The organism is Agarivorans sp. TSD2052 (assembly GCF_023238625.1).
Taxonomy (GTDB): Bacteria; Pseudomonadota; Gammaproteobacteria; order Enterobacterales; family Celerinatantimonadaceae; genus Agarivorans.
This window is the reverse complement of sequence record NZ_CP096670.1, coordinates 2,276,591-2,334,261: the sequence shown is the minus strand read 5'-3', so window position 1 is coordinate 2,334,261 and position 57,671 is coordinate 2,276,591. Positions and strand designations below refer to the sequence as shown.

51 protein-coding genes (2 of these 51 running past the window's edge) are annotated in these 57,671 nt (G+C 43.4%); 25 read left to right on the top strand and 26 right to left on the bottom strand.

Features of this window, described 5'->3' with window-relative positions; genetic code table 11:
• Nucleotides 1-704, bottom strand: partial view of a LysR family transcriptional regulator gene (locus M0C34_RS10660; protein WP_248711665.1) — the 5' portion only. The gene continues 208 nt to the left of window position 1, outside the view; 704 of the gene's 912 nt are visible here — the first part of the coding sequence; it begins with the start codon at nucleotides 702-704; its stop codon lies beyond the left edge, outside the window.
• 98 nt (nucleotides 705-802) lie between these two features.
• Between M0C34_RS10660 and M0C34_RS10655 the strand changes: the two genes are divergently transcribed.
• From M0C34_RS10655 to M0C34_RS10640, 4 genes are all read left to right on the top strand, one after another.
• Nucleotides 803-2,140 carry a serine hydrolase domain-containing protein gene (locus M0C34_RS10655; protein ID WP_248711664.1) on the top strand — a complete coding sequence of 446 codons (1,338 nt, stop codon included), beginning with the start codon at nucleotides 803-805 and terminating at the stop codon, nucleotides 2,138-2,140.
• A 103-nt stretch (nucleotides 2,141-2,243) separates the two neighbouring features.
• A complete protein-coding gene (locus M0C34_RS10650; protein WP_248711663.1) occupies nucleotides 2,244-2,462 on the top strand; it encodes a DUF1656 domain-containing protein in 219 nt (72 codons plus the stop codon).
• A gap of 17 nt (nucleotides 2,463-2,479) precedes the next feature.
• The gene (locus M0C34_RS10645) at nucleotides 2,480-3,358 is read left to right on the top strand and encodes an HlyD family secretion protein (RefSeq protein WP_248711662.1); all 879 of its coding nucleotides are present in this window, start codon (nucleotides 2,480-2,482) and stop codon (nucleotides 3,356-3,358) included.
• Nucleotides 3,355-4,380: an FUSC family protein gene (locus tag M0C34_RS10640; protein WP_248711661.1), complete on the top strand. Its 1,026-nt coding sequence runs from the start codon at nucleotides 3,355-3,357 to the stop codon at nucleotides 4,378-4,380. The genes M0C34_RS10645 and M0C34_RS10640 overlap by 4 nt, the downstream gene beginning before the upstream one ends.
• A gap of 133 nt (nucleotides 4,381-4,513) precedes the next feature.
• Here the strand turns inward: M0C34_RS10640 and M0C34_RS10635 are convergent, their stop codons facing one another.
• Complete coding sequence (locus M0C34_RS10635) at nucleotides 4,514-5,716, bottom strand: NnrS family protein (protein ID WP_248711660.1); 1,203 nt, start codon at nucleotides 5,714-5,716, stop codon at nucleotides 4,514-4,516.
• Nucleotides 5,717-6,172: 456 nt separating this feature from the next.
• On the opposite strand from M0C34_RS10635, the gene norR reads away from it, so the two are divergent.
• Together norR and M0C34_RS10625 are read left to right on the top strand one after the other, a co-directional pair.
• A complete protein-coding gene (gene norR / locus M0C34_RS10630; RefSeq protein ID WP_248711659.1) occupies nucleotides 6,173-7,750 on the top strand; it encodes a nitric oxide reductase transcriptional regulator NorR in 1,578 nt (525 codons plus the stop codon).
• Between the two features lie 63 nt (nucleotides 7,751-7,813).
• Nucleotides 7,814-8,623, top strand: a complete 810-nt coding sequence (locus tag M0C34_RS10625) for a fumarylacetoacetate hydrolase family protein (protein ID WP_248711658.1) — start codon at nucleotides 7,814-7,816, stop codon at nucleotides 8,621-8,623.
• Nucleotides 8,624-8,651: 28 nt separating this feature from the next.
• On the opposite strand, the gene M0C34_RS10620 is transcribed toward M0C34_RS10625, so the two are convergent.
• Nucleotides 8,652-9,053 (bottom strand): hypothetical protein, encoded by a 402-nt coding sequence (locus M0C34_RS10620; protein WP_248711657.1) that lies wholly within the window; start codon nucleotides 9,051-9,053, stop codon nucleotides 8,652-8,654.
• A gap of 221 nt (nucleotides 9,054-9,274) precedes the next feature.
• Here M0C34_RS10620 and glnS point away from each other — a divergent pair, with 221 nt between their 5' ends.
• Both glnS and msrA read left to right on the top strand, forming a co-directional pair.
• Nucleotides 9,275-10,939, top strand: a complete 1,665-nt coding sequence (gene glnS / locus M0C34_RS10615) for a glutamine--tRNA ligase (protein WP_248711656.1) — start codon at nucleotides 9,275-9,277, stop codon at nucleotides 10,937-10,939.
• Between the two features lie 44 nt (nucleotides 10,940-10,983).
• A complete protein-coding gene (gene msrA / locus M0C34_RS10610; protein WP_248711655.1) occupies nucleotides 10,984-11,619 on the top strand; it encodes a peptide-methionine (S)-S-oxide reductase MsrA in 636 nt (211 codons plus the stop codon).
• A 56-nt stretch (nucleotides 11,620-11,675) separates the two neighbouring features.
• Here msrA and M0C34_RS10605 read toward each other — a convergent pair whose 3' ends face one another.
• The 4 genes from M0C34_RS10605 to M0C34_RS10590 all read right to left on the bottom strand — a co-directional run bounded on the left by M0C34_RS10605 (nucleotide 11,676) and on the right by M0C34_RS10590 (nucleotide 14,189).
• The gene (locus tag M0C34_RS10605) at nucleotides 11,676-11,933 is read right to left on the bottom strand and encodes a DUF6482 family protein (protein ID WP_473964561.1); all 258 of its coding nucleotides are present in this window, start codon (nucleotides 11,931-11,933) and stop codon (nucleotides 11,676-11,678) included.
• 128 nt (nucleotides 11,934-12,061) lie between these two features.
• The gene (locus M0C34_RS10600) at nucleotides 12,062-12,289 is read right to left on the bottom strand and encodes a hypothetical protein (RefSeq protein WP_248711653.1); all 228 of its coding nucleotides are present in this window, start codon (nucleotides 12,287-12,289) and stop codon (nucleotides 12,062-12,064) included.
• Between the two features lie 290 nt (nucleotides 12,290-12,579).
• On the bottom strand, nucleotides 12,580-13,155 hold the full coding sequence (locus tag M0C34_RS10595; RefSeq protein WP_248711652.1) for an LON peptidase substrate-binding domain-containing protein: 576 nt from the start codon (nucleotides 13,153-13,155) through the stop codon (nucleotides 12,580-12,582).
• Between the two features lie 92 nt (nucleotides 13,156-13,247).
• Entirely contained in the window at nucleotides 13,248-14,189 is a 942-nt protein-coding gene (locus M0C34_RS10590) for a MiaE family protein (protein WP_248711651.1), read from the bottom strand.
• Nucleotides 14,190-14,306: 117 nt separating this feature from the next.
• Here M0C34_RS10590 and M0C34_RS10585 point away from each other — a divergent pair, with 117 nt between their 5' ends.
• Nucleotides 14,307-14,492: a hypothetical protein gene (locus M0C34_RS10585; protein WP_248711650.1), complete on the top strand. Its 186-nt coding sequence runs from the start codon at nucleotides 14,307-14,309 to the stop codon at nucleotides 14,490-14,492.
• A 10-nt stretch (nucleotides 14,493-14,502) separates the two neighbouring features.
• Here the strand turns inward: M0C34_RS10585 and M0C34_RS10580 are convergent, their stop codons facing one another.
• Nucleotides 14,503-15,198 (bottom strand): J domain-containing protein, encoded by a 696-nt coding sequence (locus M0C34_RS10580; RefSeq protein WP_248711649.1) that lies wholly within the window; start codon nucleotides 15,196-15,198, stop codon nucleotides 14,503-14,505.
• 146 nt (nucleotides 15,199-15,344) lie between these two features.
• On the opposite strand from M0C34_RS10580, the gene M0C34_RS10575 reads away from it, so the two are divergent.
• Nucleotides 15,345-16,493 (top strand): JmjC domain-containing protein, encoded by a 1,149-nt coding sequence (locus tag M0C34_RS10575; RefSeq protein WP_248711648.1) that lies wholly within the window; start codon nucleotides 15,345-15,347, stop codon nucleotides 16,491-16,493.
• A 382-nt stretch (nucleotides 16,494-16,875) separates the two neighbouring features.
• A complete protein-coding gene (locus tag M0C34_RS10570) occupies nucleotides 16,876-17,982 on the top strand; it encodes a phosphoribosylaminoimidazolesuccinocarboxamide synthase (protein ID WP_248711647.1) in 1,107 nt (368 codons plus the stop codon).
• Between the two features lie 64 nt (nucleotides 17,983-18,046).
• On the opposite strand, the gene M0C34_RS10565 is transcribed toward M0C34_RS10570, so the two are convergent.
• On the bottom strand, nucleotides 18,047-20,932 hold the full coding sequence (locus M0C34_RS10565; RefSeq protein WP_248711646.1) for a hypothetical protein: 2,886 nt from the start codon (nucleotides 20,930-20,932) through the stop codon (nucleotides 18,047-18,049).
• Between the two features lie 61 nt (nucleotides 20,933-20,993).
• Nucleotides 20,994-22,223: a phosphatase PAP2 family protein gene (locus M0C34_RS10560; RefSeq protein WP_248711645.1), complete on the bottom strand. Its 1,230-nt coding sequence runs from the start codon at nucleotides 22,221-22,223 to the stop codon at nucleotides 20,994-20,996.
• Between the two features lie 207 nt (nucleotides 22,224-22,430).
• On the opposite strand from M0C34_RS10560, the gene recR reads away from it, so the two are divergent.
• From recR to codA, 4 genes are all read left to right on the top strand, one after another.
• Nucleotides 22,431-23,033 (top strand): recombination mediator RecR, encoded by a 603-nt coding sequence (gene recR / locus M0C34_RS10555; RefSeq protein WP_248711644.1) that lies wholly within the window; start codon nucleotides 22,431-22,433, stop codon nucleotides 23,031-23,033.
• A gap of 335 nt (nucleotides 23,034-23,368) precedes the next feature.
• On the top strand, nucleotides 23,369-24,625 hold the full coding sequence (gene codB / locus M0C34_RS10550; RefSeq protein WP_248711643.1) for a cytosine permease: 1,257 nt from the start codon (nucleotides 23,369-23,371) through the stop codon (nucleotides 24,623-24,625).
• The gene (locus M0C34_RS10545; RefSeq protein WP_248711642.1) at nucleotides 24,625-25,812 is read left to right on the top strand and encodes a PucR family transcriptional regulator; all 1,188 of its coding nucleotides are present in this window, start codon (nucleotides 24,625-24,627) and stop codon (nucleotides 25,810-25,812) included. Before codB ends, M0C34_RS10545 begins: the two co-directional genes overlap by 1 nt.
• 3 nt (nucleotides 25,813-25,815) lie before the next feature.
• Nucleotides 25,816-27,069: a cytosine deaminase gene (gene codA / locus M0C34_RS10540; protein WP_248715567.1), complete on the top strand. Its 1,254-nt coding sequence runs from the start codon at nucleotides 25,816-25,818 to the stop codon at nucleotides 27,067-27,069.
• A 57-nt stretch (nucleotides 27,070-27,126) separates the two neighbouring features.
• On the opposite strand, the gene M0C34_RS10535 is transcribed toward codA, so the two are convergent.
• Complete coding sequence (locus M0C34_RS10535) at nucleotides 27,127-28,350, bottom strand: DEAD/DEAH box helicase (protein WP_248715566.1); 1,224 nt, start codon at nucleotides 28,348-28,350, stop codon at nucleotides 27,127-27,129.
• 266 nt (nucleotides 28,351-28,616) lie between these two features.
• Here M0C34_RS10535 and M0C34_RS10530 point away from each other — a divergent pair, with 266 nt between their 5' ends.
• Entirely contained in the window at nucleotides 28,617-29,108 is a 492-nt protein-coding gene (locus tag M0C34_RS10530; protein ID WP_248715565.1) for a DUF2937 family protein, read from the top strand.
• Nucleotides 29,109-29,255: 147 nt separating this feature from the next.
• On the opposite strand, the gene M0C34_RS10525 is transcribed toward M0C34_RS10530, so the two are convergent.
• Genes M0C34_RS10525 through hydA form a run of 5 tightly spaced genes read right to left on the bottom strand, consistent with a single transcriptional unit; the run spans nucleotide 29,256 to nucleotide 34,474 of the window.
• The gene (locus M0C34_RS10525) at nucleotides 29,256-30,260 is read right to left on the bottom strand and encodes an ABC transporter substrate-binding protein (RefSeq protein WP_248715564.1); all 1,005 of its coding nucleotides are present in this window, start codon (nucleotides 30,258-30,260) and stop codon (nucleotides 29,256-29,258) included.
• A gap of 41 nt (nucleotides 30,261-30,301) precedes the next feature.
• Nucleotides 30,302-31,264, bottom strand: a complete 963-nt coding sequence (locus M0C34_RS10520) for an ABC transporter permease (RefSeq protein WP_248715563.1) — start codon at nucleotides 31,262-31,264, stop codon at nucleotides 30,302-30,304.
• On the bottom strand, nucleotides 31,257-32,144 hold the full coding sequence (locus tag M0C34_RS10515; protein ID WP_248715562.1) for an ABC transporter permease: 888 nt from the start codon (nucleotides 32,142-32,144) through the stop codon (nucleotides 31,257-31,259). Before M0C34_RS10515 ends, M0C34_RS10520 begins: the two co-directional genes overlap by 8 nt.
• Before the next feature lie 21 nt (nucleotides 32,145-32,165).
• The gene (locus tag M0C34_RS10510; RefSeq protein ID WP_248715561.1) at nucleotides 32,166-32,999 is read right to left on the bottom strand and encodes an ABC transporter ATP-binding protein; all 834 of its coding nucleotides are present in this window, start codon (nucleotides 32,997-32,999) and stop codon (nucleotides 32,166-32,168) included.
• A 35-nt stretch (nucleotides 33,000-33,034) separates the two neighbouring features.
• Nucleotides 33,035-34,474 (bottom strand): dihydropyrimidinase, encoded by a 1,440-nt coding sequence (gene hydA, locus M0C34_RS10505; protein ID WP_248715560.1) that lies wholly within the window; start codon nucleotides 34,472-34,474, stop codon nucleotides 33,035-33,037.
• 447 nt (nucleotides 34,475-34,921) lie between these two features.
• On the opposite strand from hydA, the gene M0C34_RS10500 reads away from it, so the two are divergent.
• The gene (locus M0C34_RS10500; RefSeq protein WP_248715559.1) at nucleotides 34,922-36,202 is read left to right on the top strand and encodes a Zn-dependent hydrolase; all 1,281 of its coding nucleotides are present in this window, start codon (nucleotides 34,922-34,924) and stop codon (nucleotides 36,200-36,202) included.
• Nucleotides 36,203-36,284: 82 nt separating this feature from the next.
• Here the strand turns inward: M0C34_RS10500 and M0C34_RS10495 are convergent, their stop codons facing one another.
• Nucleotides 36,285-36,935 (bottom strand): TetR family transcriptional regulator C-terminal domain-containing protein, encoded by a 651-nt coding sequence (locus tag M0C34_RS10495; RefSeq protein ID WP_248715558.1) that lies wholly within the window; start codon nucleotides 36,933-36,935, stop codon nucleotides 36,285-36,287.
• Nucleotides 36,936-37,249: 314 nt separating this feature from the next.
• Between M0C34_RS10495 and M0C34_RS10490 the strand changes: the two genes are divergently transcribed.
• Nucleotides 37,250-38,593, top strand: a complete 1,344-nt coding sequence (locus M0C34_RS10490; protein ID WP_248715557.1) for an NAD(P)-dependent oxidoreductase — start codon at nucleotides 37,250-37,252, stop codon at nucleotides 38,591-38,593.
• 4 nt (nucleotides 38,594-38,597) lie between these two features.
• On the top strand, nucleotides 38,598-39,872 hold the full coding sequence (gene preA, locus M0C34_RS10485) for an NAD-dependent dihydropyrimidine dehydrogenase subunit PreA (protein ID WP_248715556.1): 1,275 nt from the start codon (nucleotides 38,598-38,600) through the stop codon (nucleotides 39,870-39,872).
• Nucleotides 39,873-39,957: 85 nt separating this feature from the next.
• On the opposite strand, the gene M0C34_RS10480 is transcribed toward preA, so the two are convergent.
• Nucleotides 39,958-43,053: an efflux RND transporter permease subunit gene (locus M0C34_RS10480; RefSeq protein WP_248715555.1), complete on the bottom strand. Its 3,096-nt coding sequence runs from the start codon at nucleotides 43,051-43,053 to the stop codon at nucleotides 39,958-39,960.
• Nucleotides 43,053-44,156 carry an efflux RND transporter periplasmic adaptor subunit gene (locus M0C34_RS10475; protein WP_248715554.1) on the bottom strand — a complete coding sequence of 368 codons (1,104 nt, stop codon included), beginning with the start codon at nucleotides 44,154-44,156 and terminating at the stop codon, nucleotides 43,053-43,055. The genes M0C34_RS10480 and M0C34_RS10475 overlap by 1 nt, the downstream gene beginning before the upstream one ends.
• Before the next feature lie 199 nt (nucleotides 44,157-44,355).
• On the opposite strand from M0C34_RS10475, the gene M0C34_RS10470 reads away from it, so the two are divergent.
• On the top strand, nucleotides 44,356-44,808 hold the full coding sequence (locus tag M0C34_RS10470; RefSeq protein WP_248715553.1) for an NUDIX hydrolase: 453 nt from the start codon (nucleotides 44,356-44,358) through the stop codon (nucleotides 44,806-44,808).
• A 31-nt stretch (nucleotides 44,809-44,839) separates the two neighbouring features.
• Here the strand turns inward: M0C34_RS10470 and M0C34_RS10465 are convergent, their stop codons facing one another.
• The gene (locus tag M0C34_RS10465; protein ID WP_248715552.1) at nucleotides 44,840-45,469 is read right to left on the bottom strand and encodes an MBL fold metallo-hydrolase; all 630 of its coding nucleotides are present in this window, start codon (nucleotides 45,467-45,469) and stop codon (nucleotides 44,840-44,842) included.
• Nucleotides 45,470-45,604: 135 nt separating this feature from the next.
• Between M0C34_RS10465 and M0C34_RS10460 the strand changes: the two genes are divergently transcribed.
• Together M0C34_RS10460 and M0C34_RS10455 are read left to right on the top strand one after the other, a co-directional pair.
• Complete coding sequence (locus tag M0C34_RS10460; RefSeq protein WP_248715551.1) at nucleotides 45,605-46,024, top strand: CBS domain-containing protein; 420 nt, start codon at nucleotides 45,605-45,607, stop codon at nucleotides 46,022-46,024.
• The gene (locus M0C34_RS10455; protein ID WP_248715550.1) at nucleotides 46,021-47,448 is read left to right on the top strand and encodes a cobyric acid synthase; all 1,428 of its coding nucleotides are present in this window, start codon (nucleotides 46,021-46,023) and stop codon (nucleotides 47,446-47,448) included. Before M0C34_RS10460 ends, M0C34_RS10455 begins: the two co-directional genes overlap by 4 nt.
• An 11-nt stretch (nucleotides 47,449-47,459) precedes the next feature.
• On the opposite strand, the gene M0C34_RS10450 is transcribed toward M0C34_RS10455, so the two are convergent.
• Complete coding sequence (locus tag M0C34_RS10450; RefSeq protein WP_248715549.1) at nucleotides 47,460-48,419, bottom strand: TAXI family TRAP transporter solute-binding subunit; 960 nt, start codon at nucleotides 48,417-48,419, stop codon at nucleotides 47,460-47,462.
• Nucleotides 48,420-48,735: 316 nt separating this feature from the next.
• Here M0C34_RS10450 and M0C34_RS10445 point away from each other — a divergent pair, with 316 nt between their 5' ends.
• Together M0C34_RS10445 and M0C34_RS10440 are read left to right on the top strand one after the other, a co-directional pair.
• Nucleotides 48,736-49,512, top strand: a complete 777-nt coding sequence (locus tag M0C34_RS10445) for a copper homeostasis protein CutC (protein ID WP_248715548.1) — start codon at nucleotides 48,736-48,738, stop codon at nucleotides 49,510-49,512.
• An 85-nt stretch (nucleotides 49,513-49,597) separates the two neighbouring features.
• The gene (locus M0C34_RS10440; RefSeq protein ID WP_248715547.1) at nucleotides 49,598-51,364 is read left to right on the top strand and encodes a glycerophosphodiester phosphodiesterase; all 1,767 of its coding nucleotides are present in this window, start codon (nucleotides 49,598-49,600) and stop codon (nucleotides 51,362-51,364) included.
• A gap of 66 nt (nucleotides 51,365-51,430) precedes the next feature.
• Here M0C34_RS10440 and M0C34_RS10435 read toward each other — a convergent pair whose 3' ends face one another.
• The 5 genes from M0C34_RS10435 to M0C34_RS10415 are packed head-to-tail and all read right to left on the bottom strand — an operon-like array spanning nucleotide 51,431 to nucleotide 55,509.
• Nucleotides 51,431-52,396, bottom strand: a complete 966-nt coding sequence (locus M0C34_RS10435; RefSeq protein WP_248715546.1) for a 5-oxoprolinase subunit C family protein — start codon at nucleotides 52,394-52,396, stop codon at nucleotides 51,431-51,433.
• Complete coding sequence (locus M0C34_RS10430; protein WP_248715545.1) at nucleotides 52,393-53,046, bottom strand: 5-oxoprolinase subunit B family protein; 654 nt, start codon at nucleotides 53,044-53,046, stop codon at nucleotides 52,393-52,395. Before M0C34_RS10430 ends, M0C34_RS10435 begins: the two co-directional genes overlap by 4 nt.
• A 22-nt stretch (nucleotides 53,047-53,068) precedes the next feature.
• Nucleotides 53,069-53,818 carry a 5-oxoprolinase subunit PxpA gene (locus M0C34_RS10425; RefSeq protein WP_248715544.1) on the bottom strand — a complete coding sequence of 250 codons (750 nt, stop codon included), beginning with the start codon at nucleotides 53,816-53,818 and terminating at the stop codon, nucleotides 53,069-53,071.
• Between the two features lie 9 nt (nucleotides 53,819-53,827).
• Nucleotides 53,828-54,730: a LysR family transcriptional regulator gene (locus M0C34_RS10420; RefSeq protein WP_248715543.1), complete on the bottom strand. Its 903-nt coding sequence runs from the start codon at nucleotides 54,728-54,730 to the stop codon at nucleotides 53,828-53,830.
• 17 nt (nucleotides 54,731-54,747) lie between these two features.
• Nucleotides 54,748-55,509: a YciK family oxidoreductase gene (locus M0C34_RS10415; protein WP_248715542.1), complete on the bottom strand. Its 762-nt coding sequence runs from the start codon at nucleotides 55,507-55,509 to the stop codon at nucleotides 54,748-54,750.
• A gap of 148 nt (nucleotides 55,510-55,657) precedes the next feature.
• Between M0C34_RS10415 and M0C34_RS10410 the strand changes: the two genes are divergently transcribed.
• Nucleotides 55,658-57,671, top strand: partial view of a VolA/Pla-1 family phospholipase gene (locus M0C34_RS10410; protein WP_248715541.1) — the 5' portion only. The gene runs 416 nt beyond the window's last position; the window shows 2,014 of its 2,430 coding nt (coding positions 1-2,014); its start codon is at nucleotides 55,658-55,660; the stop codon falls past the right edge of the window.

Genomic DNA, 57,671 nt, shown 5'->3' with positions numbered 1-57,671 from the left:
CCCACATTTTGTTGTACCAGATTCATTAATAGGGAAAGGTCTTCAATGACTTCAAAGTCAGGCGACAAAGTAATTTTTTCGCCTAAACCATCTTCAATATATGAGCTCAGTATTAATTGTTTACTGGTTTTAAGTTTGTTGAATAAACGACTTTGAGAATAGCTGTGCAGTTCACTACTGTTGGCTGCGTAAATGGCAAAAGAAGGGTGAGCAATGACGGAGCAATCAAAGCTAGTCATAGCGGTACGTGTATCAACATTAACAAGCGCTACTTGGATTGTATCGTCGTTCAGGCCTTGTTTGATTTGTTCCTTGTTCCGAATGATGAAATTAACCTTCATATTGGGAAACGCTTTGAATAAGCGCAATCTTATACGAACAATCGCTTCATTAGGGATAAAGCTGCAATAAGCGACAGTAATATGTTCTAGCTGTCCAAACGAAAGGCTTAGAGCCATTTTGTCGAAGGAGCTAGCCTGCTCAATGGTTTGTTTTGCATAGCGATAAAGCAGTTGGCCTTGCTCGGTGGGTTTGGTGCTTCTACCGATCCGTTCAAATAACTCTATGGCCAATTGATCTTCAAGATTGGTAATGACTTGGCCAATCGTGGTGCGGTGCTTACCTAACTTGGCCGCCGCTTCGCTAAACGACCCTTTCTCAAACACTGCAACAAACGCAGTGAGTTGCTCAAGACTGAAATGCATGAGGGTTTGGTCCATCAAAAGAGAGTATGTCTTTGAAAAGGATAGCACTATTCTAGACTGCTACAAATACATTAACGGCTTTTAGCTAAGAGTTATCCATGACCAAAGCATCTAACCATATTCGTCACGCTGTAGCAGCAAATGCTGCTTCAATTGCGACATCTTTTAGCATGAATAACTCAGGACAAGCACGCCAACGTAATCATAGATTGAAGCACTTAGTGCAGCCGGGTAGTGAAGCTTTACTGAATGTATCAGCTGCTAGACAAGGTTTTACTATAGAGCAATACCGGCAAGCTCATCGATTGTTTAGCCCCGCTCACTATCAAATGGGCGGCGATGATGCCCTCATATACAATACCAAGCTTAACGAGTTTTTACCTTCATCTATGGTAATGCCTTTGAGTGTTAACAATACGCTTCCTAGAGCGATAAATAACGACATCGCTGCGCTACGCTGTATGAGCAAACAAGCTAATAGTGAAACCTTAATCGACTATATCAATCAGCCAACTAGCCGAGTTCAGGGTGTGATGATGGTGCATGCGGGTAAGGTTGTGTTTGAGCAGTACCCAGGCATGAATCCAGATGATAATCATGTCTGGATGGAACTCTCTAGGAACACCGTTAGAATGGTTTTCTCTCAGTTAATAAGTGAAGGTTTAGTTGAGTTAGACCGAGCGGTGAGTGTGTATCTGCCAGAACTGTTGGGCACTAACTGGGACTTAGTGAGTGTTAGGCATGCTTTAGACCACACCACCGGCCTTGATGTTACTCAAGACCTACAAACTATCTACGATCCGCAATCAAATATTGCGCGGTTTTTAGCCGCTGAATTTGGCCAAGCTAGTGGTGACACAACCCAAAAAGAGCATTGGCTAGATGTGATTAAACAAATCGAAAAGTCTCCAAATCAAATTGCAGGCCATGATAAATGTGCCAGTGCTATTACTATTGCGGTGTTGACTTACCTAGCCGAACGCATCGATAGGCAGCCTTGGAGTACGCTATTTAGAAACCGAGTGTGGGGACATGTACGTGCTACTGCGCCAATGTTGTTTACTTTGGCCCCCGACGGCACAGCGATCTCACACGGCTTAGTGCTCTCTACCTTAGAGGATGCAGCTCGCTTTGCCATGCTATTTACCCCGAGTTGGAGCAAGATTTCAACTACCTCTACTTTACCTAAGCAGTGGCACGATGAATATCGCTTGTCTCAGCATCCTAATAAGTCAAATTTGGTTGATATTTTCCAAGTTGATAAGGTGTTTTCCGATGGGGCAAGGTATAAGAAGGGTAAGTTTGGTCAAGGCATGTATGTTGATCCGAAACGCGATTTTGCAGCGGTTTACTTTTCGTCCCAAGCCAATGCTTATGAGCAGGATGAACCTTACATGATGGGCTATCTGCGCAAGGCATCGCAATGCCTTGATTGACTGGTAGTGATTTGTTGAGGGTTTGATCCATCAACCGCGATTAACCCTCTAAAGAGCTTCAGGTTAAGCTAGCTACATTAGAAATTAACCATAAGATTTAGTCATGTTTGAGCATTATTTACCAAAAGAAGTGATCGTAGGGGAGGTGTACTTGCCTCCATTATTGATTGCCTTCGGTTGTGCCTATTTGGCCGCGAGTTTAACCATGGGGGGACTTTCTCGAGTGGGGTGGCTTAAATATCTTTACGCTCCGACCTTAGTTGAAATTTCATTAATGGTTATTTATGCAGTACTCATTAGCACTTTCATTTTTCCCGGTTAACCTTTTAAGGCATCACAATGAAAACCAAATTACTTACCCTCGCTTTAATTTTATTAGCCCTTGTATTCGGTACAGTTAAATATCAACACTATTTGTCTCAACCTTGGACTCGAGACGGCCAGGTTCGAGCAAACATAATAGAAATCACCCCTCGAGTTACTGGTCCTGTGGTCAGTATCTACGTTTCAGATAATCAACGTGTTAAAGCCGGTGACTTGTTGTTTGAAATTGATGACCGGGTATATGAAGCGGCAAAACACCAAGCTCAAGCATCGTTGTCTCAAGCTCAAGCGGTATTGGCGCGTGCTAACAACGAATTAAAGAGAATGAGCGCTTTAGAAAAGCGTACGCCTGGTTCAGTGCCGGTTATTACCTTAAATAATTTAAATAATGACGTTGAGTCGGCCAATGCAAACTTAGCAGCAGCAAATGCGGTACTAGATAACGCAGAGTTGAACTTGGCCTTCACGAAAGTTTATGCCAGTAAAGACGGATACATCACTAACTTTAACGTTGCTGAAGGTGCGCACGTTGTCGCCAATCAACCGGTAGTGGCTCTAATTGACGAAAATAGCTTTTGGGTAGAAGGGTTCTTTAAGGAAACCGATATAAAAAATATGCAACAAGGGGATAGCGCGAGTATCACTTTGATGAGTTACCCTGATAGCCCGATTAACGGCACGGTAAGCAGTATTGGTTACGGTATCGCACAGAGCGATGGCACTACGAGTACACAAATGTTACCTAATATTAATCCAAATTTTGAGTGGATTAGATTAGCGCAACGTCTGCCGGTAAAAATTAGTGTCAGTGAGTTACCCGACAATGTTCAGCTACGAGTTGGGACGACAGCTTCAGTGATGATTAATATAAACAATGCGAGTAAAGGTTCATGAGTGAAGCAAGCAAAATGGCCATAAAAGTTGCCGCTAGCCTTGCTCTAACCATTTTTCTCGCATTGAGTTTTGGCTGGGAAAAACCCTATTGGGGCGCTATTGCGGTGGTCGTTATGGGGACAACTGAAAGCTATGGGCATGCAATTCAAAAAGCCAGCCATCGGGTATTAGGTACCCTAATCGGCGCAGTACTTGGTTTTACTTTAATCGCCTGCTTTGGCCAACAGCGAGAACTGTTCTTTTTAAGTATTACTGGCCTTGGTGCGTTTGTAGCCTATATGTCAGCGAGATCGCCAAATGGCTACGTCTATAAAATGGCTTTTATTGTCGCTATTATTGTCAGCCTGGCTGGCGGACTCAGTGAAGGCTACAGTTTTCATTTAGCCATTCTTAGATTAGAAGAAAATCTACTGGGGGTGATTTGTTTTTCAACGGTGTTTAGTGTGCTGTGGCCAAACTCGAATACACTGAGCTCGAGTGTCAAGTCGCAAGACGGCAAACCAACGGTAGCACTGAGCACTAAGCAAGAGGGTTATTTAAGAGCCCTTAAGTTTATTTGTATTACATGTGTCAGTTGGGCGCTTTGGATCTATTTACCGATCCCCGGTGGTTTCATGTTCCCGCTTATTGCTGCCACCATGGGGGTCAGTATGGTGGAGTTTAAGTCTAAGTTGATGAATAAAATGTTAGGGCTTATCTATTTGTGGTCGATAGTCATCATTCTTCAATATGTATTTATTTTACCAACCTTAGACGCCGGGTGGCAGTTGGCTGCGTTCTATTTTATTAACTGTTTTGCGATATGGCGGGTATTTTATCGACCAGAGCATATGGTAGTGCGTATGTTAGGCGGACAGTTCTTAGTGTTACTGACCATGAGTGCCCAATACTTAAGGCCTGTTTATGACATTAATTCGCCCTTGCAAATGTTATTATTTTTAAGCTTGGTATTAGTGACCATTAAGATTGTAATGCAATTGGCTGAAGCAGTGTTTGAGCCCTCACAAACCCGCTTAGCTTAGCTTGAGGTAGACAGCTGTTTTGGGTTTTGATCGAGGCGACAAACACTAAAATTAATTTGGCGTTCATAATTTTACGGCTTTGAAGACTGTCAAAGCCGTAATGGTATATCAATGGCTAGTGAAACGTGGGTAGTTAAGAGGCTCTTTTACTGATTAAAATGGGGAAATACACCACTAAGAAAAATAAGCAGGCTACTATCCATAAAATGCCGCTAATGTTCCAAGCGCTTAATGGATTATACAGTATTGGCATTAGCGTGCGTACCAGTGTTGCCAAGGTTAACAGGATAAAAGCAATCACAATAACCGGCTTTATTTTAAGTGTTCTTCCAGTATGGCCTAGGGATACACGGCTCATCATTGAAAAAATCATCAAACCGATTGCACCAATAGTAATAAGGTGTAGTGCGTTACTAAAAGTAACGGCAACAAGAAATTGGCTGCTTCCAAGTAAGATTAACCCCAGCCCCATTAGCCCGTAAGATAAGTGTAGCGACCATAGCAAAGGGACGTTCGTAGTATTGATAGAGCGCCAATAGCTTAAACGGACTATATGCAAGGCGCCTAACACAATTAGTAGTATTGCACTTAGCGCTGCCGTATCGTAGAAATAACTGGAGATGAATATCGCTACAGTCGTGATGGCAAAAGGACCGATAACACGGTTAATCCACGCAGGAGTATTAATGGCTTGAGTATTTGCACCGCGAACAGTAAAAAAAGGGATTACTCTACCACCGACCAAGGCCATCATTATGGTGAACAGCAAGACCATAGAACGGCTGAGGTGAAGGGCCAAACCACTGTTACCGGTAAAATCAAATAGTAACATAGCCATATCTACAGCAGTCATCACACCAAGTAGCACAATAAAAATATAATTGCGCTTATTTTTAGCTACAAACACTAGCTTACTGTACACAGCTATAACGCTAAGCCACCATAATCCTTGCATGACAATGGCGAAAATAACGCTATTGGCATCATTAATGTAAAACCCAAGCCTTGCTAAACACCAAAGTGCGATTAAGCCAACTAGGCCTTTGCCTTTGATACTTGCTTGGCCGGTCCATGTTTGCACAGCTGTAAGAACAAAGCCTACAGCTACCGTAGCGGCAAAACCAACTAACATTTCATGAGCGTGCCAAACATGTGGGCTTAAGCCTTGGTGGCCAATTAGCATATGCCCATTCAGTAACAGTAGCCATACCGCCACACTTAGGGCCGATGATAAGGTGGCCAATAAGAAAAACGGTCTGAAAGCGAGTTCTAGTACCGGGTGTTGATGCCAATAATCGGCTTGATGGTTTTGATTGGGTTCATCTATATGTAGCACTTATATTACCTCTTGGCCTAGTTCGTTTAATCCTACGCAGCGTAACACGTAAGCTACTTTTAGTAGGCCTGCGAATATTATTGTGGAAATGTGAGCGGCAATTTGAACTGGTATAGTGAACTGGTACGCCAAAGGGTAGGAGATGATAATAGATGTAACCATTACCATTAGCGACAATAACATAAGCCAGTTTCCATTCCTTATACACTTTGAAAACGGGCTTAATTGCTGGGTATAACTAGAGTGTGTATATGCGCGAAGTGTCATTTAGCCTTCCTAAAAGTAGTCGATAAGCAATACAAATTTGCTCATGCAATCAACTACAGCACTTGTTGTGCCAATTCGTTAAATCAACCCAATATCAATATGTTAAGGCTTTTACGTGTATTGCGTGGTCATATTGACACGTTGTAATGTGGAGTCAATAAGACTACAGTGTGTCAAAAGGATAAGGTGATGTCTGATATATCTTCAAAAGCACTGATTGAATTGGCCCTAGATTTGGCGCAAAGTTTAGTAAACCGTCATCGCTTTGATCGTTTATTAGATACCGTCAGAAAAACAATTAGTTGTGATGCGGTGGCGTTGTTAGAGCTAAGAGGTGAAGTGCTGAGTCCCCTTACCTTACAAGGGTTAAGCAGAGACACATTAGGGCGACGCTTTCTCATTTCTGAGCACCCACGTTTTCAACAAATATGTTCTTCAACCTCACCGGTACGTTTTCCAGCTAACTGTGATTTACCCGATCCCTATGACGGTTTATTAATCGATCGAGATGGGGATTTACCGGTGCATGCCTGTATGGGTTTACCCCTTTATTTCGACAGCAAGCTGATCGGTGTGCTGACTCTTGATAGCTTTACTCCCCAAGTATTTGATGACATAGCGAGCCGAACACTTGAGGTTATCTCAGCGATGGCCGCGGCCAGTTTGCATACCGGTTTAAGCTTAAGCTTGTTAGAACAACAAGCCTACCATTCTCAACAAGTATTGGAAGAAATGAACCTCTCAGCTTGGCACAGCGATAGTGAAGAACTGATAGGGGAAAGTGTTGAAATGCAGCGCCTTAAAAAGGAAATTGCTCTAGTGGCGCCATCTGATTTCACTACCTTAATTCAAGGTGAAACCGGCGTAGGTAAAGAACTGGTCGCGCGTTCTGTACATAATCTGTCGCCTCGGCACAAAGCACCAATAGTCCACGTTAATTGCGCAGCTCTGCCAGACAGTTTGATTGAAAGCGAATTATTCGGCCATGTTAAAGGCGCATTTACCGGTGCAGACAAGGACCGAGCTGGCAAGTTTAGTATTGCCAATGGAGGCACTATATTTCTGGACGAAATCGGTGAACTGCCACTGGTGGCCCAAAGCAAGTTGTTGCGGGTACTGCAAAATAAGGAGATCCAAGCGGTAGGCCAAGATAACAGCCAAGTTATTGATGTGAGGGTTATTGCCGCGACTAACCGTAACCTATTAAGTGAGGTGGAGCAGGGGCGTTTTCGCGCAGACTTGTACCATCGCTTAAGTGTTTACCCACTGAGTGTACCGGCTCTAAGAGACAGAGCAGGAGATGTACAGCTGCTCGCTGGCTACTTTATAGAGCTAACTAAACGCAAACTAGGCATTGCCCAAATAAAACTGCAATCTGATTTAGTCGATTATCTAAACAATTACGATTGGCCAGGCAACGTACGAGAGCTAGAGCATTTAATTAGTCGGGCTGCGTTAAAAGCGCGAGCGCGACAACACAACAAGGGTATTGTGCACTTAAGCATCGTAGATTGTGGTGAACTGAGACCGGTGGTTAGCAGTAACCTTGAAAGTGTAGATAGTATCGCGCCAATAATTAGTGAACCTTCTACACTGACGCTAAAAGCTGCGACAGATATTTATCAACGCCAAATCATTGCTGCTTGTTTAAAGAAGCATCATGGAAGTTGGGCTAAAGCAGCCAGAGACCTAGGGGTAGATCGAGCAAACTTAAATCGATTAGCGAAACGTTTAGGTCTGAATATTAACAAAGTGATTGAGGATTGAACTAACCATGCTTTTGTCACGTAATTAGTTTCAAAACCACTTGTTCTCAGCAAAGGATTGTCTATGAAAGCCCGTCGACAGATTTATTTAAGCTTAATGTTTAGCTCAGTGATTACTAGTTACAGCCATGCTAATGATTATGCGCTTATCGAAGGCGAACAGGCACCCGTTTGGGTGCAACGAAGTGGACAGTTGGCCCTGCACCTAGATGCCTCGCCCTTAGACGGCGGTGAAGCTAACGGACAATCTACCGCTATTGATGATGCTAAATTTCTGCTGCCGATTAAACCCGCTACCGTATTTGCTGTTGGATTAAATTACCGGAGTCATGCTGGCGACTCTGGTGCCGCTAAGCCTGAAATATTTTTTAAGTCTGCTAGCTCTCTCAGCATCGGAGGCTCTTTGCTACTGCCAAAGGATGCCAACAACGTGCATTTTGAGGGAGAGTTAGTGCTGGTAATTGGGAAAACCTGTAGCAAGGTAAATAAAGAGCAAGCCTTAGCTTGTGTATTTGCTTATACCTCCGGCAACGATTTAACTGAACGTAGTTGGCAAGGGCGAGATTTACAGTGGTGGCGGGCCAAGGGGGCTGATGGTTTTGCTCCAATCTCTCAGTGGCTTACGAGTGACATTGACCCATCAGATTTAACCGTGACTACACGTTTAAACGGTGCCATTGTGCAACAAGAAAGCACTAAAAACATGATTCATTCAGTAGAGGACATTGTCAGCTATATAAGTGGCTATGTCACATTGCAACCATGGGATGTAATTTTCACCGGTACCCCTGGTAGAACCCAAGCATTGAAAAAAGGAGATAAGGTGAGTGTCGCGGTGAGCTCGCTCAATCAGGTGGTTACTAATATCGAGTAACCACCTATATTGATTAGCCGAGGGATGACTATTTAACTGGGCTTAACCCTTTATCGCGGTTGGCTTTTGCTTGGTCTAAGTTAAAATCTGAAGATACCCAGTCACTGGCTTCAGCAGCGCTGAATTTATTCTGTGACCAGTCGCTTGCTGCTGCCAGTTCAAAGCCTGCGTCTAGCCACTCTCTGGATTCTACTGCGCTAAATTTTCCTGCCCAAGCCACTATTTGGTTAGGGTCAGTAAAATTCTGATCTACCCATTCTTTTACTTGGGGCTGGCTCATACCGGCTCGTACATAAGTTTGTACTTGCTCAACGCTTACTCCCATCTCTTTCCAGGCAGAGATTTCAGACTCAGACATTCCATCCCAAGTTGGTTGACTAGAACAAGCGACCAACAATAGTACAGCGCTTATAAAGCTCAATATTTTCATAACGTTCCTTAGTATTATTTAGTACTGATTAAAATATAAACCATATAAGCAAATCTTCCATTAAGACGAGGGATTAACTTTGTTTAAATCCATGAGAAAGGGTTAATCTGGCGAATACGGCGATCTTTTCGTCGCTTGACTGATGGTTGCTTGTACTAAGCCTAAGAATCAGAGATTATACGAGGCTATTTTGTTTAAACTGTATTTATAGGTAGGCTGGTATGAGTGAGGCGGACAATCGCCCTAGCAATTTCATTCGTCACATTATTGATGAAGATCTTAAATCAGGTAAACACACAAGTGTGCATACACGTTTTCCACCTGAGCCAAATGGTTACTTACACATCGGCCATGCTAAGTCGATCTGTCTCAATTTTGGCATTGCTCAAGACTACCAAGGAGCGTGTAATTTACGCTTTGATGACACCAACCCAGAAAAAGAAGATATAGACTACGTTAACTCTATTCAACAAGACGTTAAGTGGTTGGGTTTCGAATGGGATAGTGAAGTATGTTATTCATCTAACTACTTTGACCAATTGTACGGCTACGCGGTTGAATTGATAGAAAAAGGCCTAGCATTTGTTTGTTTCCTAAATGCTGAGGAAGCACGTGAATACCGTGGGACTTTAAGTCAACCAGGAAAAAACAGTCCGTACCGTGATACGTCTGTTGAAGAAAATTTAGCGTTGTTTGAAAAAATGCGAGCTGGCGAGTTTAAAGAAGGCGAGTGTTCCTTACGCGCTAAAATAGACATGAGTTCATCATTCATGTGTATGCGTGATCCAGTTATTTATCGTATTCGCTTTGCCCATCACCATCAAACGGGTGACAAATGGTGCATTTACCCGATGTACGATTTTACTCACTGTATTTCAGATGCGATTGAAGGTATAACCCATTCCTTATGTACACTGGAATTTCAAGATAACCGCCGTTTATACGATTGGGTACTTGAAAATATTACTATCGATACTGTGCCACACCAGTACGAGTTTTCACGCTTAAACCTTGAATACACGGTAATGTCTAAGCGTAAATTAAACACCCTGGTCACCGAAGGCCATGTTAATGGTTGGAACGATCCTCGAATGTTAACCATTGCGGGTTTACGCCGTCGCGGTTATACAGCGGCCTCTATCGTTGAATTTTGTAAACGCATAGGCGTGACAAAAATGGAAAACATGGTAGAGATGCCAATGTTAGAAGCCTGTATTCGTGACGACTTAAATGCTAATGCTCCTCGTGCTTTGGCCGTATTAGATCCGATCAAGGTGATCATCGAAAACTACCCAGAAGATAAAGTTGAGCAGTTAAGCGCGCCATTACACCCAAGTGAAGACATGGGTGAGCGTGATCTTCCGTTTAGCCGAGAACTCTACATTGAAGCTGAAGACTTCCGCGAAGAAGCAAATAAGAAATTTAAGCGCTTGGTGATCGGCAAAGAAGTTCGATTACGTAATGCTTACATGATTAAAGCTGAACGCTGCGACAAAGACGAAAATGGTAATGTGACGACGGTTTATTGTACTTACGATGATACAACCTTAGGCAAAAACCCTGAAGACGGACGCAAACCTAAAGGTGTGATTCATTGGGTATCAGCCAGCCATGCTAAGGCCGCTGAAATACGTTTATACGATCGCCTATTTACGGTGGCTAATCCGGCGGCAGAAGAAGATTTTACTCAAGTATTAAACCCAGAGTCATTAATCGTCAAAAACGGTTTTGTTGAGCCAAGTTTAGTCAACGCTAAAGCAGAACAAGCCTACCAGTTTGAACGCCAAGGTTATTTTTGCGCTGATAGTGAAGAGTCAAGCGCTGAAAAACTGGTGTTTAACCGCACGGTTGGTTTACGTGATACTTGGGCAAAAATCGGCGGTTAGTTTGCTAGTTTTAAGCTTTTGCCAAGATGAATGGAGCGGTATCGATGAGCAAAACAGATATGGTAAGTGAGCAGGATGCCTTAGTGGGCCGCAAAACGGCTATTACGCTTGACGGTATTCATGCGGTGAATGGTAGTGACTATTTGCAACCAGCAGCCGGTTTGAGCGTTGGCTACTTTGGTTTAGGCTGTTTTTGGGGTGGAGAGCGCTTGTTCTGGCAACAGAATGGCGTAGTGTCGACGGCCGTTGGTTATGCAGGTGGATATACTGAAAACCCAAGCTACGATGAGGTATGTACCGGATTAACCGGTCATACTGAGGTAGTTAAAGTCATTTACGACCCAAAAGTGCTTAGCTATCAAACCTTGTTAGCGTGTTTCTTTGAGCAGCATGATCCAACCCAAGGTATGCGCCAAGGGGCGGATGTGGGTAGCCAATATCGGTCGATGATTTTTGCTACTAATAGTGAGCAAGCAGGTTTAGCCCAACAAGCTCAGCACGCTTATCAACAAGCGCTACAAGGTGAAGGCTTGGATAGAGCGATCAGTACCGAAATTGTTGAGTTCACGATCTTCTATTACGCTGAACTTTATCATCAACAGTACTTACACAAAAATCCCAATGGTTACTGTGGTATTGGAGGCTTAGGGGTTTGCTTACCGCCCTGGCTTCAAGACTAATTGTCACTGAGCGTTAAAAGCAGCCTTCTATTGGCTGCTTTTTTGTTGGCCAAACTCTAGTGTTTTGGCCAACTCAATTCCATTTTAAGCAGTGATGAACTATTCGGAAGCCCACACATTTCGTCATAAGCTGAATGCTGTATCAGCCATACCTTGTCAATAGACTGTTGCTGATAGTGCTGTTTAATACTAGACAAACTGCTAAACCGCTTAGTGTGTTTATAGGGATAATCGGTTACAGCGCGAACATCTGGTGCTTGCTCGCAAACCAAATAGATATCGCCTTCGTGGGAGTTAATAATCAAATCCATAATCCTTTCCTCGTGTAAAAGTTAAAGGTTCATGGTTAATACGTTATAGGGGAGAAAAAGGTTGTATAAGTGGCATGGTTATTTGGAAAATAGAACTGGGGGAGGTAGCAACCACCCCCAAGATTTCTAATCTAGCGGCGCAATTGTAAAATACTTACCGGACAGCTTAATCCGAGTTTTTCTGCAGCTTGCGTGAATCCGCTTTCTAAACTTTCAAAACTTAAGTTTGAAGTGAATTCCATACACAGCAAGTCTCGCTCTTTTTCTATATTCCACAACACTGCCTCGTCAGCAGTCGCCGTTTGGATCAATGGTAGTGCTTGAGTTATCGCTGCGCTTATTTTAGCTTTGTATCTCATGAATCACCTTTTAGAGAAAGCAAGATTCGCAGTTTACTTACTTTCTAACTACTAGATATTTATGGTTCCAAGGGTTTTGGCCGGTAAGCTAATCAGAAGTAAATCTTTTGATTCAACTAACACAACCTTTTATCATCCATGATCAACACATAATAAAGCACTTTAGGTTGTAAAAGTGTGTAAAAGTTCGCAATTTATTGTAATAGTGAGATCTCAGGCAATAAATGACTTTAAGATAAGATTTAATAGCTGTTTAGCATGCTTAAATTGAATGTAAAGCAAGCAATCGTTTAGTCACTAGTGCTGATGGTAATCTCAGACACCAGTTGATGAACCAGCTTATCCAAATTTGCAAAGTCATCTTCTTTAAGAATTTGATTTTTAGCTCTGCTGGAAAATGGTAACAATTCTAACCAACGAGCTACTACCCAATACTCGCTATTATAATCATAAAAGTCGGGGTGGTTGTCGTATAAGGTGTGTTGGCTAAGTACTTGTTTTAACTTAGCCGTTAGCTCGTCATCTTGGGTATTGTTACTGGGGTGTTGCCAGTGGCTTTTCGCTTTGATGGTTGCGCTATATAGTTTATCGTCGGACTGGCTTATGTCGGCTAGGTCTACCCGCTTGAGGGCTCTAATGGTTATTCCTAACATTCCGTCTTCTAATTGCTCAAAGTCTTCAATAATACAGTGAACACCTATCTCAAATTCGGTTACATCATCAGCTTTTGGTTGGCATAACACAAAACCTTTAGCTTCTTCACTGGCTATCGATACTAAGCGTAGATAGCGAGGCTCAAAAATTCTGAGCTGGCTTATCCCCCCGGGCATTAACAACATATCTAACGGAAATAAAGGTAAACGCATAATACACCTATTCTTTTTATAGAAGTTGATTGCTACGAGTTACTACGCTAAAACCAATCAAGCTGATCAACTTGCGTGGGCATATCTTTATATTAGTTGATAGGAACACCACTATGAAATCTAAATTCAGCAGATGGCTGCATGATTAGCTCGGCTTCATAGGCGGCAAATTCACTCACTCGTTGTTGTAACAGCTCTGGTTCGCTTAGCTGAGAGGCCAGCAGTATATAATCTTGGTAGTGCCGGGCTTCTGATCGAAGTAGTGAGTTATAAAACTTCGCTAAACTCGCCGGCAAGTGTGGCGCTAACGCGGCAAAACGCTCACAAGAGCGCGCTTCTATAAAGGCTCCTACGATGAGCTTATCTACCAATGCTTGTGGTTCGTAATGGCGAACTCTAGCAATTAAGCCTTTAGCGTAATGTCCTGCATGTAGGTTTCTATATTCAAGTCCCAAACTATGCATGATGGAAAAAACTTGTTCAAAATGATGTAACTCTTCTTTTATCAGCAAACGCATTTTTTCTAGCAGTTGTTGATTAAACGCTGTGGATTGGTTGAGTTCGGCGTTTAGGCGCAACGCAGACAAATGCTCAGTGATAGGAAAGCAGGGCAAATTGGCCAATTGCCGGTTTACTTGGCTGATTAACAGTGGCGCGAGTTTACAGCGCTCTAATAAGTCCAAGGCACTCATGGCGATGCTGGCTTGTTCATTGGTAGCAGCGCTAATGCCATTTGGAAAAAACCAGTTGACGAACACGTCTGCTGACCATTTTCCTGCGCGAAAAATGATAAACTCATAGGGCGCTAATAGTTGTTTGAGCTCTTTGGCAACATTGTTATGAGGACTTGCTGCGTACTTTGAGAGTAATTTTACGGCGGTGGCAGCCGCTTTCCATTCTGCATTGGCGTGGTCGCACAACAGGGTGGTGAGATTCTCTGGCCTTAGCGCTTGCTCGACCCACGTTTCTGGGGTGCGAACATTAAGAAACTGATAAATAGGTGTTAATAGGGAGCGAACCTCGGAGCTTTGCACGTATAAATCCAATTTATATGACTTTATGACCAATATTTGTGAATTTCACCCAAATGGATGCTTGAATTCAATTTGCTAAAGGTTACACTTTTGCTAACTAGAAAACGAGAGCTAATCATGGAACAGATCAAGCAACAGTTTGACCAATTATTAAGCCCACTTGAACAGTTAACCAGCTTATGCGATAGACTGCCTTGTGGTGATAAAAAAAATGCGTTAATGAAGTCTATTCAGTTAGTTAAAGATCAAAATGAACAGGCTAAACAAGAAGCCTACGCCTTACTGTCGCAAACCCAATCTTAGCTTTATTCTTTTATTGAGCGTCACTCGTTGTTTTATTGTCAGAGAGTGGATGTATTTTTTGCTGCTCTAAAAACTGTAACTGAACATTGCTTAACAAATGTCTATTTTCGTCGCTTAATAATTGCTCAATTATCTGCCTACTCTGGTAAAAATCAGTTTCCACATATTGTAAGCGAGCCTTACTCAATCGTAACTTCTGTTTCAGCTCCCAGTTGGCATAAAGCTGATCTTGATTTTGCAGTGCCGTAGTGGTTAACGAAGAGGGCGCTGACGCAGTCTTTGTCTGCGGTTGTGTAAGTAAGCGCTCTTTTGCTGGGCGTTCCCAAGACCAAAACATTAACACAACGATAAGCACAGCAACCGAAATGATTGGCGACCAAATCATGGCCCTAGTGAAGGTAAGCTGTTTGGTATGGGCTCCTTCCCCCATGCTGATAGCGAGCTTTTGGATGTGAAATTGCTGTTGATGAATAACCTTTTTTAATGAGCGTACTTCAGCAGCTGTAGCGATATTATTATCAAAGTTAGCAGCTTGTAGGCCTTGTCCCGACATTAAGTGTTGATAGCTGTTTCTAATTAGCACCACTAACGCACTAGAGCCACCTTTGTCAGGATGGCAACGAACCAATAGTTGCTTATAGCGTGTTTTTATCTGTTGTTGCGTAGCATTGTCATCTAATGCAAACAGCTGGAAATGCGTAGTCATTTTAGGGCTTACAATCCTTGGTCTTAGCGCAAGAAGAATACAAAGTTTTTTTCAACTTGTCTCATCTATTAATTGTGCAATTTACAACAATTTATTCTTCGTTTATACGTTACAATCTAGCGGCTTGATTCTAGTAGTAGGGTGTTATGTATAAAACAGCATTTAGTATTGACCAGTTTATGGCCGAATTTTGGCAACAACGACCATGTTTATTGAAGCAGGGCATCATTGACTTTGTTGATCCCCTATCGGCTGAAGAACTTGCCGGCTTGGCCATGGAAGAAGACATTCAATCAAGGATCGTTTCACATAAAGCGGGTCATTGGACCGCACTACAAGGGCCCTTTGAAGATTTTGGCATTTTAGGCGAATCGCACAGCTCTTTGTTGGTTCAAGGAGTGAATCACTGGAATGGCAATATAGCAAACTTGGCAGAGGCGTTTAGCTTCATCCCTAACTGGCGCTTTGATGACGTAATGGTCTCGTATTCTACGACCAAGGGAGGAGTGGGCCCGCATATTGATCAGTATTGTGTGTTTATTATTCAGGGCTCAGGTACGCGCCACTGGCGGGTAGGTAATAAGCAGGTATTAAAAGAGTTCACTAGCGACGACAAACTTAAGCACTGTGAAGACTTCATCGCCGATATTGACGTTATTCTAGAACCCGGCGATGTGTTGTATATCCCGCCAGGTTGTCCTCATGAAGGTTACGCCATTGAGCCAGCGATGAATTATTCCGTTGGATTTCGTGCGCCAGATGCCAAAGAATTGTTGTCAGGTTTTGCCGACTATATGTTGCGTCATGATGTTAAAGCAAAGCGCTTTATTGACCCTAAACGCCCTCCCAGCAAAGAGTACGGGCGAATAGCCGAAAATGACATCATTGGTTTAAATAAGTTGATGATTTCATTACTTAACTCCCCAACTAATACCGCGCATTTCTTGGGTGAGTACTTAAGCGAAACAGCGCATAGCTCCGATTTATGTGTACTCAGCGATGCTGAAGACCAAATCGATTACCATCGTTTACATGCCAATATGGATGAAGGTTTAGTGCTGAAGCGTTGTGCTGGCGTTAAGGCTCTGTATCTTGATGTATTACCCTACCAACTATTTGTTGATGGCCACGCATATAAAATACCCACTTGTTCATGGGCTTTAGCTAAAAGTTTATGTGATTATAGTCGTGTAGACAGCCATTCTTTTAGAGCTTTTAACGAAGATGCTAAGCAATTAGATTGGTTAATTGAATTAATTAATGCAGGCTATTGGTATTTCGATGAAATTGATTAAATGACGAGAAAAGCTGGCTAATGAATACTCGCCAGCTTTTTATTCGTCACCATTAAACAACAGTAAAGTTAGCACTTAACCGTCTATATTTTTTATTTAGCATTAGCGTTTCAGTCACGAGTAAACAGACCAATCAATCTGCCTATAAGCACCTATATTTGAACCAACAATAGTACCAAGCAAGTATACCGATTGATGATATCTGTGGCTAAGTTGGCTTATAGAGCTTGTCGACATGAATGGATAGTTAGTCAGTTGAATAGCTAGTAGTTGCTGAAGTTTCTGGTAAAATCCCACAGCAATCGATTGTTCCCCGCAAAAACCACTGGTTAATGTAATGACAAGGTAGTGGTTTTTCACCATTGAAATAGGACTGTTTACCATGAGTCTCGCTGATAAAGTATTAGCAGTGAATAATGATCTACCCATTCGCACTGATCGCCCAGTTCATAGTGGCAAGGTGCGCTCTGTTTATTGGCTCACTGAAGCAGACAGTAAACGATTGATTAGTGAAAAGGGCTATGATGTTGCCCCTGATACCCCTTTAGCCATTATGGTAATTAGTGATCGAATTTCAGCATTTGATTGTATTTGGCATGGCGAAGACGGTTTAAAAGGGGTTCCCGGTAAAGGGGCTGCGCTCAACGCTATCTCAAACCATTGGTTTAAGCTGTTCAAAGAGCAGGGACTAGCAGATAGCCACATTCTGGATATTCCACACCCGTTTGTGTGGATAGTACAAAAAGCTCGCCCAGTGATGATTGAGGCCATTTGCCGTCAGTACATTACTGGTTCGATGTGGCGTGCTTACGCTGTCGGTGAACGCAACTTCTGTGGCATAGATCTCCCCGAAGGTTTACAGAGGGATCAAAAACTCCCTGATTTATTGATTACGCCCTCAACTAAAGGCATCTTAAAAGGTATCCCCGGTGTGCCTGAAGCAGATGACGTGAATGTAACTCGGCAAAATATCAGCGATAATTTTGCTGCGTTTAACTTTAAAACCGCCGAAGATATCGATACCTACGAGCGTTTACTCAAAGAGGGTTTTGCGGTTATCAGCCAAGCTTTGGGCGAAATAGACCAAGTGTTTGTCGATACCAAATTTGAATTTGGTTATGTAACAGATGCTCAAGGTAACGATAAGCTTATTTATATGGATGAAGTGGGGACCCCTGATTCTTCCCGTATTTGGGATGGCCCACAATATCGATTAGGTAATGTAGTTGAAAATTCAAAAGAAGATTTTCGCCAAACACTGCTTAATTACTTTCCAGACTCAGACATATTGTTAAACAAAAATCGTATGCCTGAGCGAGAAGCCTTAGCCCGTGACAATAATTTGCCAGTAGAAGTATTAATGAAAATTTCTAGTACTTATATCGGTATTGCAGAAAAAATTACCGGCAAGAAAATTGTGATGGGTAATAACCCAAAGCAGGAAGTGATTGATATTCTTCGCGAAGAGTATGACTTAATCGCCGATTAACAAAGTACAATAAAAAGCAAAACCACTCGAGGTTTTGCTTTTTTTAGTTTCCTAATATGAGTAACTAAGCGCGCAATAAGCTGTGTAATTGGTTTACTGACACGTCTAAGGCGGAGCTATCTCGATTAAAACTAGCATTGAGTAGTTGTTGCAAGGTCTTATCTAACTCTGGATCAGAGAACTTCTCAGCGCTGATGGCAATTTGTTTAATATGTTGCTGAGTGTCGGCCCATGAATGGGTCTCTAGCTGCTTGTTGATTAGCGATAATCGATTCTTTGTTTCCTGACTAAAAATAGTATAAAGCGGCTTTAGATAACTTTCTTGTTGCTGAGCGCCTTGGTTGACAGGCAATGCAATCTGCGTTGATAGTTGGTCTATGTTGTCAGTGAGCAGCTCGATAAAACGATTATAGGTCTCATCAGATTGGCTTAAGGCTGTAAGTAATTGTTCGTCTTGATAAAGTGATGAGAATGGCAAGGCGTTGGTTTGATTCAATTGTGACAGTATTAGCAATTGCTGGTCATCAATGGGGTGGTTGATCAGGTAATGCTTTAAATCAGTGCTAGGAAGCGCCACAGGGTTTTCAATTTGTTGTGCATGAATCAGCAAACTGGGTGTAAGTGGCGTGTTAGATAATTGCTTAAACAGTGGCTCTGATATCAAGCTATCACTGATCAACACCGCATCGAGGTGACTTAAGCCATTTAAGGTCTCATCCAAATCAGCCAAGCTGCAATGAAAAGCTTCTCCAGAATAATTATCGATAAAATCGCTGATCAGCAAGGGAGTGCTGTTAGGGGCGTCAACCAGCAACACGCTGCCCTTGTTTAATCTAACTTGTGGGCTTTGGTCTTGTTCGGCCGCGATAGATACCATGGATAACTCAACAATATCTTTATTTAACATTGTACTGGTCTGACGTTTTGTATCACTAAGCTGTTCAACAATATAGCTAGTGAGTAAAGGCCGTAAGCAGTGGCTAGAGCCGATGGTTAATTGCGTGTCCTGTGGCAGCTGGTCTAAGACCTGAACGGTTATCAAATCGGCGATATTGAGTTGGCTGAGCGCGTCTGGCAGTTGGTTTTGTTCATCAAAATACCATACCGCTTTATTAACATCTAAGAGCTCGAGTGTATCCAAAGAAATCATCTTACAGCCGAACAGTTGTAACTGTAGTTGTAAACATTGCTGCAAAAAAGGATTAGCGAGGTTAGCCACTACTTGGACGCACTCAGCTTGTGGCTTACAGGTTGCGAGTAATGTACTGCCTTGGTTATTATCAAAGGGCAGAGTGATAGACAGTGAGTCATCATTCTGTGTCTGACTCCCTCCGATAAGCGCGACTAAAGGTTGGCAGCAGTCAATAATCGATTGTTGAACCGTGCTCAGTTTATTAGCTTGCTCTACGTCTATATTGAGCTGTAACTGTTGCTGGTTTAAATCTAATTGAATGAGCACTTGACTACCGCTTGGATATAGCGAGATTAAGTACAAATTTAAGTCAATTAAAGCCTGAAAATGGGCTTGATTTAACCAGTATCCCTCCGCTATTTCCGGGTTTACCACCAAGCTCCAAGTGATTTTTTTAGCCAATAGCAAATCTGAAAAACCGTTTAACCGTGTTTCTAATATGACTAGCGGCGAGTATTGGTTAACATTTAAGATGTTGTCCTGTTGGTCAATCCAAGGTAAACATTTTAGCAAACTAGCTAAACGAAAATTGGCATCCAAGTCTAGCCTTGATCCTTGCCGCATTAGTTGTTTTGGCAGTTGCTGTGTCAGGCTTAATTGGTGTAATGCCTCTAAGCAAGCCGCTTTTATTGGCGTATAAAGTTGGCTATCTTGTAGCTGAATGGTGTGTTTTTGTTGCTTAACTGATTCTACAGAATAATCGTTTGCTGGTAGTGGCGAAATGGTGACCAAATACAAACTATCATCACTAAAGGTAAGCGTAAGATGATTGGCGAAATATCGTTCCCCGGAGCTTTTTTCTTCAATCAACAAACTAAATGTCTCGGGGTAGGATACCAAAAGCTCGATAAAATCGGGTTGTGTTAGGTTGTGCTGTTGCGGTGCGGGCTGGTACATATCATTTAAATTAACGCCACCTAACTGCTGATTATTAAGTTGTAGTTTGTTTAATGCCAGTCGACTGGCTTCAATAATATGGTTTTTTTCATCGAGGATGTAATGCGCCTCGTTGGCGTATTCTAATAGTGCTTTTTTTATTCCGCTCGCTCGGTTTGATAGACCAATCATCTGTTTAAATTTGCTTTGGTCTTTGTTGTGTTGTTCGTGGGCTACGGTCAGTTTTTGCTTTAGTAAACGGTTAGTTTGAGAAAGCTTGGTATCTGCCGCTGACTCTTCATGCTTAGCCACAGGAGGTAGGGCCTGATTACTGTTTATCTTGGCTGGATTGCCGCTGATAATTCTCACGGTAAAGAAAATCAACACAAACTGGATGAACGCCATGATGGTCACAAGGTTTATCAGGGGGGCTTTATAATTGTGCATCCAATCAAGTATATTGGTCGGTGCTGAAAATTCGATTTCAACCCACGCAATGGGATTGATCTGGCTAGCCGGTTTAGTTTGATTGTTAAACTGCTTTGCCAGTTTGTTAGCGTGGTCACCTACTAGGTGGTTATTTTTCCTCGGTTGGCCTGCCTCGGTCATTAATGTCTGCGAACTTTGGTCAGTGACTTTTACATAGTTGATGCTCGGAGAGCTAAGTAATTGTTCGGCAAGCTCCTTTAGCACAGCCTTATTCTGACTATTTACTGCTTTTCTTGCACTTATCTCGAAAATACTCAGTGATGTTTTCACTTCACTTTCTATGTTGTTACGCTGTTGTTTATATAGAAAAGGTAAGCTTATAGCGACAAGGCTAGCGACCACGATGAGGCATACTAAATTAATCAGCAGGGCATTTTTAAATGTTTTACTCACAGTCATCCTTTGTACTGCTAGTTATCACTAATGGGTGAATCACGCTTTTTTACTTATCGAGTTAGAATGCATATCCAAGACGTAGATACAGTGTATCAAACTCAATTTTTCTGAAGGTTTTAGCATTGTCTTGGTCACGCTTATAATAGTTATAACCGCCACCTATGTCCCAGCGAGCATTAAACGCGTAATTCAAACCAATGTCCGTAGATACGAGTTCGCCATCACCATTATTTCCGTATTGGCCGCTAAATGACAGGTCAAAGTCGGGGGTGAATTTATAACCTAAAGTGGCATTGACTAAAGGATATAACAGCCATTCTTCGTCGCCGGAAATTTGTTGACTGAAACTAGAATCGGGATAAAGGGATGCTTGTGCGTACTGAACTAAAACACCTAAGCCAGCTTTAGCTATCCACTTCTTTGCAAGTTGTAGGTCATATTGCCAATTAACCATGTTGTCCCAAACTTGGTATTGAGCATAGACACTATCACCACTGTCGAGCTTACCTTCGTCTCGAGCTTCGTAAGGTTGTGACAAAAAGCTGAAGCTGTGGTGGGTATTTGGTGTCCAAGTCCAACGAACAGCTGCACTTGTAATAGTATCTTCTTGGCCAAATTCGATGCCCTGTTGGTCGCTAAAACTGCCTATGTCATTTGATTTTAATCTGGTAGGGCCCAATAGGAAGTCAAATCTAAATTTGGGGTCAAAGTGGGTGGCGGGTGTTTTAGAGCGCGTACCACCCTCGAAAAAACTGTTAGAGACAGACACTTGTAAACCGGTGGCATCGCCATCAACCATTGGGCTGACGCGTATATCTTCGCTTATTGGATTAACAAAAAATAAGTTACTCAGGGTCGCAATGCTGGCACCAGCAATAACATCATCCCAATAGTGTTTATCACCATGCACCCGGCTCCAGCCGGTATAGCCCGCTAACGCGTAGGCAGGGACGCCCCACGCAGAGCCATAACGAGTCTGAAAAAATGATGCGCCACTAAAGGCTGCAGCAGTATGACCAGAAGGAAATGAGTTATTAGTGGTAAAGTTTGGACGGCGCTTATCAACTGAAAATTTAATGCCATGAGTGAATATCATGGTAGTAGCAAAAGACTTGGTTAGTTGTAAGCTCCCATGGTAGTCACCCTTAGCTAAACTAACGCCTAGACCTCCAAGAGGCAAAAGAATTTGTGTGTAGTCACCTATCTGTACATAAGTGTCTTCTGCTACAGCATGATTACCTAACAAAAACAGTAATGCAGCACTGGCTGCTTTCATTTTTAGACGCATAAATATTCCATATTATAATCGTTCTTCCATGTTGTCTGTTTAGCCAACTTAGCCGATGATACCGACTGTCCAAGCTTTTATCTAGCATTTAACTACGGCAGCAAACAGGCCTCTGTTTCGGTGATTTAAGAAATTGAATAGGGAGGGTGAATTTTCACAAATTCACTGGTACATTAGCTTCGCTAAAACAAAGTGTAGTGGAAAATAATGAAATATAGCCCCAGTATAGACAGCCTCATCAAATCTTTACAAGTATTACCAGGCGTGGGCCCGCGTAGCGCTCAGCGTATGGCATTTGATTTATTAGAAAGGAAACGTCGCGATGGCCTAAAGCTCGCTGCGTGCATTAATAAAGCAATGGACGTGGTTGGCCACTGCAATGCCTGCCGCAATTTTGCTGAAGAAGAGCTATGTGTCATTTGCCAGTCACCCAAGCGGCTAAGTAAAGGTGTTATTTGTGTTGTAGAGACACCGGCAGATGTAGCCGCAATTGAGCAAACGTCACAATTTTTTGGTAGTTACTTTGTGTTGATGGGCCACTTATCTCCGCTAGATGGCATCGGCCCCAGTGAGTTGCACCTCGATAAGCTCGAGCTACGCCTACAAAACGAACAGGTGCAAGAGCTTATACTTGCTACTAACCCTACGGTAGAGGGTGAAGCGACGGCTTATTACATCGCTGACATGGCCAAACGATACCAAGTAAAAGTATCGAGAATTGCCCACGGCGTGCCTTTGGGCGGAGAACTCGATAGTGTCGATGGCACCACCTTGTCGCATTCACTGATAGGTCGACAAAGCTTCGATTAGTCAGACCAAATTATATTGCTGACAAAACGCTAAGGTAATCCTCTGCGTTAGCGCCTTATATCATCTTCATTGCTTAGTCTTCTATCTAATGCCTCTTTTATTTTGCACAGTTTTTGGGCGATTAATGTTCAATCTGGTGCTTAGTTGTACCCATATTGCTTGATTGTTTCGCTCGTAATCGCCGTGAACGCTATCGGTTGTGCTATTGGTACATTTATTGAAATAAAAATTGTTAGTAAAGCACGACAAAAAGTCTTCAATAAACCTGTTGTGGATGGCACGGTCCTTGGAAGGTATAACTTGAACGGATTCGTTTTCAATTCAGGAGAAAGGCAATGAGTCAAACAAATGATTTTCCGCTAAGTGCTGTGCCAGATGACCAACGTAAGGGGTGGTGGTCTATGGCTTCTGTATTACTCGGTTTTACTTTTTTCACTGCTACCATGTGGGCGGGTGGAACGATTGGAACGGCTTTTAGCTTTAGTGAGCTGATATGGATTATTGTGATAGGTAATCTTTTACTCGGTTCTTATGCCGCAGGCTTGGCCTATGTGGCGTACAAAACGGGCTTAAACTCAGTATTGTTAGGCCGTTATTGTTTTGGCCTGAAAGGCAGTATGCTTTCTGACTTCGTGTTAGGTTTTACCCAAATAGGTTGGTATGCATGGGGCACCGCTACTATCGCCATTGTGCTGGTAAAACTATTAGGCTTGCCTGAAGGATTAACGATTCCATTAATGGTGTTGTTTGGTTTTGGTTTTTGTATCACCGCAACCATTGGCTACCGAGGTATTGAACTATTATCAAAAGTGTCAGTGCCTGCGATGTTGGTCTTTATTGCCATATCTCTTTTTCAAGGAGTGATTGATGTCGGTGGCCTAAGCCAATTAATAGGTATTGAGCCGACGAGTACTATGCCTATGGCAGCCGCCATTACGATGGTGTTTGGTACCTTTGTTAGTGGTGGGACGCAAGCGACCAACTGGAGCCGTTTTTCTAAGAGTGGCAAAATAGCTGTCACTACCACTTTGGTCGCATTTTTCATCGGTAATGGCTTAATGGTGTTTGTTGGCGCTTTTGGCGCGCTTGTTTACCAGCAAGCGGATATTGTTGATGTGTTGGTCGCTCAAGGTTTCGTATTAGTGGCGGTATTAATGTTGTTCACCAATATTTGGACAACACAAGATAATACTATTTATAACTTTGCAGCAGCAGGCTGTAATTTGCTACGCACCGATAAACGCCGTGCAGTCACCATTGGAGGGGCCGCCATAGGCACCTTACTGGCGATATTTGGCATGTACAATATGTTGATTCCTTTCCTCATATTGTTAGGCACATTTATCCCGCCAATTGGTGCGATTATCATGACCGACTTCTGGGTAAAATATAAAGCAGCACCACCAAGTTTAGAGCAAGTCTCGCTACCACAGTTTAATATGCAAGGGCTGGCCGCTTATGGCGTAGCATCGGCTGCTGCCTACTTTTCACCTTGGGTGGCGCCGTTGGTGGGTATTGTGGTTGCCAGCGCGTTTTATAGCTTATTGGTGTTTATTTCTTCAGCGCAACCTAGCTTAGCTAAAGAGGCCTAATGCCCTTAAAAGTAAGTGAAATAGCTGTTATTCCTGGCTTAGAAGCTTTTAAGCTTCGGGCTGGGGAGAGCGGTTTGAATAATATTATTCGTTGGCCCTATGTGGCGGAAAACCGAGAGCTTGGGCCCTGGCTTCTAGGGGGAGAGTTAATATTCGTTACAGGGATCAATCTTCAACGCAGTGTTGAAGAATATCAGCAGTTAATCCTTGAAGGGCAAGCTAAGTCTGCGGCTGGTATGGTAATTCTTACTGGTTCTGAATTTATACAGGTGATCCCAGAGGCCGTGTTACAGTTTGCTGATCGGCAAGGTTTTCCGGTGTTTGAACAACCCTATAGTCTACCTATGGTGAAAGTCACAGAACTGATTTGCAACCGGATTATTCAAGTCGACTTAGCCGAACATTCCTTACGCTGGTTTTTAAGCCATGTAATTGAATCTCCCAGAGCTTTGCCGGCTTTAGCTATCCAACGCGCTGAAGCACTTAATTTAGACTTTGAACAGGCTTTGTTGGTGGCGTTTTTATTACCCTCAACAAGTGAAGGTTTAGACTCAAGTGCTTGGGCCTTTACTCTAAATCGATTATTAGAACCTTACCATCGGTGTTTGCCGGTTTTAGAGTATCAAGATGGATGGTACCTATTCCTTGGCAATCCAAAGCAGCTTAATCACGAGCAGCAAATTCACTTATGGACAGATATAGTTGATACACTGAACGAAGCCCAATTGTTTTGCTCGATAGGAGTGAGTGAAGCAGGACTCGGTTTTCGTCAATTGGGCTTAGCGGCCCAACAAGCAAAGCAGGCTGCGCATTTTTCAAAAAATTGCTCTCGACAAACAGTACTGCACTATAGTGATTTAGGTATTAATAAGATATTTGTTGCGGTGGATAACCAAGAATTATTAACCGAGTTTTGCCGTCAACACTTAGGGTCACTATATGCCAATACTGATGCGCAAGCGCTAATACTTAAACAAACTGTAGCGGCTTATTTTGACAACCTCTGCGGCGCTAGGCAAACCGCACAAAGCCTCGCTATTCACCGTAATACTTTGCAACATCGCTTGCAAAAGTTCCAATCTTTAACGGGGATGCAACTAAATAATGCCCAACAGCGATTGTCGGTACAAAACGCCTTAATGATGGAAGCGTCACTATTAAACGAAAGTAAGCACTATGGAAGATAAGCAATGAAAATTATTAATGCCCGCCTACGAGGTAAACAACCGTTATTTACTTTGCTAATCGAAAACGGTTTGTTTAGCCAGATTGAAGCGCAGCAAGGCGTATTAACGGACGACTTGGCGACCTATGATGCCAAAGGGAATCTATGCTGTGCGCCTTTTGTAGAACCGCATATTCACTTAGATGCCGCGTTAACAGCCGGCGAGCCAAACTGGAATATGAGTGGCACCTTGTTTGAAGGTATCGAGCGTTGGGCTGAACGTAAACCGCTACTTACCCGACAAGACGTTGAACAGCGCGTATTAAAAACAATTGAATTACTGGTAGCAAATGGGGTGCAGTATATTCGCACCCACGTAGATGTTACTGACCCTGAGTTAGTCGCCCTAAAAGCGATTGTTGATATCAAACAGCGTATTAAAGACAAGATACATTTACAAATTGTGGCGTTTCCACAGGAGGGAATTTGGTCGTATCCAAATGGGCGACAATTAATGGAAAGGGCCTTAGAAGAAGGCGCTGATGTTATTGGTGGAATCCCTCACTTTGAGTTTACCCGTGAGTATGGGGTAGAGTCGATGCGGTGGGTCATCGAGCTAGCGCAGAAAACGGGTAAGCTGGTCGATGTTCATTGTGATGAGATAGACGATGGTGCCGCCAGGTTTTTGGAGGTGTTGGCCACTGCAGCCTTAGAAGCAAATTTGGGGCCTCGAGTAACCGCTAGTCACACAACAGCAATGCATTCTTACAACAACGCCTATTGCTCAAAGTTATTTCGATTATTGAAAATGTCCAAGATAAACTTTGTCTCTTGCCCGACCGAGAGTATTCACTTACAAGGGCGTTTTGATACTTACCCAAAACGTCGTGGCATCACCCGGGTAAAAGAGTTGCGAGAAGCGGGGCTAAATGTATGTTTTGCTCAAGATTCAATCCAAGATCCCTGGTATACCCTGGGTAATGGAAAGTTACTAAGAGTACTAGATTCAGGCATCCATAGTTGCCATATGATGGGGTATAGCGAGTTACAAAACTGCTTAGATCTTATTACTGATAATGGCGCTAAAACCCTACAAGTAGAACATGAGTATGGTATTGAGCTCGGTAAGCCAGCTAACTTAATTGTGTTACAAGGTGGCAACGATGTAGAAGTACTGCAGCAGCAGGGAGAAGTATTGTTATCAATACGCCATGGTAATGTGTTACTTGAACGTAAGCCGGCGGAAGTCGTGAGCATCACCCAGTTTGTTGATAGTTAGGCTTGACGCCAAGAGCAGCCCGGATGCTGCTCTTGGTTTAGTAGACATCACTGTCACTTATTTGCTAGGTTTTTTTCGGGGCTTATAGTGACCTGAACCCTTATTCGATTTAGGACGAAAATTTAAAATCGAAACAGGGACTTCTTTAATCGGTGCAAACCCCTCAACTTCTTTTCGTTCAATTAATTGACCTAGGCGGCTTTCAATAGCACACAAATTTCTAAAATCATCTCGTGAAACAAACGATATAGCTTCACCAATAGCGCCTGCACGGCCAGTTCGACCGATTCGGTGAATATAATCATCGCTTTGATCGGGCAAGTCATAATTGACTACTCGGTCTAAGTCGTCAATATCGATACCACGCGCGGCTATACCGGTTGCAACGACAAACTGCACTTCTCCAGATTTAAAGTCCGCCAGTAATTTGCTGCGTGATGCTTGGCTCCTGCCACTATGAAAGGCCTCGGCTTTAATGCCTCGCTTTTCTAATTGGCTCACCAGTTTTGCCGAACCGTGTTTGGTTTGAATAAAGATCAACGCTTGCTGCCATTGGTTAGCAAGGATCATTTGGCTTAACAGCGCAGACTTTTTGTCTTTATCTACAGTAACCAGCCATTGGTCTATCTTAGGGGTGTTGTCACTGTTACTTGCAACGGAAATCTCTGTAGCTTGCTCAATGGTACTTTTAGCTAACTGACGAATTTGCGGTGATAAGGTAGCAGAGAACAATAAGCTCTGACGCTGTTCAGGCAGTCTATCTACAATTTTAGTGATGTCATCGATGAAGCCCATATCGAGCATGCGGTCTGCTTCATCTAATACTAAGGTGTCTAGTTGGTCAAAATGAACGGCCCGTTGATACATCATATCTAGCAGCCTACCCGGTGTAGCGACTAAAATGTCGATACCATAAATTAAGGCTTGTTTTTGTGGTTCAGAGTCAACACCACCATACATAGCTAGTGAGCTAATCTCTAAGTGTTTTGCATAATCAACGATGTTTTCTTCGACCTGAATAGCCAGCTCTCGGGTAGGTGTTAAAATTAATACCCTTACTCGTTTACCGCGTAATGCTTCTTGCTGTTCAGTCAGCTTTTGTAAAATGGGTAACACAAAACTGGCCGTTTTACCGGTGCCTGTTTGTGCTGCTGCTATCAGGTTTTTACCTGATAGCACTACTGGAATAGCCTTTTTTTGGATAGGCGTCGGTTGTTGATAACCGCATTCATTTAGCGCTTGAAGTATCGGGGTGCTTAATCCGAGTTTAGAAAATGGCATTGTAGATCTCAGGTGGGTAATAACAAGATAACTGTTACGGCCTTTGTCGATAACAGCTAATATCGGGGCATTATAACATGAAGCTAATTATTCACTGAGTAAAGTTGAATGTGACGGCGGGTATAGTGGCTTAGTAGAGTAATAATGGTTGTCACAAGACTCCGCAGCCCATTAGATAAGGCTTAGATTTTTTAGCCAGTGCTTTATTGTTTATAACTTCGAAGCAGTGTTAGTACGCTGTTACAATTTATATGAGGACTTAGGGTGTGTTGGTAAATACGTTAGATAAAGTGTTGTTTGCAGTGTTGTTATTAGCCTTTTTCCAAATGCCAATCTTAACCGAGCATTATTTACAGTTTGTAAATGGCCAATACCACTCGGCAAAACAACAAGTGGACAATTTTCAAATCAATGCAGACTTGCACCAGTACGCCAGTATTGACGCTATGATTGATGATTTTAAACAAAATTCTAATCTTGCTGTGCGTACTGATGCAATGCAAAAACAGCAAACAATGGCCAATTTTAGGCAACTTGGTCAAGCAATTGAATTGTTTACCCAAGGGAATCTTTACCAAAAATCAATATATATGTTTAGCCCTGAGCGCTGGCAAACCTTAAAAAAAGTATTAGCAAACTTCACTCCGGGGATTTCCTTAAACCCGCTAACCATCGTTTATAGCGTGATCGCTGCATTGTTCTTAGGGGGCATGCTTATGTGGCCTATACGCCGCATGGCTGTCAATGCGACTAGTTAGCATCATCTAAACAAAATATGCAAAAAAGCCGAGTGATTCAACCCAGTACTAGAAATGGGGCCTAACACAACTAGGTAGTCACTAGCTAAACAAAATATGCAAAAAAGGCTGCGTGATGCAGCCTTTTACCGGATTAAGTATTAGCTATTAGAGTTTTGCCGCAGCATCAAACACGACATGCGTGTAAGCACCTTCTGGTACTTTAGTAATCACGGGTGACGAATCACTATCAAGTAGTACTTTTACGGTCCGGTCAAACGCAGCAGGTTCTAAATAACCCACACCTTTACCACTGCTAGCTAGTAATTTAGCCACTTCGCCAGCCATACGAATTTGATGTTCTTCGGTTTGCGCGCCGGTATCATCGTAATCTAATACGATTAAGCCCGCTTCTTTAGGGTTAGCTGCAGCCCATTCCCAACCTTGGATGGTTGCTTTTAAAAACTTAGCATAAGCGTCTAATTTCTTGGGATCTTTTAATGAATCTTCTAAGACATAAAGACCGTCTTCTAGGGTAGCTACACCTTCATCTTCGTATTTAAACAAAATGAGTTCGTCGTTGCTCAAACCACCATCTAGTACTTGCCCATATTCGTTGTAGGTCATGGTTGAAACGCAATCTGCTTGGCCCTGGAAAATTGGATCTACGTTGAAACCTTGCTTAAGAACCGTTACACCGTCTTCTCCGCCTGTGGTTGAGTAACCTAATTTAGACATCCAGCTTAAGAAAGGGTATTCGTTACCAAAGAACCACACACCTAATGTTTTCCCCTTAAAGTCTGCAGGACTGCTGATACCGCTAGATTTTAGACAGGTTAACATCATTCCAGACTTGCCGTAGATTTGTCCGATATTGACGAGTGGTAGGCCTTTTTCTCGAGTTGCGAGTGCTGAGGGTAGCCAGTCAACAACCACATCGGCACCGCCGCCGGCCAGTACTTGAGCGGGGGCAATATCGGGACCACCGGGTTTAATGGTTAAATCGATGCCCTGATCTTTATAAAAACCCTTGTTTAACGCGACATAGTAGCCAGCAAATTGTGCTTGAGTCACCCATTTTAACTGAAGGGTAAGTTTTTCAGCGGCGTTAGCCCCAAAACTTGCCGCTAATAGCGCGGCGCCAGATGCTAGTGAAATCAAAGTTCTATTCATAGTTAATTCCCTTTATTGCTACGATTATTAAGAGTGAGTAGTTAGTGTTTGTTGTTGCCTCGAAACGAGGGGTGCCAAAATAGCAGTGATTTTTCTAACAAGGCCAAAGCCCCATAACTGAGTGAACCAGCGACTGCTGCTACCACAATCGTGGCCCATACCATGTCCATATTCATTCGCCCAACTTCAGTAGAAATGCGAAATCCCATGCCAACGATAGGTGTGCCAAAAAACTCAGCGACAATCGCGCCTATCAGCGCAAGTGTTGAATTGAGCTTTAAAGCGTTAAAAATAAATGGCAGCGCCTGCGGTAACTGACTTTTGAAAAAAGTCTGCGACTTGCTGGCTGCGTAGGTATGCATCAAATCTTTATGCAGTGCATCGGTTGATTGCAGCCCCGTTAAGGTATTAATAAACATTGGAAAGAATGTCATTACAACGATTACAGCTGCCTTCGACTGCCAATCGAAGCCAAACCACATCACCATAATTGGCGCTATCCCTACAATGGGGATGGCTGACATAAAGTTACCTAATGGCACTAAACCCTGACGGAGGAAGGCGCTTTTTACTGCCCACTGCGCCATCAAGAAGCCTGATGCACAACCCAATAAATAACCCGCTAGCACCGCCTTTAAGTAGGTTTGCCTAAAGTCTGCCCATAATATTGGTAGGTTGTTAATTAGTGCGTCAAATATACTTGAAGGAGCGGGCAGTAAAACCGGCGAAATGGCGTAACCTTCAACAATGCTCTGCCAGGCTAATATCAACATGAAGGCAAATATTGTGGGTATTAAAGGCTTGATATAGCGAGCCTGATTTGGCTGTGATGAACACAATTGAGTCAATTGATTTAACAGCGCTGCAACGGCGTAAAACGACATCAACAACAGTAATATCAGGCTAGGGGAACGTTGATAGAAACCAGCCTCGGCACTTGTCACCAGTACTAACTGTAATGCGATCAAGCCAAGGTGCAATGAACTAGCAAAATAATTAAGCATTAGTTAGGCCTCCGCGACGTTTTAATAAAGCCGTTTCAGCGAGGCCAACCAGCCAAACCAATATTGAGCCCAGTAGTGCTGCCATTAATAGGGCCGCCCAAATTTGTTGTGTTTGTCCGTAGTAAGAACCGCTTAATAGACGCGAACCTAATCCCCCTTGAGCGCCGGTAGGTAATTCAGCAACGATTGCTCCCACCAAAGCAGCCGCGATGGCCACTTTTAAACTAGCAAATAGATAGGGTTGTGCAGAGTACCAACGTAATTTCCAAAAGGTTTGTAATACACTGGCGTTGTAGGTATGCATTAATTCAACATGTAAAGTATCTGAAGCGCGTAGTCCTTTAACCATGCCGATGGTGACAGGGAAGAAAGATAAGTACATGGATATTACCGCTTTAGGTACCACGCCAGTGATGTTGAGCGCACCTAACACCACCACGATGATCGGTGCGATCGCAAGTATAGGAATAGTTTGTGATGCGATTACCCATGGCATAAGGCTCGCTTCTAAGGTTTTATTATGCACAATACCAATGGCAATCAGCATGCCCAACATTGAGCCGAACACGAAACCTAGTAAGGTCGAGTTAAGGGTGATAACACTATGAAAAACCAAGGAACGTTTAGAGTTCACTGAAGTATCAAACACTGATTTTTTTAGCTCTAATGCTACCTGATGAGGTGCCGGTAACATGGGGCGTTTAACTTGATAAGCTTGGCTCAAAATTTGGCTGTAAGTCCAATCTTGTTTTTTCCGCTCTAAGTTTTGTATCAGCTGATTTCCATTCATGATCAAAGCAGCTAAATACCATATAGCGATGATGATGACGATCAGGCTAACTAGCGGTAGCCATTTACGAACCGTGCTGTTGCTGTTCATATTTACTGATCTCCGCGTGAATTAATCAATGGCATGATCGTTCGCCAGTGCTGTGCGGATCTCTGCAGCTAAGTCATGAAAAGCCGCTTGGTCACGTAAGGCTAGGGTTTTTAACCTAGGTAATGGGCTTTCAATTACTTTAACAATCCGCCCTGGTCGCGGCGACATCACCACAATATGGGTGGAAAGAAGAACGGCTTCGGCTATCGAATGGGTAACAAATACCACGGTCTTTTGGGTTTCCTGCCAAATTCGCAGCAGTTCCATATTCATATGGTCACGGGTTATTTCATCCAAAGCACCGAAGGGCTCATCCATCAACAACAATTCGGGATTAATACAAAGAGCGCGTGCGATAGATGCCCGTTGCTGCATGCCGCCAGATAATTGCCATGGAAATTTTTTATGAAAGTCTTGTAGACCCACCATCTTTAAATACTTGTCTATTTGCTTTTGCTGATGTGAGCCAGATTGACCAGAAATTTCCATCGGTAAGGCACAGTTTTGTTGAATCGTGCGCCAGGGTAATAAACCCGGTGCTTGAAACACGTAGCCGTAAAGCCGATTAAGCCTAGCGTCTGTTGGCGAGGTGCCATCTACCTTAATGGTTCCTGATGTTGCCTGTTCTAAATCGGCGATAACCCTAAGCAAAGTTGTTTTACCGCAGCCCGATGGGCCAATAAACGAAACAAAATCACCCTCGTTAATAGTGAGGTTAATATTGGATAGGGCGTTAACGGGGCCATCATTAGTATTAAAAACCAGCGAGAGATCCTCTACCGCGATCATCTCTCTCTTACCATGAGGGTCTTGCTCCATCGGTTGGTCTGTTATTGCTTGTTGTACTGCTAACATAGGTGTTGTCTCACTGTCTTAAGCTTCACAAAGCACTAGCGACTTACCGCTACGGGCGTCTTTGCTTGGTTATATTTTGTTACTGCATCAAAGATTGATGGGAAAGCAGGGCGTTTTATGTAACGGCCGGCGCCTTCTTCTACAAACAGTTGGCCGTCTTTAAACACAACCTTTCCTTGGCTTACGGTGATGTGAGGGGCGCCAAATACAGTCCGACCTTCGAAGATGTTAAAATCGATTTTTTGGTGATGCGTTTTTGCAGAAAGCGTATGTTGTTTGCTAGGGTCCCAAATCACGATGTCGGCATCTGATCCTGCTGCGATGCAGCCCTTTTGAGGGTAAAGATTGAATATCTTGGCACTGTTGGTGGAGGTGACGGCAACAAATTCTTGTTCGCTTAAGCGTCCTTTGTTTACACCTGAGTCCCACAACACCATCATACGGTCTTCGACTCCTGCTGTGCCATTGGGGATTTTACTAAAATCATCTTTGCCTGCGGCTTTTTGGTCCGCACAAAAACAACAATGATCGGTGGCGGTTGTTTGCAGCGTTCCGCCTTGTAGGGCTTTCCATAACACTTCTTGATGGCCTTTGGGCCTAAACGGTGGGCTCATAACATGGGCAGCTGCAGTCGCCCAATCTTCATGCTGGTAGACACTGTCATCGAGTTCTAAATGTCCCGCTAAGCATTCACCGTATACGCGTTGTCCTTCGTGGCGCGCTCGGGCGATCTCATCCACCGCTTCTTTGCAAGAAACATGAACAAGATAGAGCGGTACACCGAGAGATTGAGCAATTCGAATAGCGCGGTTTGCGGCTTCTCCTTCAACTTCGGTCGGCCGTGATAAGGGATGAGCTTCTGGGCCAGTTAAACCCGCTTCAATCAGTTTATTTTGTAAGTGATAAACTAATTCGCCATTTTCAGCATGTACAGTGGGCATCGCCCCCAATTCTAGACAACGGTTAAAACTGTTAACCAAGGTTTCATCTTCGGCCATAATGGCATTTTTATACGCCATGAAGTGTTTAAAGCTGTTCACGCCATGCTCGGTAACCAAGCGTCCCATATCTTGGTATACACTGTCATCCCACCACGTTACTGCCACATGGAACGAGTAATCAGATACCGAGCGAGAAGCCCAATCCATCCAAGTATCGAAAGCTTCCATTAAAGGCTGTTGCGGGTTAGGTATGACAAAATCGATAATCATCGTGGTTCCGCCAGCCAAACCCGCTGCGGTACCACTATAAAAGTCTTCGCTGGCCACGGTGCCCATAAACGGTAATTGCATATGGGTATGTGGATCAATGCCTCCTGGCATCACAAGTTTGCCGCTAGCATCGATTATTTCTGCATCGTTAGGGACGCATAAGTTTTCACCAACCGCTTTAATAACACCATCTTCGCAATAAACATCAGCAAAGATACTTTGATCGGCGTTGACAACTTTGCCACCTTTAATTAGTAAACTCATCACTAACAAACTCCATCTCAGTTTAATCAAAGGAAGTGCATCAAATTGAGTGCTTGATGTAAGTTCCTTGTTTGTTAGCTAACTATGCAATTGGTTGACCAACTGGACAGCTAGTAGCTGAGATGGCTTTCAAGGCCCCGTAATTACTCGCTTTAACTAAGATGGACAATGATTGTTATTGGGGCTTATAGGCCTTGATAACGCTCCATAGCAGGGCATTAAGTGCTTTTTTAGTGCATAAAAACTGAGCAGTTTGCTAGGGTATTTCCTTTTTACCTACCTTTATAACTAAAAAATTTTAAAAATACTCTTTAATTACAATGATATAAAATCATTTGCTCTATGACCTGTCCAAATGGTCAGCCTATTGCATGGCTATCGCTTAGCAGATTGATATTTTGCCCAGTTAGCGTCAGTTAACAGGCAACCTTTTGGTTATTGGAGGCCATGATGAGTAGCTTTAAAATTAACAGTGATCGCTTGTGGGACAGTTTAATGGAAATGGCAAAAATAGGAGCCACCGAAAAAGGAGGTTGCCGCCGCTTAGCCTTAACTGATCTGGATAAACAAGGACGCGAACTATATATCAAATGGGCCGAAGAGGCGGGTTGTGCAGTAAAAATTGATGCTGTAGGGAATATTATCTGTACGCGTCCAGGCGATGACATGAGCTTGCCGCCGGTAGGTACGGGTAGTCACTTAGATACGCAGCCATCGGGTGGAAAATTTGATGGTGTATTTGGTGTGCTATCGGGTTTAGAAGTGGTGCGCACAATGAATGACTTAGGCTTAAAAACCAAACACCCTATTGAAATTTCAGTTTGGACAAACGAAGAGGGTTCCCGCTTTGCTCCCGCAATGATGGGCTCTGGCGTGGTATCGGGGCGTTTTAGCTTACAAGAAATATTAGATAGCACTGATGTCGATGGCTTGCGCTTAGGGGATGAGTTAGAGCGTATTGGTTTCGCTGGCGATACGCCGGTCACGGGGCGCAAGTTTCACGCGTTCTTCGAAACTCATATTGAGCAAGGTCCCTATTTAGAAGCAGAAGAAAAACAAATTGGCGTAGTAACTGGTGGGCAAGGGCAGCGCTGGTTTAACGCTACCTTAACTGGCAGAGAATCACATGCTGGAACAACCCCAATGCACTTGCGTAAAGATGCATTGTTAGCCAGCACCCTACTGATTCAAAAAGTGGAACAGATCGCTAAGGCGCACCCTCCAGGTTGCGGCACCGTCGGATTTGTCCAAGTGCTGCCCAATTCACGTAATACCATTCCTGGAAAAATCGAAATGAGCATCGATTTACGCCACCCGCTTGATGAAGAACTTAGCGCGATGGATGTAGCCTTAAATAATGCAGTAGCTGAATTGATGGAGCAAACCGGGGTTGAAGTCTTATTAGACCCATTTTGGTACTACGAGCCAATTCATTTTGACTCAAATTGCGTAAATGCAGTACGTGACGCGACGGTAAATCTTGGTTACAGCCATATGGATATCATTGCAGGGGCTGGCCATGACGCTTGTTATGTCTCTGATTTTGCGCCAACTAGCATGATTTTCACGCCCTGTTTAGATGGTATCAGCCACAATGAAATTGAGAGTACCACACAAGAAGAATGCGAAGCAGGTTGCTCGGTGTTGTTAAATGCGATGTTAAGTATGGCTGAAATAACTACCCAAAGCTCAGCTGTGGAGCATCAAGATTTAGCTACCAGTAAATAAGACTAGTAGGGGAGCAGCACCAAGCTAGGTTGCTCCCTTGCACCACAAACATTCGGGCAGCAGCGTTGATCCAAACGGTGTTCTACAGCAGTTTAATACCGCAGCCCTTTAGTACTAATCGTGAAAGAAACTCTACGCCTGCTTCATAATCGCTGGCTTCCAAAGCTTCTTTATCCATCATCATGCTGCTTTGTAAGGCGTAGTCTGCATAGGCTTGGGTTGATGACCATATCATAAACAATAAGTGTTCTGGGTTGATGGGTTCCATCCACTGCTTAGCTATCCATTCGCGAAATACTTGGCAGGTTTTATCGAACTGTTGTTTAAGTTCGGTAGCGAGTTGCTCCCGCAAATAAGGCGCGCCATGCAATATTTCGGCGGCAAATATTCGAGAGGCATTAGGGTGCTCTTTAGACAATTTCATTTTTTGCAAAATGTAGTGTCTAAGTGCGATGTTGGGATGCTGTTCAGCTGTCATTTCATCCATGTGACTCATCCACACGACCAATAATTGGCTTAAAACACCCTTATACAACGCTTCTTTGGTTTTGAAGTAATAAAGCACGTTGGCTTTTGGCAAATTAGCTTTAGCCGCAATCGCAGCAATAGTCGTACCTGAGTAGCCATTTTCAGCAAAAAGCTGCTCTGCGACAAACAAAATTTGTTCTAGATTGTCTTTGCGTATATCAGCTAGTTTGCGGCGTTTAACCCCAGTAGCTTGTGATTTTGTCATTGTTTTGTTGGTCTCGACATCCTAAGGGCCTGCACTAATATGTCGCCAGCTGCCTTAAAAATGGGCAATGTAATTAACTACATATGGCTTAAAGCATAACCCTAATTGAGCCATGATGTAATAGTTCTAAACAGATGATTTAAAATATTATAAATTTTATGTAATTAAAACAATGTGTTAATCAGATGATTCAATTTGACTATTCATCTTCTGACCGTTTGGTCAGAAGATGGTATGGGCTTTGCTTTGTTTTTATACAACGAGATTCGTTTATCTCAGTATTATAAAAATAGGGAGATCCCATGGTGATGAGTATGGAAAAGCCTGAAGGCTATTCACAACAACAGCTAGCCCTTGATCAGATGTTCAAGGATATAAACCCCGCGTTAAGTGCCCGCCAAGCCGGAATCGAGAGTTCACGTTGTTACTATTGTTATGACGCGCCTTGTATCACCGCTTGTCCTTCAAAGATTAATATACCCAGTTTTATAGCCAGTATTCATGCTGATGATTTAACTGGAGCGGCAAAAACGATTTACCAAGAGAACATCATGGGGGGCAGTTGTGCCAGGGTATGTCCTACTGAAATATTGTGTGAACAAGCTTGTGTTCGCAATAAAGAACAAGAGCAATCACCGGTAAAAATTGGTTTGTTGCAACGCCATGCCACCGATAACGCTGTTTTTTCTGGTCACCCCTTTGAGCGAGCCGCCTCTACTGGAAAAACCATTGCTGTGGTCGGTGCGGGGCCCGCGGGCTTAAGTTGTGCACATCGCTTAGCCATGCTGGGTAATGATGTTGAGATATTTGAAGCAGCGGCTAAACCGGGTGGTTTAAATGAGTACGGCATTGCTAAATACAAACTGACTGACAATTTTGCTCAACAAGAAGTAGAGTTTATTTTGAGCATTGGTGGAATCACGGTTCATACCGACACCGCCTTAGGTCGCGATATCAGCTTAGCTGACTTGAAAGGACAATTTGATGCGGTGTTTTTAGCAATAGGTTTGCAAGACGTTCAATCCTTGATGCTGGTAAACGAGAGCCACCCGCAGATCCTCAATGCTGTTGATTATATAAAAGAACTACGCCAAGCCACTGAACTAAGCCAACTTAACGTGCCACTAGATAGCGCAGTCGTGATTGGTGCTGGTAACACAGCCATTGATATCGCTTGCCAACTTAAACGTTTAGGCACTGAAGAAGTGACTTTGGTATACCGACGTGGTGCAGAGCAAATGAGCGCGACAGCCCATGAGCAGCAAATTGCGAAGAACCACCAAGTCATCATTAAAACTTGGGCGAGACCTGAACAGATTAACCTCGATCATGATGGCGTGCTTCGTAGCATGAGCTTCCGCAAAACCTACAGTGAAGATGGCCAACTAGAAGATACAGATCAAACTTTTGATGTGGCTTGTTCTGCTGTATTTAAAGCGGTAGGGCAAAAGTTTACTTATCCAGATAAAGAGCAACTTATCCCGACTGTGAGTAACGGGAAAATCACTACTTTTGGTCAGCAAGTCACCAGCATTGATGGCGTATTTGCCGGAGGAGACTGTACCAGCGTGGGACAGGATTTAACGGTAGAGGCTGTACAACAAGGCAAGCTAGCGGCTTTAGCCATTCATCAACAAATTAACGCAGTGGAGGCATAAGACTATGGCCGATTTATCAATAGAATTTGCAGGAATTAAGTCTCCAAACCCTTTTTGGTTGGCATCAGCCCCTCCTACTGACAAAGCCTATAATGTAGAACGAGCATTTGAAGCAGGATGGGGAGGCGTGGTTTGGAAAACCTTGGGAGAGGATCCCGCGGCTGTAAATGTTTCATCGAGATACTCAGCCATTTACGACCACAATGGTGAAGTTGCAGGGTTTAATAATATTGAGCTAATTACCGACCGAAGTTTAGACATTAACCTAAAAGAAATTGAAGCGGTCAAGAAAAGCTGGCCAGACAGGGCATTGGTGGTGTCGCTAATGGTGCCTTGTGAAGAAGAGGCTTGGAAAAAAATCGTTAAGCAGGTCGAACAAACTGGTGCGGATGGCTTAGAGCTAAACTTTGGCTGTCCACATGGAATGCCTGAGCGCGGAATGGGCGCAGCGGTAGGTCAAGTGCCTGAATATATTGAAATGGTTACCCGTTGGTGCAAAACCTACAGCAAACTCCCGGTGATTGTAAAACTCACCCCCAATATCACTGACATACGCTTTTCAGCGCGGGCAGCTAAGCAAGGTGGTGCTGACGCGGTATCATTGATTAACACCATTAACTCGATTACAGGCATAGACCTAGACAAAATGGCAGCCAGACCGCTTGTTGATGGTAAAAGTACCCATGGAGGTTATTGTGGGCCAGCGGTTAAACCGATTGCACTAAATATGGTGAGTGAAATAGCCCGCGATCCAGAAACCGCCGGTCTGCCTATCTCGGGCATTGGTGGAATTGGCAATTGGCGGGATGCGGCTGAGTTTATTTCGTTAGGCTCAGGTTCGGTACAGGTATGTACTGCGGCGATGATTTACGGCTTTAGAATCGTTAGTGAGATGCAAACCGGTTTATCTAACTGGATGGACAGTAAAGGCTACAAAAAGATTTCTGATTTTCAAGGTTTAGCCGTTCCGAATACTACCGACTGGAAGTATCTGAACATGAACTACAAAGTTGTGGCTGATATTGACGAAGATAAGTGTATTGGTTGCGGTCGCTGTTATATCGCTTGTGAAGATACTTCACACCAAGCGATTGATAAAACTGTTCGGGCCGATGGCAGCGTAGCTTTTGAAGTGATAGAAGATAAATGCGTAGGTTGTAACCTATGTCAAATCACCTGTCCTGTTGACCAGTGTATTAAGATGGAGCAAAAAGAAGCAGATAAACCTTATATGAACTGGACCCAAGACCCGCGTAACCCCTACAAGGACGCTTCTTAAGTTCAGTGGTGTCGTCACTTTGCTCTGCGATATTGCAGAGCAAAGTAATTAGCGTTTTGCTGTGAACCTAAAGAGGCTCTTAAAACTAGGTTTGTTGCTTGGCCATCTCTTTTTTAAGTTGTTTTGCAACATAATCCGGTGAATGAGTAGAGCGTGCCAGCAATTGATACATCGCTGGAATGACCAGTAAACTGACCACCGATGCGAATGCCATTCCAAACAATACGACAGTTCCTACCGATATTCGACTTTCAGCTCCAGCACCGCTAGACATGATTAACGGAACCGCTCCGGCGACTGTTGTGAACGCCGTCATCATAATCGGTCGTAGGCGACGTGATGCGGCTTGTACCACGGCCTGGTTAAACGCAATACCTCGATCGCGCAGTTGGTTGGCATATTCTACGATCAGTATTCCGTTTTTGGTCACCATACCGATCAACATAATCATCGCAATTTGGCTATATATATTAAGGCTTTCGTTCATTAGGTACATCCCGGCAAGACCGCCGAAAATGCCCATGGGAACGGTAAGCATCACAACCGCCGGGTTAATAAAACTTTCGAATTGGGCCGCAAGTACTAAATAAGCAACAACTAAGGCCATACAGAAAATGATCACAGTACTGCTTTGATTTTCTTTGTAATCTTTAGATTCGCCGCTAAAGTCGATGGATATATCGCTGGGCAGGTTTTCAATGGCTAACCGCTCTAAGTGGTCAAGTGCTTCTCCCAAGGTATATCCCTGATTCATGGTCCCTGAAAGAGTCACCGCCCGTTGTTTATTTAGGCGACTCAAGCGATTTGCTGATGCGGTTTCAACCAGTTGGGTTACGCTATCTAAGGTGAGTAAAGAACCATTGGCTGCACGTAAGTAGATTTTGCTTAGATCAGTTGCACTATTAAATCCTTCTTCACCCCCTCGTATGTAAACATCGTACTCTTCACCGCGATCGACAAAGGTAGTTTCGCTGCGTCCACCCAGCATAATTTCTAAAGTATCTGATATTTCGCTAACACTTAAGCCCAATTCAGCCGCCCGCTGTCGGTCAATCTTAACCAGTAATTCAGGCGTTTTCTCAGAGTAATTGATATCAAGAGCGCCGATTGAAGGATGTAATTCAGCCTTTTGTAACATTATTTGCCCCCAATGATTGAGTTCTTCGAAGCTCGCTCCTGCTAAAACAAATTGAATAGGGTCATCAGATTTCCCGCCAAAGCCGGGTTGGCGTGGTCTAATAGAAATATCTGCAATATTGGCTAAGGTTTTTCGCAATAAATTTACCGCATCAGCCGCACTTTGCTCTCGTTGTGCCCAATCTTCTAATTGCACAATAATAAACGCTGTATTATCGCCGGCTTGACCGCCAAAAGCCGGTGTTTGCAGATTAAATGACTTGATTAAGCCTTGGCCAACCAAAGGCATGATTTGCTGCTCTACTTGGTCCATGTTGGTGGTCATTCTATCGTAACTTGTACCTTCAGCCCCTTTGACCATGACCTGTACTACTCCACGGTCTTCTACGGGGGCTAACTGTGCAGGAATCAATTGCATTAAACCAACGCTGCCTAAAATACATAGAATAATCGCGGTAGGTGCAGCAGTGCGTGATTCAATTATTTTGGTTAACAAACCTTGGTAAGCAGGGAGCAATTTGGCAAATAACTTCTCCATGCCCTGGCTAACGCGACTAGGTTTGGCATTTAGACTGAGTAATTTACTGGCTAAAGCCGGCGTCAAGGTGAGTGCGATTAACGATGAAAAAACCACTGCGACCGACAGTAGTACTGAGAATTCAGTAAACATTTTTCCAACCATGCCGTCCATGTAAGCAATCGGCATAAATACCATCACCAATACTAAGGTGGTTGCTATAACAGCAAAACCCACTTCGCGGGTACCCCGATAAGCCGCTAATAAGGGTGGGGTGCCTTGCTCAATGTGGTGGTAGATGTTTTCTACGACGACGATAGCATCATCGACCACTAAACCAATCGCAAGAATTAATGCCATTAGGGTTATTAAGTTGATGGAGAAGCCGAAACTTTGTGCGGCGATAAAAGCGGCAATAAGCGATACCGGCACCGTAACCGCCGGTATAATGGTAATTTTTGCCTGACCGAGGAAGATATACAGTACTAAAACAACTAAGCCACCGGTAATCATTAAGGTTTGATACACCTCACTAATTGCCTGCTCAATAAACACCGTGGAATCATAGTCAACTTTAAGTTCAGTGCCTTCGGGAAGATAGGTTTGCAAACGTTCTACTTCAGCGCTGACTTGCTGTGCAACGTTTAGCGGGTTGGCATCAAGTTGTGGGATGATACCCAGACTCAAGTTTAAGATGCCGTCACTTTTAAAACTTGAGTTTTCGTTTTCAGCGCCCACAAATACTTTTGCTACATCTTTTAGATATACGTGAGTACCGTCTTGGCTGGTTCTAAGACGAAGATATTCAAAGTCTTTTGCGTTGGAGTATAAGCGCTCGGTACGCACCGGCATAACCGTGGTGTCGTTTCTGATTTCTCCGCCAGGTAATTCGAGGTTCTCACGCTTAAGCGCAGCAACTACATCGCTAGGGGTGATTTGCCGTCCAGCCATTAGGCTTGGGTCTAGCTTTACATACATTACCTTATATAATGCACCAGTCAGTTCAACTGAACTTACGCCACTGATTAGATTGAATCGATCGACCAATACACGCTCAGCATAATCTGTCAGCTCAGTACGATCCATTTTGCTAGAATTTACATTTATGTAAATTGAAGACTCACCCGATCCGTTGTCTTTAGAAACCACGGGATCAGTAATATCATCGGGCAAGCTTCGTTTTGCACGCTCTACAGCATCTCGAATATCGCTTACTCCCTCGGTTAACGGCCAATCGAGCAAAAAGGTCACGGTGACTCTAGACATCCCATTGCGAGAAACCGAATCAATTTGATCAACCCCACTAATGCCCGAGAGTTGGTCTTCGATAATTGCGGTAATTTGGCTATCAACAATGCTAGCAGAGACACCTTCGTAACGGGTGGTAATGGTCACTACTGGGTTTTCTACATCGGGCATTTCCCTAACGGCTAGTTGATTAAAAGACGCAATGCCAAATACACAGAGCAAGGCGCTAAGTACGAAAGCTACAACAGGCCGCTTTACTGATATGTCGGACAAGAGCATTAAATCGGCTCCTGCATGTTGCTGGGTTTAAGTGGCTTGCTTTCTGTTGATTTAGCGATCTGTTGCTTTAAATCTCTAACATTTACTCCATCGCGAATGTTGACCAAACCTTGTACCACAATGGTGTCATTTAGCTTAATGCCTTGGTCTATCAAAACATAGTTATTGATACGCGTACCCAATTGTATTTCGCTACGGTGAGCGATTTGTTCGTCATCGACAACATAAACGAAACGTTTGGTGCCTGAGTACTCAATGGCCTGCACTGGAATCATTGGCTGGGTGGTAGGTGGTAATACTAAAGTGGCTCGCATCATCATGCCCGGCTTGAGTTGATAATCATGATTGGTAAAGCTAACCCGTACCTTGAGATTTAAAGTATTACTATCTACCCTCGGATCAATCACTTCAATGATCCCTTGATATACTTTGTTTGGCCATGCCGGCGTTGACGCTTGGATTGGCATGCCTGTTTCCAACGATGATAAATATCGATCAGGAATACTTAAATCGAGTTGTAGCCTATCCAGATTATCTAAATTCAGTAAAGTTTGATTGGCGGTGATGAGCGCGCCCTTACTGATGTCTACTAAGCCAATAACGCCGCTGAAAGGAGCGGTGAGTTGATGATCGTAAAGATCAGATTGCGCAGATAGTAGTCTGGCTTCTGCAATTGAAACGCTGGCAAGTTGCGCATCATAACTGGTTTGAGACACGGCTTTACGTTTAAGCAATTGTTCAAATTCATGCAGTTTTCGCTGTTCGTCAGCTAAGTAAGCTTGGGCTTCGGCTAATAGCGCCTTGGCTTTTAAATCGTTTAGTTCAATCAGTAACTCGCCAGCGTGCACCGATTGGTTTGAACGGACGTTGATTTTTTCAATTTTCCCCGTCACTTCTGCGGCGATAGCCACAGCTTGCTCAGCATCTAAGGTGCCGATTAAACTTAGTGTTTGGGAAAGACTGTGCTGTTGAACTTGCTCTGTGCTGACCAATGTCGGAGCCAAAGTTCGAACCGCTTGAGTCTCCTCTGACTGTTGGTGAAATAAAATAAGGGCAATTAAACTGACAATGAGAATTGGCGGAACTAAAAAGCGCAATAACATGGTGATCCAAACAGCTAGAAAACAAGCTGCTATTCTAGTTGGTCTTAGTTACAGCTGCGGTAAAGTAGTGTAAAGAAGTGCAAATTTGTCGCCAAATTGTGTCCATTATTATTGTGTAGTTAGCCTATTGATGTTTGTTTAACGTTTACGCTGTTATTTTTATATGTTTGGATCTTTTTTTAGGTGGGAGCTTTTTATCATGCGTCAGCCTTTTTCGGTTAATGTGTTTCTCTATCGTTTTAGAAGCGGGGCGATAGAATATCTAATGTTAAAGCGTGTCCCTCGACCAGATATGCAACTGGGCGCTTTTTGGCAAGCCGTTACTGGTGGCATGGAGGAGGGCGAAAACATCCAACAAACGGCAGTTCGAGAAGTGTATGAAGAAACCAATCTGAGAATAGCGCGTTTGCAATCCACTAACTTTAGTTACCGATTTTTGATAAAAGACCAGTGGCGAGACACCTATGGTTATGCAGCGGATGATATTTTAGAAACGGTATTTTGCGCAGAAGTTTGCGACGAACCGATCCTTTCTAATGAACATAGTGACTATCAATGGTTACCCTACAATGAAGCCATCGACTTACTCGAATTTACCTATAACCAACAGGCTATTAGTATCGTGGACAACATGCTTAGATCGAACAGTTAACCTTGAGGCACCTTGAAGGTGCCTCACTGGTTTAACGGGTATAGCCGTTGAATTGTTTTTCGTGGCCTATCGTAGACATCGGACCGTGACCAGGCAAAAATTGATAGTCATCGTCGAGAGTATATAGCTGAGTTTTAATCGCATTAATTAAGGTAGGGTGATCGCCTTTGGGGAAATCTGTTCGACCAATAGAACCGTTAAACAGTACATCACCAACAATGGCTAACTTGTTGTGGTGGTCAACAAATACTACATGGCCAGGAGTGTGGCCAGGGCAGTGGCGAACCTCCAATTTTAGATTACCCACTTCAACGAGGTCACCATGTTCTAACCATTGGTCTGGGCTAAAACTGGCTACGTCAGGAAATCCAAACATTTGACACTGCATTGCCATTTTACTTAGCCAAAAGTCATCATCTTTTTGAGGGCCAATCAATGCCACTTGGTAACGTTGCTTAATAATACTACTGGCTCCAACATGGTCAAGGTGACCATGGGTTAGTAATATCTTACTCACCGTCACACCTGCTTTATCTACCGCAGCCTGAATTAGCTGTGGATCACCACCAGGGTCAACAATAGCTGCCTGCAGGGTTTGTTCACACCAGATAAGACTACAGTTTTGTTGAAAAGGAGTTACTGGAATAATTTGATATGCCATTTTGTCTTACTCTAATTAATTACTGCTCTAGTGTACGGATGCAGATGAATTTTTCTATAGTTGCGTATAACTAAACACAGAAATAGTCTCGCATATGTTTATAATAACAACATCGCTTAACGGTAGGAGAGACCTTTGATAATCAAAGATATTATGCAAACTCGCGTGGTGAGTGTTGGTATGGACCAACGCTTATTTGATATTAAGGACATTTTTGACAATGTTAGCTTTCACCACTTAGTTGTTCTCGATGATGAAGATAAAGTGGTTGGCGTTCTTACTGAAGCAGATGTGCTTGCTGCTTTAAGCCCATTCTTAGGTAAAGCAGCTGAAAGCCAACGAGACATCCAAACCCTTACTCAACGTGTTCATCAGTTAATGTCTAGAGATCCTCAATGTTGCTTGTCTGCAACAAGTATCAGCGACGCGGGAAGTATCATGGTAGAGCAGGGTCTAAGCTGTTTACCGGTAGTTGATAGTGATAAGCAATTACTAGGTATTGTTACTTGGAAAGATGTTCTTGCATTTTTGCTGGTGAGTAGCAAAAACGGATGAACTCCCAACCGTCTTATTTGCCTATCATGTTTATGGGCTGTACCAGTGATGCGGGTAAATCGTTAGTGACCGCTTTGATTTGTCGTTACCTTGCTAATACAGGGCTAAACGTTGCCCCATTCAAAGCACAAAACATGAGTAACAATGCCGCTGTTACCCGTGAAGGCGGCGAGATTGGGCGTGCTCAATACTTACAGGCCTTAGCTGCCAATCAAATTGCTACTATCGAAATGAATCCTGTATTACTAAAACCGCATAGTGATATTGGCGCTCAAGTAATAGTCAATGGCGAGGTAAGCCATCAACTTAACGCCATAGATTGGCATCAACGTAAAGCCATTCTGTGGCCAGCGGTTACCGCAAGCGTTGAACGTTTGCAGAGTAAACATCAATGTTTGGTTATTGAGGGCGCAGGCAGCCCTGCGGAAGTTAATTTAAGGAAAAGCGATATTGTTAATATGGAGCTAGCCTTACATGTGGATGCTTCTGTTTACTTGATTGCTGATATCGACCGCGGTGGTGCTTATGCGCACTTATTAGGCACTTGGATGTGCCTTAGTAAACAAGAGCAAGCGCGAGTAAAAGGATATGTACTCAATAAATTTCGTGGTGAGCAAGCCTTGCTGGAAGATGCTAATCATTGGATACTGGAAAAAACTGGGATTCCGATAGTCGCGGTTGTTCCCTGGACTAAACATCAATTGCCAGAAGAAGATAATTTTTTCCATCGAAATCAATGGCAAGCTGGTGCGACGAACATTGCATTGGTGGTTTATCCCTACGCCAGTAACTTAGATGAATTTGACCCTCTCATATATCAGTCTGGGGTGAATGTCGTGCCAATGAGAGAATGGCAAGATTTAAGTCAATATGATGCGGTTATTTTACCAGGGTCAAAACACGTCGCCGAGAGCTGTAAGCATTTGCTTAGCACTGGTTTAGATAAGGCTATTATAGATGCTGCGCACACGGGTGTGAGGGTCTTAGGTATCTGTGGAGGCTTACAAATTTTAGGTGATAAAGTATTAGACCCGCAGCATATCGAAGGTGAGCAGTTTAGCGGTTTGTCTTTATTACCTATTACCACAGAATATGATAGTAACAAGGTGACCATTCAACGAAAGGTTGATTGGGCGGGTGAGCAACTAAACTGTTACGAAATCCATCATGGTAAAACCCAATGTACTGAAAACTTAGCGCCATTTGTAGAAGTTAACAATGGTTGGCAACATGGGCAAGTTCAATCCAGTTATTTACATGACCTATTTACCAATAAAAGTTTTCGCCAGCACTGGTTAGAAGGTCTGGGATGGCGTGGGCAATGTGAAGACTGGCAGGACGTTATCGATAAAGAACTAGACCGATTGTGTGAACAATTAGCAGAGCCTTTAAAGCAGATTTGTGAGCACGCAAAGCTTAATTAGACGACGAACTATTACATCCAACCTTGCTCCTGATAATAGCGTAATGCGCCTGGGTGTAAAGGTGCAGAGAGGTTAGTGGCAATCATTTCTTTTACGTTCAACTCAGCCAGCGCCGGATGCAAAGAACGAAGAGTATTAATGTTTTCGAAGATCGCGGCCACAAAATTATAAACGGTTTGTTCAGACAACATTTTGTCGGCTACCAGGGTCGCACTCACGCCAATAGATTGGATATCTGTCGGATTGCCATGGTAGGTACCGCCCTTAATGGTTACCGGAGAAAAGTATTCATATTTTTCAGCTAAACCTACGATGGTTTTCTTAGAAAGCCCCAGTAATTTAGATTCGCACATGGTGGTGGCACGTGTAATAGACGTATTGGGGTGGCCTACAACATAAACAATGGCGTCATTCTTTTTACTACATAAGGCGCGACTTTGCTCATCGGGTTTCAAATTAGTTAATTCTGAGAAGTCAGCGTCTTGCCAATCTAGTTGTTCCATGACTAACTTCATCGTTGAATATTGGCCTGAGCCGACAGGGCCTACATTAACCGAATGACCTTTCAATTGATCAATTTGGCTAATATTTACATCCTCATGGACCAACACGGTAAAAGCTTCAGAATATAAAGAAAGTAATGAGCGCATATCGGTGTAAGCCCCATTTTCTTCATACTGACCAGCACCTTGGTAAGCTTGCCAGTGAACATCAGATTGGACAATCGCTAAATCAATATCATTACTTTGTAGAGCCTCGACGTTGTCGCTAGACCCTCCTGAGCTTTCCGCCGTACAGCTAATTTTTCGATGTTCGTTACTCTGCTCTAAAAGGCGGCATAAGGCGTTACCTGTAGGATAATACACACCACTGACATTACCGGTTCCAACGAATAAATATTCGTTACTACTGGCGAGTCCGCTGCTTAAACTTAAGGCGGTGAATACTAAACAAGCTGTAAATCGTTTCATTTTTTCGTCCATAAAACTTATTGCCGATAGAACAACAACCCTAATATACACGCTAAAATTACAAAACGCTTGTTCAACACTACAAGTTGTGAGCTTGAAAACATGAAGGTTTTTGCATATCTAGCGAAAACACAATCTATTGGTCGGACAAGTTGGTACTCAGGCTTTGCTGGTTTTACGTTGACTAAGTTGTTAAAACATCCCGCTGGCTAGCTGTTACCCGGTATTTCGCTAGCAATTCTAAAGGACTAAATATCGCTGATGATTAATCAACAGTAGTGGTAATAATTCGTTATAATAAAGCCACTTAGTATCTATGTGTGTTGACATTAAATTGCTAAAAGCCCTCAGCCCTCAGAGCTTAGAAATCTGTTGTTATAGTCTAGATGATATTGAAAGTGCTATTCGTGGCGGAGCCGATCGGATCGAATTCTGCGCTGGCCAAAATGACGGCGGTGTTACGCCAAGTTATGGCGCCTTAAAACAAGCACAAAAATATCTAAAACAGCTACCTATCGTAGTCATGGTTCGCCCTAGAGGCGGAGATTTCTGTTACTTGCCAGATGAAATTGAGCAAATGATAAGGGATATTGAACTGATTAAAGAACTTGGTTATTCCGGAGTAGTAACCGGTTGCTTGAGTCCAGACGCTAGCCTAGATGTAGCGGCAAACCAAAAACTGGTTGATGCATGTGGCGATACAAAAGTAACTTTCCATAGGGCCTTTGACTGTGTCGCCGCTCCTATACAAGCGGCACAGCTTATTGCTGACATCGGCTTTAATCGAGTATTGAGTTCTGGCCAAAGCAACAATATTGAGGGGGGATTACCATTGCTACTTGAGCTTCAAGATGCTCAACCGGCATTAGAGTGGATTGCCGCTGGTGGCGTAAGGGCCCACAATATTCAATTTTTAGTCAACAAGGGGCTTCGGTTTTTCCATAGTGCCGCGGCTAAACCGTTGAATACTTTATTTGACACTCGTTACTCACTCGCGATGGCGGCGTCTAAAGACCTAGCGAAAGAATTGAGCAGACAAACAGTAGATACCGCTCAAGTACTTGCAATGGCCGATTTACTTACAAGGGCTTAATGAAGCGATGTTTACCCCGTTGTTCCATAGAACTCGACATTTTTCATACTACTTGCTGAATTCAATCAGGCATCGTGGAATAGCGATGTTCTCAGCCTATCTATTAGTTCAAGCATGCTGGTTAGCTTTATTTGCGCCCTTATCTATTGTTGTTAGCGAGTCTTTGATGTCTTGGCATGGGCTAGGAGGAGTCGCTAATCAAGAGTTGCTTGGATTTTTCTTATCGCCCGTCGGTTACTTGTTTGCTATTTGGTTGGTGGCGATGTCGCTATTCAATTTCTTTTTGCAACAAGGCGTCGTAACCCTCTTGTTAGCGCAACATGAGGTCAACAAACGCTCGATTTCTCAAGCTATTAGGCTGTTAATTCAACGTTCTTGGCTAATCGCTCGATTAGCATTTATGCAGTCAGCCTTGCTGATAAGTATTAGCTGTACGCTACTATTTATTGGGCGATGGCTATTTGGTTTTATGTTAGCGGATTGGGATATTAATTATTATCTTGATCAACAACGAGGCCAGGTATGGATTTACTTCTCGGCTTTATCCCTTGGAGGGATCCCGTTAGCGCTTTGGCTTGGCAGTAAGTGGCTTAATTGGTGGTTTGCATTGCCATTTTGCATGCTGCAGAAACAACCTTTGGGTAAGCAGCTAACAGATTCAACCAAGCTAAGTGTTGGCCAGAGAAAACTTATTTTGGGATTAAACATTGTTTGGTTAGCGTTAAGAGCATTGGTGTTTTTGATGTTGATAGCGGTAAGTATCTGGGTATTACGCTTTAGCTTAGATTGGTGGGCACCAGAAGATGTAACGAGTACAGAGCTTTTCGTATTTAGTTTTGTGGTGCTCGCTGGTGGTTCAATATTAAGTTTTTTGGACACTTGGCTATACGCTAGTATTCAATTTTATATGTTTAAAGTCTTAGTGAAAAAACGAGGTGGAGAGTTACATAGCGAACACCAACGAGTCCTCAAAGAAAACCACAGTTTACATTTAGGTTTTAGATTAATGCTATTGGCTATTCTGTTAGTGGGGGTTAGTCAGTTGGCAGACGATGTAGATGGCTTCAGCCAACGCTTTGCCGCTCCAAGCGATTTTACCATTATGGGACATCGAGCGGGCGGGTGGTTAGCACCAGAAAACAGTTTGGAAGGTTTGCATCAATCTATAGATCTTGGCTTAGCCGTGACAGAAATAGATGTGCAATTGACTAGCGATGGTCAAATAGCAGTCGTCCATGATAGAGATCTTCGTAGGCTTACCGGTAGTTCTGAAATTGTATATTTGAGTACCTTTAAGGAGATTCAAAATGCATTTGTGTCAGCGGGCTTGGAAAAACCGCAGCCTCTTTCCGAGTGGCTAGAGCAAAGTGCCGGTAATATAACCCTTAATATCGAATTGAAACGCTACGATCGCGCTATGGATTTAGTACCAGCCGTTGTAGACGCGCTGCAACACTTTCAGCACCCCGTTATTATCAGTAGCTTAGATGTGGAATTACTTAACGCTGTAAAACAAAAAGTGAAAGGCAGTCTGTTAGCTGAAAGGGTGAGCATTGCGTTTATTGCAGCAGCAAGTTTTGGCGAAACGAAGTTACAACAAAATGTTGATATGCTGATCGTTAATCAGCAGTGGGTTAGCGCTTGGCGACTATTGAGTGCTCAACAAAGAGGCCAGCAAGTACATGTGTGGACCGTGAACAACGCCGCTGATGTAGAGCGTTTGTTCTATCTACGGGTTGACGGAGTAGTGACAGATTCACCTGAAATGGCTATCGCCACCATCGAGAACCTTCAGCAACTTAACCAAGTAGAACATGTGATTAATAGTTTTCGATATTGGCTAAGGTTTTAAAACGCCTGTCAATTTTAGCGCGAGACAAGCAAGATGAAGCATTATTCGGGTTAATAATGAGTTCAATTAACTAAAAAACTGTTGGAAGGCTGACCACTTTTCATGTTCAACTTCCCAAGAGCTTAGATAAAACTTCACAGTTTGATTAGGACGACGTTGATTTAGTTGGTATAAACTCAAACGAGATACACAGCCCAGTTTGCTGTAGCCTCCTATTGTTTGCCTATCGACCGACAATATTATTGGTAACCCGTTAGCTGGAACTTGTACCGCTCCTAAGGCGATGGCTTCTGACTCAATATTGTTGGGGACATGTTTAAACGCTTGTCCGGTTAAACGCACACCCATTCGATCACTTAAATCACTCACCTTGTAAGTTTGTTGGCATAACAAAGCGATATCTTGATTGGAAAATTGTTGAAATTGATAGCTAGGTATTAACGCTAAATTTAATGGTTCTAAGTAGTTCGGAATGAAGCGATAGGGCGTTTGCAGAATCGCTGAAGAAGCGCTTATGTTGTATTCTATTTGCGGCTTATCGTGGTAACTAATACGGTCATTGTTTTTTAACCAGCGGCCGTCAAAAGGTCCTAATAGTTGTTTAACTGAACTACTCGCACTGCCTAACTCCTTGTTTACGATTAGCCCTCCCTTCACTGCCAAATAGGCTCTTAAGCCGCTACGTGCAGGGTTAATTTGCAAGGTATCACCATCTGCTATCTGAATGGTTTGCCAAGTGTCGGCGTTCACAGCAGCACTGTTTTTTGAAGACAATATTTTAAGCGGTGTATCAGCGCCGCATACTGCAATGCTACACGCTTTCTCAAACTGTATGCTCGCGCCACCAATCGCGATTTCAAGACAAGCTTCATTAGCTCGATTTGAAAGCAATCTATTGGCCCAGTAAAAGGCTTGTAAGTCTGCCGCCCCGCCCGGACTAATACCAATATCTTGGTAGCCGATTCTTCCTTGGTCTACAACACAAGTTTGGGGGCCGCTACGCAACAGCGTAAGGTTAGCTTTTGCCATCATAGGTGGTCCAACATTTGCTGGTACTCTTGATAACTAATACTATAAAAGCCTATTGAATCGCCAACCTGTAATGGGCACATTGGTGAATGCGATTTGTTAAAAAAAATCATAGGGCTTCGACCTATAATATGCCATCCACCCGGGCTTGCAGCCGGATAAACCGCGGTCATGTCTTCAGCAATGGCAATGCTTCCTTTTGGCACACTGGTTGCCGGAATGGCCTTCCTTTTTAGCTGAATTCGCTTATCTAAACCGGCCAAATAGGCAAAGCCGGGCATAAAACCAATGGCTTTTACTCGATAATGCTTTGCTTGATGTAATTCAATGATTTGCTCAGTACCCATATTAAGTCGCGTAGCTATGCTATTTAAATCGGGCGCTAGGCGTGAATCATAACAGGCAGGTACCATTATCGTGTTGCCAAGTTCAGCACTCTCGGTGAAACCGATTTGGTCGAATGGGAACTGGCTAACGGCAGTCATTAGTGAATGGATATCTGCGGTATAATTAACCATGCATAACAAGCTGTCAGCCGCAACAATAACGTCAGTGACTCCACTTATATTTAGCTTTAACTGTTTAGCCAATACCGGGAGGGCAGCTTGATATTGAGTTTGCTTACTCGTCACCAACAAACTGTCTTCGTTCACCCACTCCATGCAGAACATCTGGTTAACCTAACTTGATGCTATTAAGTGTCACTAGTGAACGGATGTGTTTTATCTGATTGACCGCCGCTTCATTATCACCGTGCACACACAATGTATCTGCCTGTACAGCGAGTAAGCTGCCATCATTGCATTTTAGTTGGCGACTCATCAGCAATAACCTTACTTGACTAAGTAGCTCTTCCTGCTCAGTCAGCACGGCGCCTCGTTCTGTACGCGCCTGTAATTGCCCGTTACTAAGATAACGACGGTCACAAAATGCTTCTCTGATTAATTCGACATGATGCTGGCGGGCAATCTCTTCTACAAACCCCTTAGTTAAGGTAGCTGAAACCATCAGTTTAAGTGGCTTATTAAAACTCGCTACAGCCTTGATTACCGCTGTAAAAATCTCTACATCCTTATGCATATCATTATATAAGGCGCCATGGGGTTTAACATAATCAACATCTTCACCATGGTAGTGACATAAGGCCTGTAAACTGCCAATTTGAGAGACCAATAATCTGCTTAGCTGTGCAGGGCTGTATAACATTGGGCGTCGACCAAAACCTGCGATGTCAGCATAACTAGGATGTGCCCCTATGGAAACCTTGTGTTGTTTGGCTAAGACAATAGTCTTGCTCATTACGTCAGGATCAGAGGCGTGACCACCACATGCTACATTGGCCATATCAATGTGTGGCATGGCTAACTCATCAACGCCCATAGACCACACCCCAAAACTTTCACCCATATCGCAGTTTATAAGCATCAATCGTCCTTAACGTGCTGTCTTACATTGTTGTTGTATCAGTTTAGAAAAAAGCTGACCAGCAGGACCTAGCTGAGTGGGTCTTGGTATAACCATATAAGTGACGAGGGTTTTAGCCGCGCCTCCTTGAATGTTGAGTTCTACTAAACTGTCTTTTTCAAAATAGGGGGCAGCAATGTGTTCGGGTACCCAGGCAAAACCAAGGCCTTGACTTAATACCGACATAACTTGGTTAAAACTACTAAATGTCCAACGTTGCTCTGCGCGTAACCAACCCCTATCTTGGTGAGGATTTTTGCCGCTGTCCCTAATCACCAACTGAACGTGTTGCAATACTTCATCTATTGATACGGGTTTAGGCATTTTAGCGAGCGGATGGTTACGATGTACCACGGGTAACATATTTATAGTGGATAGTTTTTCACCCAATACACCTTTAGGCAATGAGGCGGCGATTGCAATATCGACTGAGGCTTCATCTATGACATCATCGGTACCACTAATTACGGTGTCTAGTATCTCAATACGGGTACCTCTACTATCTGGTAAGAAAGCTTTAAGGGCCTTTATTATCGGCACTTGAGGCTGCACGATATCGCAAGCTATGGTAAGTTTTGGCTCCCAGCCTTGCTCTAAACTAGCGGCTAACTGTTCAAGTTCTTGAATGTTTTGGCTTAATAACTTGCTACGTCTAAGCATGACTTCACCCATAGGGGTTAAATACGCTTTTCGGCCCTTAACTTCGAGCAGTTGAACACCCAATAAGCCCTGCAGTTTACTGACGGCATGATTAAGTGATGATTGGCTTTTATTTAGCTGACTAGCGGCCTGAGCGTAACCGCCGTAATCAACCACCGCCTGAAAGATACGCCATTGCTCTAAGGTACTTTTTGCTCTAAAGGTTGCACTCATTATTGCTCAGCCTTCGCTTATTTTATCTGTGCGTTTATGCTTTGCCCTGTGATACCGATGCTTGCATCACTCATTAAATACAAATAGCTAGGCATAATATCGAGTGGTGTTTTTAAGGTTTGAGGATCTTCTCCAGGGTAAGCGGTTGCGCGCATTAAGGTCTGGGTTGCACCTGGATTAATACAATTACTGCGTAAGCCTGTTTTATCGTATTCATCGGCGATAACTTGCGACATACCTTCGATCGCGAACTTAGACACACTATATCCGCCCCAATAGGCTCTGCCTTGCTTGCCGACACTTGAAGAAGTGAATAGCAAAGAAGCATGGTTTGATTTAGCCATTAAGGGAAGCAGCGCTTGGCTTAACAAAAACTGCGACTTTACGTTGACCTGCATCAGTTGATCCCAGTGATCTTCGCTGATTTGTACATATTGACTTAACACTCCTAAGTGAGCGGCATTAAGCAACGCACCGTCTAAACGGCCAAATTGATTCTCAATAGTGGCAGTCATATCTAAGTAATGTTGTTGGGTGGCACCGTTTAAATCTAGCGGAATGATCGCCGCTTGAGGTGCGCTCATGGCTTCAATTTCGTCATAAACAGCTTCTAACTTTTTCACCGTACGGCCGAGTAAAATAACGGTAGCGCCACATGCGGCAAAACTTAACGCAGCTTGGCGGCCGATTCCATCGCCGGCTCCGGTTACCAAAATAACTTTGTTTTTTAATTCGTCAGCGCTAGCGGTGAAAAGGTGAGGAGAGGTTTCCGTGCTCATTTTTGGTTCCTGTAGATGTGCGTTAGTCCACAAATATTTGATTAACAATTAAACAAGTGTTTAACATCTGGTTAGACCTGTTGCAAAAATGTTAACAAGCGTTTAGGGTTTCGTTGAAGAAACATACTATAAAAAGGAATTTGCTAATATGCGTTTGTCCCGAATAGCTACAGCTGTCACTCTATTTGCTTCTGTTACTCTAACGGGTTGCGGTAGCAACTCGCCCTTCGATTTCACTAATGATATCACGCCAAATGAGCCTAACTCAGTAAAAATTCGATTCAATCCGCTAACCGGTGATGTATCAACACCAAATAATTTGCTGTTTAACGGTAGCTTAGACGGGACGATTAACTTACCTGCAGAATCCGCGATACTGGTGACCCAAGAATACCAAGCGATTACCAATGTATTGGGTGCGTTAGATGGTTGGCAAACCAGCGTGCCTTTTAGTATCCCCCTTGGTTACGGTGATGACGAAGCAGAATACAATGCTGAGATTGATACCAAACTGGATAGCGCTACCTTCCCCGATGGAATTTTATTGTACAAAGTAAGAGCGTCTGGTTTTGCTGATACTTGTGCAGATGTGACCGAAAATGGTGGTAGTTTTTCTGCTGGTCAAACTTGTCGTATTGATGAGCAATTAGTTTACGGGGATGACTACATCGCCACCTTTAGTGATGGCAGTATTATCGTCACGCCACTTAAACCATTGAGCCCAGCTACGTCATTTATGGTGGCGATTACAGATTCACTGTTGGATGAAAACGGACGAAGTGTTGAAGCAGGTTCGGGTTATCAGTTGTTGAGTACCGCACCATCGGCCGAAGATAACGCGACAGTGCAACAGCTCAAAGGTTTAACAAACTGGAACAACGGTTTGCTAGCTGCTGAAGGCGTAAACGGATCGGTGAGTTATGCTGCAGTGTTTACCACTCAATCAGTGGGCTCTGTGTTGAGCAGCTTACAACAAATATATGGTGGTATGGCGTTACAAGGTTTGTTGCCAATGTCTGCATTAGTAGATACCGGCACTACAGCTGAAGATGTAGCGAATGTGGCACTAGGTGGCAGTCAACCTGCCTTTGCCGCAGCTAAGTATTTTAAGTCAACCTTGTCAGTTCCTTATTATCTTTCTGATCTAGATAGCCCTGACCTAACCGGCGGTGACGTAAACAGATGGGCACAAGCGAGAACAGATAGTCCAATTGCAATTTTACAGTTGTTACAAAATAACGCTGATTTTGCAGACCAAGCGAGTGCAAGCAGCTTTTGGGCGCAAGCCGGAGCAAAAGGGTTTGATGTGGCTAGTTTTGGCGCCTTAGTGGCAGGCAGTGATACTAGCACTGCTGCACAAATGCTAGCTCAAGCTGATTTAGTTGGTTTGACCTACATGGAAGAAGGTGAAGCTAAACCTGTTGATTCTCACCGTCATTTAACGGCATTCAACCCGATCCCTGAAACTAGAAGTATGGCTAATTTGCAGGTAGATATCTATTTGCCTGATGAAACCTTAACCGGTCAAACTATGCCCGCAAATGGCTGGCCAGTCGTGGTGTTCCAACATGGTATCTCTTCGGTTAAAGAAACAGCCGCTGGATTAGCGGCAAGCTATGCTGCACAAGGTTACGCAGTGTTAGCAATGGATTTACCGTATCACGGGACTCGCGGTATCGACTTAAACGGAGACGGAAATGCCGACATTAGCGCTAATGCTGACGCTCAAGTGTTTGCAAATTTAGGCAGTTTTTTAAGTATTCGCGAAAATCTTCGCCAATCTAGTGCCGATATACTGGCCTTACGTGCGGCCCTGCAAGCTGGCACGGCTCCTGCTGAGTTGGACGGAAGCAAAGTACACTTTGTCGGACTATCGTTGGGTTCAATTGTGGGAGTAGGTGCAGCGTCCATGGCTAAAACCGTGACGGTGAGCGGTATGGAAGTTGATTACAACTTACAAAGTGTCTCTCTTAGCGTGCCCGGTGGTGGCTTAGCTGGAGTGTTCCAGTATTCACCTTCGTTTGGCCCTGCGGTTGAAGCAGGACTTAAGGCAAACCCTGGGTATTTAGGGCTAGTCGCTGCAGGCTTAGGTTTTGTTGATAACGAAACCGCTACCGCGCTTGAGCAATTTGCTGTTTATCAAGCTACCTACCCAGAAGCTG

Bases quoted from the DNA above. Each gene is read 5' to 3' on its own strand.
- M0C34_RS10655 (WP_248711664.1), top strand. From the start codon at position 803: ATGACCAAAGCATCTAACCATATTCGTCACGCTGTAGCAGCAAATGCT.
- M0C34_RS10650 (WP_248711663.1), top strand. From the start codon at position 2,244: ATGTTTGAGCATTATTTACCAAAAGAAGTGATCGTAGGGGAGGTGTAC.
- M0C34_RS10645 (WP_248711662.1), top strand. From the start codon at position 2,480: ATGAAAACCAAATTACTTACCCTCGCTTTAATTTTATTAGCCCTTGTA.
- M0C34_RS10640 (WP_248711661.1), top strand. From the start codon at position 3,355: ATGAGTGAAGCAAGCAAAATGGCCATAAAAGTTGCCGCTAGCCTTGCT.
- norR (WP_248711659.1), top strand. From the start codon at position 6,173: ATGTCTGATATATCTTCAAAAGCACTGATTGAATTGGCCCTAGATTTG.
- M0C34_RS10625 (WP_248711658.1), top strand. From the start codon at position 7,814: ATGAAAGCCCGTCGACAGATTTATTTAAGCTTAATGTTTAGCTCAGTG.
- M0C34_RS10620 (WP_248711657.1), bottom strand. From the start codon at position 9,053: ATGAAAATATTGAGCTTTATAAGCGCTGTACTATTGTTGGTCGCTTGT.
- glnS (WP_248711656.1), top strand. From the start codon at position 9,275: ATGAGTGAGGCGGACAATCGCCCTAGCAATTTCATTCGTCACATTATT.
- msrA (WP_248711655.1), top strand. From the start codon at position 10,984: ATGAGCAAAACAGATATGGTAAGTGAGCAGGATGCCTTAGTGGGCCGC.
- M0C34_RS10600 (WP_248711653.1), bottom strand. From the start codon at position 12,289: ATGAGATACAAAGCTAAAATAAGCGCAGCGATAACTCAAGCACTACCA.
- M0C34_RS10595 (WP_248711652.1), bottom strand. From the start codon at position 13,155: ATGCGTTTACCTTTATTTCCGTTAGATATGTTGTTAATGCCCGGGGGG.
- M0C34_RS10585 (WP_248711650.1), top strand. From the start codon at position 14,307: ATGGAACAGATCAAGCAACAGTTTGACCAATTATTAAGCCCACTTGAA.
- M0C34_RS10580 (WP_248711649.1), bottom strand. From the start codon at position 15,198: ATGACTACGCATTTCCAGCTGTTTGCATTAGATGACAATGCTACGCAA.
- M0C34_RS10575 (WP_248711648.1), top strand. From the start codon at position 15,345: ATGTATAAAACAGCATTTAGTATTGACCAGTTTATGGCCGAATTTTGG.
- M0C34_RS10570 (WP_248711647.1), top strand. From the start codon at position 16,876: ATGAGTCTCGCTGATAAAGTATTAGCAGTGAATAATGATCTACCCATT.
- M0C34_RS10560 (WP_248711645.1), bottom strand. From the start codon at position 22,223: ATGCGTCTAAAAATGAAAGCAGCCAGTGCTGCATTACTGTTTTTGTTA.
- recR (WP_248711644.1), top strand. From the start codon at position 22,431: ATGAAATATAGCCCCAGTATAGACAGCCTCATCAAATCTTTACAAGTA.
- codB (WP_248711643.1), top strand. From the start codon at position 23,369: ATGAGTCAAACAAATGATTTTCCGCTAAGTGCTGTGCCAGATGACCAA.
- M0C34_RS10545 (WP_248711642.1), top strand. From the start codon at position 24,625: ATGCCCTTAAAAGTAAGTGAAATAGCTGTTATTCCTGGCTTAGAAGCT.
- codA (WP_248715567.1), top strand. From the start codon at position 25,816: ATGAAAATTATTAATGCCCGCCTACGAGGTAAACAACCGTTATTTACT.
- M0C34_RS10535 (WP_248715566.1), bottom strand. From the start codon at position 28,350: ATGCCATTTTCTAAACTCGGATTAAGCACCCCGATACTTCAAGCGCTA.
- M0C34_RS10525 (WP_248715564.1), bottom strand. From the start codon at position 30,260: ATGAATAGAACTTTGATTTCACTAGCATCTGGCGCCGCGCTATTAGCG.
- M0C34_RS10520 (WP_248715563.1), bottom strand. From the start codon at position 31,264: ATGCTTAATTATTTTGCTAGTTCATTGCACCTTGGCTTGATCGCATTA.
- M0C34_RS10515 (WP_248715562.1), bottom strand. From the start codon at position 32,144: ATGAACAGCAACAGCACGGTTCGTAAATGGCTACCGCTAGTTAGCCTG.
- M0C34_RS10510 (WP_248715561.1), bottom strand. From the start codon at position 32,999: ATGTTAGCAGTACAACAAGCAATAACAGACCAACCGATGGAGCAAGAC.
- hydA (WP_248715560.1), bottom strand. From the start codon at position 34,474: ATGAGTTTACTAATTAAAGGTGGCAAAGTTGTCAACGCCGATCAAAGT.
- M0C34_RS10500 (WP_248715559.1), top strand. From the start codon at position 34,922: ATGATGAGTAGCTTTAAAATTAACAGTGATCGCTTGTGGGACAGTTTA.
- M0C34_RS10495 (WP_248715558.1), bottom strand. From the start codon at position 36,935: ATGACAAAATCACAAGCTACTGGGGTTAAACGCCGCAAACTAGCTGAT.
- M0C34_RS10490 (WP_248715557.1), top strand. From the start codon at position 37,250: ATGGAAAAGCCTGAAGGCTATTCACAACAACAGCTAGCCCTTGATCAG.
- preA (WP_248715556.1), top strand. From the start codon at position 38,598: ATGGCCGATTTATCAATAGAATTTGCAGGAATTAAGTCTCCAAACCCT.
- M0C34_RS10480 (WP_248715555.1), bottom strand. From the start codon at position 43,053: ATGCTCTTGTCCGACATATCAGTAAAGCGGCCTGTTGTAGCTTTCGTA.
- M0C34_RS10475 (WP_248715554.1), bottom strand. From the start codon at position 44,156: ATGTTATTGCGCTTTTTAGTTCCGCCAATTCTCATTGTCAGTTTAATT.
- M0C34_RS10470 (WP_248715553.1), top strand. From the start codon at position 44,356: ATGCGTCAGCCTTTTTCGGTTAATGTGTTTCTCTATCGTTTTAGAAGC.
- M0C34_RS10465 (WP_248715552.1), bottom strand. From the start codon at position 45,469: ATGGCATATCAAATTATTCCAGTAACTCCTTTTCAACAAAACTGTAGT.
- M0C34_RS10455 (WP_248715550.1), top strand. From the start codon at position 46,021: ATGAACTCCCAACCGTCTTATTTGCCTATCATGTTTATGGGCTGTACC.
- M0C34_RS10450 (WP_248715549.1), bottom strand. From the start codon at position 48,419: ATGAAACGATTTACAGCTTGTTTAGTATTCACCGCCTTAAGTTTAAGC.
- M0C34_RS10445 (WP_248715548.1), top strand. From the start codon at position 48,736: ATGTGTGTTGACATTAAATTGCTAAAAGCCCTCAGCCCTCAGAGCTTA.
- M0C34_RS10440 (WP_248715547.1), top strand. From the start codon at position 49,598: ATGTTCTCAGCCTATCTATTAGTTCAAGCATGCTGGTTAGCTTTATTT.
- M0C34_RS10435 (WP_248715546.1), bottom strand. From the start codon at position 52,396: ATGATGGCAAAAGCTAACCTTACGCTGTTGCGTAGCGGCCCCCAAACT.
- M0C34_RS10425 (WP_248715544.1), bottom strand. From the start codon at position 53,818: ATGCTTATAAACTGCGATATGGGTGAAAGTTTTGGGGTGTGGTCTATG.
- M0C34_RS10420 (WP_248715543.1), bottom strand. From the start codon at position 54,730: ATGAGTGCAACCTTTAGAGCAAAAAGTACCTTAGAGCAATGGCGTATC.
- M0C34_RS10415 (WP_248715542.1), bottom strand. From the start codon at position 55,509: ATGAGCACGGAAACCTCTCCTCACCTTTTCACCGCTAGCGCTGACGAA.